Genomic DNA, 55,969 nt, shown 5'->3' on the forward strand with positions numbered 1-55,969 from the left:
GGCCCTGCTTTCATGCGCGACGACCGCAGCGCTCACCCGATCGAGACCCCCGTTCGACCAGCACCCCTCAAGAACGGAACGACAACAGCCACTCACCCACGCCGCAGGCCTTCCCCAGTGCACGGTCCACGACCTGCGCCACCTTGCCGTGACCACCGCTGTCGGCGAGGGCGTCGACATCACCATCGTCTCCAAGACCGTGCGCCACGCCTCCGTGGCCACTACCGCCGACCTCTACGCCCACCTCACCCGCACCGCCGCCCGCCAAGCCGTCGACGCCATCGCCCACGCCCTGGCGCGCGAAGAGCGCCGTCAGGCCCGTGCTGCTGGCCGGAAGGTGGCGAAGGACCGGGGGCACTACGGCCAGGCAGCCTGACGCCTGCGCCGAAGCTGGGAGGTCCGGCACAGGTGCTCGTCACCGGTTCGCACCGAACTACTCAGCGAACGACCGTGACGCCCGCGTTCGCCGCCCATGCTTCGGCGCGTTGTTGATCGTTGGGGACCCACTGGTTCAGGACGATCTCGCCGTCCAGGGTCAGGAGATCGGATTCCACGACGCCGTAGTGCTGGTAGAGGTCGGCGAGGGCGGCGGCGATGCCGCGGACGAGCTCGGGGCCGCCCTCGGGGCTCGAGTCCAGGAGAACGCCGGCAGTCCCGGAGGCGCGGCCGTGGGCGCTGGTCCCGATGGTGACGTTGCTCCGGCTGTGAGTTGTCGTGCCGAGGTGGAGTTCTTCAGCGGCGTGGAGGGTGATCTGCAGTGTGGCGGTTCCGGCGGCACCGGCTCGTTCGGTGGCGTGCTGGAGGAGGTAGCGGAGTTGGTCCAGTACGGTTTTGACGATGTGGTGGCTGTCCCAGCCGGCGACGAGACCTTCGGTCTCGTCGTCATCGTTGGGGAAGTACTGGCGGATCGCGGCTTTGGATCCCCAGGAGCCGCTTCCGTCCGCGTGGAGGTGGACTGCATGGCGGCCACGGCTGGGCGCGTCGGAGGCGGTGATCCGGCGCGGTCCGACGGAGGTGTGCCGAAAGACCTCGGGGGAGTGCCAGAACATGTCCGCGCCGGGGTCGCGCCTGAACGCCTCCAGCGAGGACTTGCTGATGGTGAAGGCGCCCGGCAGGTCAGGAACGAGGGTGACCACAGTGATCGGGTAGCCGAGCCAGGCCGCGCCCAAGGCGTCTTTCTCCACCTGGGCCAGGAACTGCCGACGAGCGGCTGTGGTGGTGTTGGTCGCCATAATGGTGTTCTTCACCTGCGCGAGGCTCATGTAGTGGGTGGTGTTGTCGTTGCGTACGGGGAAGCGCAGCGTGCCGTCGTGCGGGTCGGCGGTGCCGACGACGGCGTGCGGGGCGCTGGCGCTCGGGGGCACCGCGATGAGAGTGACGCCCTCGGTGTCCCCGGGCTTCTCGGTGATGAAGTGGATCGCGCATTCGACGTGCGGGGCGGCCCGCTGAACAAGGATGGTGCGGTAGTGCTTTCGGGCATGGTCGGTGGTCGGCACCGGCACCACGGCGGACGGCACCGAGGTCTTTCGGTTCTCGGCGACGCCCAGCACCAGGACACCGCCACCGGAGTTGGCGAGGGCGAGGACGTCCTTGACGAACTCGCCGGCCCCTTCGGTGCCGGTCTTGTACGGGACAGGTCCGGCCTTGTACTCGAGGTCGGGGCCTTCGGTGGCGTTCTCGTTGCCAAGAAGCGTCAGCACGTGAGCCCACGTCGCATCGTTGAGGCTCCGTACGCCGAGAAGGGTCCGCAGCCGAAGATCGAACATCGGTCACCTCGCAGTCCGGCGGGGCCGCCGCGCGCCAGGTCGCGGGGCTGCACTGGTGCCCAGTGTGCCACTTGGTTGTCGTGATGAGCCGTCAGCTGTAGCGGCCCGCGCGCCCGCAGCTGACTGCCTTGCGCAGGCTTAGCTGGCTGGCCACGGTCGGCGGTGACCATTTTGCCGTCCGCACCGGGTTGATGACCCACGCTCTGGCCGTCGAGGCCGTGGCACCCGACGGCACCCGGCCTGGCCTCCACTCCGGCCTCGACGTGCTGCTGCGAGCACGCGATCACGGTCTTCGCGAGCAGTGCCCGGCGAATGCGGGTGGCCGCAGCACTGAGGTGCGCCACCTCCAGGACGGAGACAGCACACCTCAGTGATCAGTCTGGCTGGACAGCGGTCAGTGGTCAGCAGCTCCGCCGTGGACGACGCAGGAGGCGCTGTTCTCCCAGCCCCAGCCGTCGCCGTCGGGGTCGGAGGAGGAGCTGGCGCAGTACGGGTAGCCGTTCGGCGCCTTGCTGGGCAGCGGGGACTGCGAGGGGGAGGGCGACTGGCTGGGCCGGTCGTAGATGGTCGCGGGGCGGGCGGTGGCGGCGATGCCGTTGGCACCGTTGAAGAACCGCTGGCCCCAGGCGGTCAGGGAGTTCTTGTCGAAGCCGTTGACCAGGTCGAGGTACTCGACGCCGCCGCCGTTGCCGCTCCAGGACCAGCCGATGTAGCCGACCTGGAAGGACTGGGCGGTAGCCATAATGGCGTCCTCGTCGGGGTTGCCGTCGCTGTGGTTGGCGCCGAACTCGCCGACCACGATGGGCAGTCCGGCGTTGACGTACGCGCCGAGGTAGGACTGGACCTCGGCGGCGGTGTCGTAGACGCTGTACATGTGGATCGAGAAGATGGTGTTGCGGTCCGGGTCCGACTGGAAGACCGAGGCGGCGTTGTCGCGCATGGTGTTGGACCAGTCCTGGCCCCAGTTCGGCCCGTCGACCATCAGCGCGTGGTGGAGGCCGGCGCCGCGGAGCTTGCCGATGGCGCTCTTGGTGGCGGCGGTCCAGGCGGTGTAACCGCTGTTGCCCCAGGGCTCGTTGGCGATGTTGACGACGACGTACGGCTCCTGGCCCTCCAGCGCGCTCTTGTTGTCGACCCAGTACTGGGCGGCCCGGTCGAGGGTGGTGGCGGCGCCGTCCTCGCCGTAGCCGGTGGCGTCGTGGACCTCCAGCACGCAGATGACCTTGGCGGCCTTGCACTGGTTGATCAGGGTGGTGATCTGGGCGGAGCTGGTGCGGGTCCAGCGGTCGCCGCTGCTGAGGACGACGCGGACGGTGTTGGCGCCCTTGGCGGCGATGTCGGCGATGGCGGTCGTCTGGGTGGGGTACCAGGTGTACGCGTGGTTGACCCCGCGCATCACGAACTGGCTTCCGTTGGCCTCCAGGATCCGGCCGTTGTTGACGTGGATGCCGGTGCCGGCGGCCTGGGCGTTGCCCGGGGCGAATCCGAACACGGCGAACAGCAGCCCGAAGGCGGCTGCGATCGCTGCGCCGACCGTCGTGAGCGTTCTGCGGCTCTGCGGCTCTTTCATGGCTCTCCTCGAATCATGGGGTGGGGGTGCGGCCTGTCCGGCGCCGAGTCGATGGACGGCCTCTGCTGAGGGCCTCGAACTGGCGGAGGGAGCGCGGACGGTCGCTCGTCAACGTCTTGCCGGTCGACCCGCCGGGGGTGGGGGCGGGGACTTGGCCATCGTTGTCATCGGGATCCTGGCACACCGTCAGACGACGGTCAACGGATCTGACTTAACCGATTAGTTCCCGATGAGATGGCTGCGTCTGAAGTCGATTCAGGTCATCTGTGCTGCATCGTCTTCAGGTAGCTGGTGCCCCTGTGGGTACCTCCGGCACCAGATGGGTGAACCGGTTCGGCCATCGGTCAGGCGTCGGCAGGCAGGCATGGAGCACGGCCCTGTCGGCCTGGTGGGGCGTCAGTAGGTGCTGCAGGGAGCCCCGTTGAGAGTGAAGGAGGAGGGGATTCCGTTGGTGCCGGCGGTGGAGGTGCCGTTGAAGCCGAAGTTCAGGCTGGCTCCGGCCGCGATGGTGGTGTTGTAGGAGGCCGGGTTGGCCGCCGTCACCTGCTTGCCCGTCTGGCTGCTCACGGCGTTCCACATGGTGGTGACCTGCTGGTTGCCGGGGAAGGAGAAGACCAGCTGCCAGCCGTTGACCACGGTGGTGCCGGTGTTCTTGACGGTGACGTCGCCGTTGAAGCTGCCGCCCCAGTCGGACAGGCCGTAGTGCACCGCGCAGCTGCTCGCCGGCGGCGGGGTGCTGGGGGTGCTGGGGGAGACGGAGGGGGACGGCGGCGCGGACGTGGTGGCGCCGGCGGACGGCGACGGCTCGCCGGGGCTCGCGGAGGTGCTCGGGCTCGGAGTGCCGGTCACCAGGCCGGACTTGGCGCGCATGCGGTCCGAGTGGGTGCGGAAGGCGGCGAGTTCGGGCGCGCCCGCGAGGACGCCGAACTTGCCGTCGACGTTGTGGTCCTCGTACCACCAGAAGGCGCTGCCGTCACCGCCGGCCGCCTCGAAGTCGGCGTAGATCTGGCTCCACCACGCCGAGCGGTCGACGTTGTGCACGTTGAACTCGCCCATGAAGAAGGGCTTTCCGACCTTGTCGTGGGAGTCGCTGATCCAGGACCGGATCAGCGACTTGGTCTCCTCGATGGTCAGGTCCGCCCACGGCTCGGTCGGGTAGGGGTGCGCGGAGGTGTAGTCGATGTACGGCGACTGCTGCACGTGGACGAACGGGTTGCCCTCGTCGCCGCCGAAGCCGTACGCGGTGCCGTGTCCTTCGAGGCCGACGCCCAGCAGGTGCTTGGAGTCGATGCCCTTGACGAAGGCGCCCATCTCGTCGACCCAGGCCCGCAGCGTGGTGCCGTTGACGTTCTCGGCCTGGCTCTGCCCCTCGTAGCGGGGCTCGTTCATCAGGTCCCAGGCGAAGATGGTCGGGTCGTCCTTGTACGCGATGCCGCTGTAGTGGTTGACGCGGTTCAGCGCGTAGGAGACGTAGTTCTTGTAGGACGTGAAGCAGCCGGGGCACCGGGCCTTGTCGAAGAACGCGGCGCGGCCGGGCTGGCCGCCGGACAGGCCCTCCCACTGCAGGCGGGCGTCGATGCCGCCGTACGCCTCCCAGTAGTTCTCGAAGACCGGGATCAGGCGGATGCCGTGGGACTTGGCCGACTCGATGATGTAGTCGAACAGGGCGAACTGCTGCTCGTCGTAGACGCCCTTGGACCTCTCGAAGCCGTGCCAGTTCTCGTGGTTGAACATCCACAGCCGTACCACGTCGGCCTTGTCGGCCTTGAGGTTGGCGAACTGGGCGTCGATCCTCGCCTTGTCCATGAACTGCGACTCGGTGTCCCCGGAGGCGGAGCCGTAGGCGAACATGTCGTAGGTGTTGGTGCCCGCGAAGTAGTACTCCTTGCCGTCCAGGCAGAAGTGGACGCCGCAGCGGGTGGCGAACGACTGGGCGGCTTCGGCCTTCGCGGTGTCGGCGCGGCCGAGGGTGAGGCCGGCGGCGCCGAGGGCGGCTGCGAGCAGGAGGGCCGTCGGCGCGAGGTGTGTGGTGCGGCGGGTGCGGAGTCTCGGGTGCACGGGTGTTCCTTTCGTCCCATGAGTGGGGTGGGAGGAATCTGCGGGGGTGCCCCGCCGCCGGCGGCTGTCCCTGGCGCGGCGGGCGGGTGTCGGGCTGTGCTGGCGGTGACCGGTTCCGGCGGCGAGACCGCCTGCACCTGGTGTGGCGGGAGGGGGCGTTCGTGGTGCGCGGGGGAGCGGCCCACTGCATGCCGACCCTCTGCCTAACCGATTAAGCATGGAGACCGTATTGGCGGCCAGATTGCGGTGTCAATACATGGTTAACCGATTAGTCACAATCGAGAGCTCGGGCTGCGGGCCGACGCGGGATCCGTCCTGCGGCCGGTGCTGCCGGGGGGACGCGGTGGCCTGCGCGTTCGTGGTGTGGTCGGGCGTCTCCTCGTCCGGGAGCATGCCTCGTCGGCTGACCTCTCGTCAGGTCCGTCCGCCGGGCAGGCACCGGTGCACGGCGCGGGCCGCTCACGGCGCCGCCCCGCCGCAGGGGATCGCGGCGGGGCGGGGGAGCGGGCGGCTGGGGTACGCGGGAGGCGGTCACGACGTGCCGCCCGGACCGCTGCGCCTCCGGCCGGCCGGGTGGGAGGCGCCCGGTGACGGGGTGTCAGGCGGGCGCGTCGCTGAGCAGTGCGGTCCAGGCGTCGGCGAGCAGGCGGTGCCCGAGCGGGCTGGGGTGGACGCCGTCCGGCGCGATGAGGGCGGGGTCGCCTGCGGTGCGGGAGGCCTGGTTGAGCAGGCCGTCGGCGGCGAGCAGGAGGGCGCCGTGGGCGGCGGCGAGGCGGCGGACGGCCTGGATCCGCGGGTCAAGGTCCTCGCGCCAGCTCCATTGGGCGGCGGTGACGGGCACCAGGAATGGTTCGATGAGCACCAGGCGCGGGGCGCAGTGGGTGTGCAGCCTGGTCAGCAGCTGGTGGTACTCGTGCTCCCAGGTGTCGATCAGACTGTGCTGTGCGCTGTCGTAGCGGCGCCAGGTGTCGTTGACGCCGATCAGCACGGAGACCAGCGTGGGCCGGTGGGCGAGGGTGTCGGTGTCCCAGCGCTTGCGCAGATCGGCGAGGCGGTCGCCGGACACGGCGCGGTTCAGCACCGTGGGCCCTCCGGGCAGCCGGGCTGCGGCCAGGGCGGCGTAGCCGTGGCCGAGGTCGGCGGGACGGGTGCGGTCGCGGCCCGCGTCGGTGATGCTGTCGCCCTGGAACAGGACGGTGCTGGGCGGATGCAGGCGGTCCTCCTCGCGGTGGGGCCCGCCGCCCGGTGTGACGGCCACCGGGCGGCGGGTGGTCAGGGTGAGGGCGGGTCAGCTCGCCGCAGCCATGGCCTTTGCGTGGGCGGCGAAGAGCTGGGCGGCGGTGCGGGTGGGGTTGGCCGGGTCGTTGTTCCACATGACCCGGTGCCCGTCGTAGTCGGGGTAGAAGGAGCCGTCGTCGACGCGGGAGGTGAGCAGCCAGAACTGGTCACCGGCTGCGCCGCCCGCGAGTGCGGCGCCGGTCCAGGCCCGGTAGGCCGCGTCGCGGGCGGCGGTGTCGGCGATGTCCCGGGCGGGGTCGATCTGCAGGCCGAACTCTTCGACGACGACGGGCTTGCGGAGTCGGCGGCCGTCGGCGAGGTGGTCGGTGATCCAGCGGGTGCCCCAGGCGGTGGCATCGGTGCCGGGCTTGGAGCCGCTGGTCTCGCCCCAGTTCTGCGGGTAGACGTGGATGGTGCCGTAGTCGACGGCGGGCAGGGCGGTGAGCTTGAGCCAGTCGGCGCCCTCGTAGTCCGAGTAGGGGTAGTCGGCGTCGCCCCGGCGGCCGTAGAAGCCCTCGTCGCCGACGGCGAGGAGCTGGCGGGGGGCGAGGGACTTGACGTAGGCGCTCATCTCGCGGGCCCAGCCGAGCAGTGTGGCGCCGGACTTGTCGCTGCGGCAGCGCGGCTCGTTGGCGAGCTCCCAGGCCATGACGGTCGGGTCGGCGTCGTAGCGCAGGCCGGTGTAGCGGTTGCGGCGTCCGATCACGTGCTTGGCCCAGGCCCGGTACGCCTTCTTGCAGTTGGCGTCGGTGTAGAAGCGGTCGTGGTTGGCGCCCTCGCCGTAGGAGTCGTCGGGCAGGCCGAGGAACCAGGAGACGTACTGCCGCATGCCGCCGTAGTCGGGCCAGTTGTTGACCAGCGGGAGGACCAGGCGCAGGCCGAGCTGTCCGGCCTTGTGGACGGCGTAGTCGAGGCTGTCGAAGGCGGCCTCGTCGTACTGGAACGGCCTGGGCTGCAGGACGCGGTACTCGTGGCCGTCGCCGTCGGCGAAGGCCCAGGCGCGGATCACGGTCAGGCCCATGGCGGCGGCGTCGTTCAGCACCGCGTCGATCATGTAGTGGGACTGCTGGTGGAGGTAGTAGCAGTTGGTGCCGCCGAAGCGGAACTTCCTTCCGTCCAGGCGCAGTTCGCCACCTCTGCTGGTGACGAAGGAGCGCCGTCCGCCGTCCTGGCGGCTGCGGTCCTCCTGCTGCTCGGCGCCGGTGGCGGCGAGTGCGGTGCCGCTGAGCAGCGGGGTGGCGGTGAGGCCGAGCGCGGCGGCTGCGAGCAGGGTGCGGCGGCTGGTGGCGCGGTGCTGGTCGTTCACGGGTCTCCTCCGGACATGCGGTTGGGTGGGGTGGTGCCTGGGAGCGTGAAGTCGGGGGCCCGGTCAGCGGGGCTGCGGGACCTTGGCGCGGAACAGCGTCGCCTCGCCGGTCAGTTGGACGGGGCCGTCGCCGGCGGGCAGGTAGGCGGAGCGGCCGGGTGTGAGGCTGGGGCCGCCTTCGATGCGGGCGGTGCCGCGCACGCAGAGCAGGATCTGCGGGCCGTCGTCGGCGATCCGCACCGGCTCTCCGAGCTCGATCCGGGAGAGGCTGAACTCCTCGGCCGGGGTGAGGAATTCGAGCTCGCCAGGCCCGGCGGGGACGGCGGGGACGTGTTGCGGGGCGGTGGGGCGGAAGTCGACGACGGCGGCGAGTGCGGCGGTGTCGACGTGCTTGGGGGTCAGGCCGCAGCGCAGGACGTTGTCGGAGTTGGCCATGATCTCGACGCCGAGGCCGCGCAGGTAGGCGTGCGGGACACCGGCGTCGAGGTAGAGGGCCTGCCCGGGGCGGAGGCGGACGTGGTTGAGGAGCATCGCGGCGAGGATGCCCGGGTCGCCGGGGTAGTCGAGAGCGGCGTCGCGGTAGGCGGCCCAGGTGGCCGCCTCCGAGTTGTCGCCCTCGGCCAGCGCGGCCAGTACGGAGGGAAGTTGGGCGGCGATCTGCTCGCCCCTGGCCCGGTCGTCGGCAAGTGCGGCGGTCAGCACGGTGCGCAGCGCGTGTTCGGCGGGGGCGGTGCGCAGCTCGTGGATCCAGGGGCCCAGGAGGGGCAGGGCCAGCCGTTGCCAGAGCGTGGCGGTGGCGCGCGGGTCGCGGAAGCCGCAGAGGGCGTCGAAGTCGCCGAGTGCGCAGATCAGTTCGGGCTTGTGGCTGCGGTCGCGATAGATCCGGTGGGGCGCGTCCAGCGGGACGGCGGCGGCGTTCTCGGCGGTGTACCCGGCCACGGCCTGTTCGGCCGTGGGGTGGACCTGGACGGAGAGGGCGTGGTCGGCGGCCAGCAGCTTCAGCAGGAAGGGCAGGCGGGGCCCGAAGCGTGCGGTGACCCGGTCGCCGAGCTCGTGGTGCGGGTCGCGGTCGATGACGGCGTCGAGTGCTTCGCTGCCCTGGCCGCGGTCGATGCTGGAGGGTGCGCCGGGGTGGGCGCCCATCCAGAGTTCGGCCTCGGGCTCGCCGCTGGGCGGGCGGCCGGCCAGTTCGGCCAAGGCGGTGGTGGAGCCCCACGGGTAGGGGCGGATGGTGGTGGTGAGCAGGTCGGCGGTCATGTGGGCGCTCCGGGGCGGTGGGCCCGGCCCGGCCCCGAACTTCCTCACCCTCAAGAGGAGTCGGGGACGGGCCGGGAGTCTGTGGGCGGGAGTCAGGGGGCCGGCGGGCCGCTGCTGCCGCGCGGAACCAGGACGGGCGTGGACGGCTCGCTGGTGGGCGGTTGCCGGTGCTCGATGACGTCGAACAGGGTGCGGGCGACCTGGGCGCCGTAGCCGTGGACGTCATGGCTCATCGCGGACAGCGGGGGGTGGGTGAGCCGGCACAGCTGGGAGTCGTCCCAGGCGATCAGCGAGAGGTCGGCGGGGACCTGGAGCCCGAGTTCGGCGGCGACCGCGAGGCCGGCCACGGCCATGATGTCGTTGTCGTACAGGATCGCGGTGGGGCGCTCGGCGGAGGCCAGCAGCATCCGGGTGGCGCGTGCCCCGGCCCGGCCGGAGAAGTCGGTGGGCAGGCTGCGGGGCGGCTCCAGACCGAGCTGTCCGGCGACGGTCTCCAGCGTGCGGGTGCGGATGGCGGTGTGGCCGAGCGCCGGGTCGCCGCCGACGCGGGCGATGCGTTTGTGGCCGAGCATCGCCAGGTAGCGGACGGCGTCCTCGACGGCGGCGGAGTCGTCGGTCCACACGGCGGTCAGCGTCCGGCCGGCCAGGGCCGGGTGGCCGGCGGCGACGGCGGGCATGCCGAGTGCGGCGGCCGCGGGGATCCGCGGGTCGGCCTCGGTGAGGTCGACCAGGACGGTGCCACTGACCCGGCGGGTGCGCCACCAGGTGCGGTGGACCGCGGTCTCCTGCTCGCGGTCGCGCACCAGGCGCAGCAGCAGGGTCGCCGAGCGCTCCTCCAGGTAGCTCTCGATGCCGGAGATGAACTCCATGTAGAAGGGTTCCAGGCCGAGTTGGTGGGCGGGGCGGGCGATGACCAGTCCGATGGTCTCGCTGCCGGGGGCGAGCCGGGCCAGGCTGCGGGCGGCCTGGTTGGGTATCCAGCCGAGTTCTTCGGCGGCCGCCCGGATGCGCTGCCGGGTGGGGGCGGAGACGCCGGGCCGGTCGTTGAGGGCCAGGGAGACGGCTCCGGCGGATACTCCTGCGCGGGCGGCGACGTCGCGGATGGTGACGCGTGCGCTCATCGCCCGGTCTTCCCCGCGGTCACCTGCGGTGTGGTGCGGAGCGGCGGCACCGCGGCGCAGGTGCGGTGCCGCCGCTCCGGGTACCGGGAGGTGCGGCTCACTTGCTGGAGCCGGCGGCGAAGCCGGCGTAGATCAGGCGCTGCAGGGCGAGGAAGATCACCAGGGTGGGGAGGATGACCAGGATGGTGCCGGCCGAGATGATCTCCCAGTTGACGCCGAAGGGGCCCTGGAAGCGGAACAGCGAGGTGGAGATGGTGCCCAGGTCGCTGGAGGGCATGTAGAGGAAGGGGATGAAGAAGTCGTTGTAGACGGTGACGCCCTTGACGATGACCACGGTGGCGATGGCGGGCTTGAGCATCGGCAGGATGATCCGCCAGTAGATGGTGAAGCTGTTGGCGCCGTCGAGTCGGGCGGCCTCGTCGAGGGAGATGGGGATGGAGCGGATGAACTGCAGGAAGATGTAGATGGAGATGATGTCGGTGCCGAGGTAGAGCAGGATCGGCGCCCAGCGGGTGTTGAACGCGCCCAGGTTGTCGATGATCTGGAAGGTGGCGACCTGGGTGGTGACGCTGGGGACCAGGCTGGCGAGCAGGAACAGCGCCATCACGAGCTTCTTGAGCCGGAAGTCGAAGCGGTCGATGGCGTAGGCGGTCATCGAGCCGATGACGACCGTGCCGGTCACCGAGATCAGCAGGATGAAGGTGGTGTTGAGGAAGGCGGGGAGCATCTTGCCCTGGGTGAAGGCGATGCGGAAGTTCTCCAGGTTGAGCCAGTTGCCGGGCAGGTCGAGCGGGCCGGTGCCGAGGGCTTCCTGACGGGTCTTCAGCGCGGTGAACAGGATAACCAGCAGCGGGATGAGGACGACGGCGCTGGCCAGGATGAGTGAGAGGTACTTGGCGCCGTCGGCGACGGCGGTCCGGGCGTGGATCCTGCGCGCGGTGCGGGGGTGCGGTGCGGGGGTGACGGGGTTGGTGGTCACGAGAGTTCCACCCTCTCCTCCGGCACCAGGCGGCGCTGGATCCAGGTGACGAGCAGGATCAGGATGATCAGGACGACGGCGCTGGCCGAGGCCAGGCCGAACTTGTCGAACTTGAAGGCCATGTTGATGCTCTGGATGACGAAGGTCTGGGAGCCGTTGGCGCCGCCGGTCATGATGTAGGGGATCTCGAAGACTGCGAGCGAGCCGGAGACGGCGAGGATCGCGCTGAGGCTGATGACGGGCTTGATGCTGGGCGCGATGATGTGGCGGAACTGCTGCCAGCGGTTGGCCCCGTCGAGGGCGGCGGCCTCGTAGAGGTGCGGCGGGATGGACTGGATGGCGCCGAGGAAGAGCACCAGGTTCAGGCCGGTGTAGCGCCACACCGAGACGCCGGCCAGCGACTTGTTGACCAGGTCCGGGTCGCCCATCCAGAGGTGGTTGCCGTGGATGCCCAGGAGAGCGAGCAGGGAGTCCAGGGTGCCGTGGGGCCGGAAGAAGTAGAGGAAGACGAAGCCGATGGCGACGCCGTTGATCAGGTACGGGAAGAAGAGGATGCCCTTGAAGAGGTTGCGGAACCTCGTGTTGAAGCTCAGCACGGTGGCGAAGTACAGCGCCAGGCAGATCTGCAGCACGGCGGCGATCAGGTAGACGCCGCTGACCAGGAACACCTTGAACAGCTCGGGGCGGGTGAACAGGTCGGTGTAGTTCTCCGCTCCGACGTTGTTCCTCTCCGGGCTGATGCCGTCCCAGTCGGTGAAGCTGTAGCCGACCATGTCGGCGATCGGCAGGTAGGTGAAGGTCACCAGCAGCCCGAGCGGTACCAGCAGGTAGAGCCAGGGGGTGAACCACCAGTGCCTGCGGACCCCTTGGCGCCTGGGGCTTCGGCCGGCTCGGGCCGCGTCGGCGGCCGGTGCGGTCCGCGCGGGGGGCTTCGCGGTGCCCCGGTCCCTCTGCAGTGCAGTCATCTTCGTTCCTTCGTAGGTCCTGGCGTCCGGTGAGCGGCACGGCCCGGCCCCGTTGGTCAGGGCGGGTGGGCGCGGGCCGGGCCGCTCGGTCCCGGGTGGGTCAGCCGACCGTCTTCTGCGACTCGGACCACTTCTTGTTGAGCTCGGCGAAGTAGGACTTCTGGTCGCCGGGGGCTGCGCCGCGGGCGATGTCGACCAGCTTCTGCCGGTAGTCCGGGGCGTCCAGGTTGATCTCCGCGCCCTTGTCGATCTTCTTGACCGTGGCCAGCTTCTCCTGGTTCTGGCCGATCATCTGCACGCCCTTCTCGGTGAAGGGTTTGAGGGCGCTGGGCAGTTCGGTGCCCTTGACGGAGGAGATGCCCTGCTCGTTCTGGGCGGCGCCGGACTTGTTGACGAACCAGTCGATCCAGGCGCGGGCCGCCTCCTGGTTCTTGGAGTGCTTGTTGATCGCGTACTTGTAGTCCGGCTGCAGGACGGTGCAGGGCTTGCCGGTGGTGGAGGGGAAGGGCATGTAGCCGATGTCGTCCGGGTTCGCGCCTGCCTTGGTGGCGGCGTCGCGCACCTGCGAGATGGACCAGGAGCCGAGGTACATCGAGCCGATCTTGCCGGTCGCCAGCAGGACCTTGGAGTTGTCCCAGTTGGTGGTGGTCGGGTCGTCCTCGGAGAGCTTCTCGTGGACGGCCGAGTACAGCAGGCTGTCGATGGTGAAGATGTCGTTGCCGCTGGTCCACGGCAGCTGCGTGGTGGCCAGGGCGTCCTTGGCCTTGGGGTCGCAGCTCGGGGAGCTGATCGCGTCGGTCCACTGCCGCAGCGGCCAGCCGTCGTGGTAGTTGGTGTAGTACGGGGTCGCGGCGCCCTTCGCCTTGATGGCCTTCAGCGCGGCGGTGAAGTCCTCGGGGGTCTTGGGCCAGTCGGTGACGCCGGCCTCCGCCCAGACCTTCTTGTTGTAGACGAAGCCGGTCACGGTGCCGTAGTTGGCGATGCCGTAGACCTTGCCGGCCACCGTCGAGTAGTCGGTCCACTGGTACTGCTTGGAGAGCTCGGCGTCCTCGCCCAACGGCGAGAAGAAGTTGGGGAACTGAGCGATCGACAGGTCCGAGGGGATCGGCAGCACGTCACCGTAGTTCTCGGTGTTCATGCGGATCTTGACTTCGCCCTCGTAGTCCTTCATCCCCTCGAACTTCACCTTGACGTTCGGGTAGACCTTCTTGAACTCGGCGGCGTACTTGTCCAGCACGCCGTCGCCGAGCTGGTCGGTGCGGTTCGTCAGGACCGTGATCGAGCCGGACACCTTGGCCGGGTCGGAGTTGACCGTCGGGGCCGAGGTGGCGCCGCCGCCGTTGCTGCTACACGCCGTGAGGACCACCATGGTCGCGGCCGCGAAGGCCACCCATCCTCTTCGCATTTCGCTCATCCTTCGCGCTGATCGTCTGCTGACACGGGGGAAGCGGCACCCAGCGGACCCGTACCGGCCTCCCTGGCTGCTGGACGCTTAACGTAGACGTCACTTCGTCGCCATGTCCATAGAGCGGTCAACATTGATATCCACCAGTTTTGTTGCCAAACAAGGCTCACTTTACTAAACGTTTGCCTAACTTATTGAGCTCGCTGCCCCTGTTATCCGACCGCGACCGGGGAGTGCTGGACAACGTTGTCTAGCCGGGTCAGAATCACCGGGAACCCCCGGCCGCGCCCCGGCCCGCACTGCGGCGCAGCTCAGTCCCACGCCCGGAGACATCACAATGAGTTACGACATGGCCGGTGCTGCCCTCGCAGTCGGACCCGCTGGATCAGTGCAGAAAACCCCCGTAGGACCGTTGACGGCGGCCCTCGACATCGGCGGCACCAAGATCGCGGGCGGCCTGGTCGACACCGACGGCACCCTGCTCCACCAGCTCCAGGTGCCCACTCCCGCCGACGGCGACCGGCACGAACTGATGGCCGCCGTCGACCACGTCCTCGACGATCTCGCCCGCCTCCCCGCCTGGCAGCACGTACGGGCCCTCGGCATCGGAAGCGCGGGCCCAGTCGACATCGCCGCCGGCACGGTCAGCCCGGTCAACCTCCCCGGCTGGCGCAGCTTCCCGCTGCGCTCCGAGGCCGCCGAGCACCCCGCCGTCCGCGACCTGCCCGTCGTTCTCGGCGGCGACGCCGTCGCGATGACCGCCGCCGAGCACTGGCGCGGCGCCGCACGCCCCTACCGCAACGCCCTGTGCCTGGTGGTCTCCACCGGCGTCGGCGCCGGCCTCGTCCTTGACGGTTGCCTCCACAGCGGCCCGACCGGCAACGCCGGACACCTCGGCCACATCACCGTCGACCTCAACGGACGCCCCTGCCCCTGCGGCTCCCGAGGCTGCCTCGAAGGACTCGCCTCGGGCACCGCCATCGCCCGCACCGCCGCCGAACTCGGCTGGCAGCCCGGCCCTGACGGCAGTACCACTGCCGATGCGATCGCCACCGCTGCCCTGGCCGGCGACCCCCTCGCCCTGGGCGCCTACGACCTCGCCGCCCGTGCCCTTGCCGCTGGGATCGCCGCAGCCGCCACCCTCGTCGAACTCGACGTCGCGGTGATCGGCGGCGGTGTCGCCAAGGCCGGCCCCGTCCTGTTCGACCCCCTCACCCGTTACCTCGCCTCGTACGCCACCCTCGCCTTCACCCGCGGCCTGAGGGTGCTGCCCGCCCAGCTCGGCACCGACGCCGGCCTGGTCGGCGCAGCCGCCCTGGCGCGCCCCGCACTGCCCGCCCACCGCTGACAGAGCCCGACCGCACCACACGACCCTCTGCCTCCGAGGAGGGAGGGCGTGCACGCGGTGTCCTCGGTGAACAGGAATCCGCACACCCCGGCCGACCCGGGCCCACAGCTCCGCCGCCCGGAATTCCGCCAGCCGGGCCGGCGCGTACCCTGGCCTCCTCGCGGGCACGGCCCGCCCGCACGGACCGGAAGGAGACGGAGGAACCGGGCCCGCACGGCACCCCGCCTCCCACCACCGATGACCCCCACCAGGCACGGCACCAGGCCCACCATGAACGACGTCGCCGCCCGGGCCGGCGTCGGCCTCAAGACCGTCTCCCGGGTCGTCAACGGCGAAAGTGGCGTCACCCCGGCCATGGCCGAGCGGGTCAGAGCCGCCATCGCCGAGCTGGGATTCCGCCGCAACGACAGCGCCCGTCTGCTGCGCACCGGCCGCACCGCGAGCATCGCGCTGCTGCTGGAGGACATCGGCGACCCCTTCTCCTCCCAGCTGGCCCGCGCCGTCGAGGACGTGGCTGTCGAACAGGGCTGCCTGCTGTTCACCGGATCCAGCGCCGAGGACGGCGAGCGGGAGCGCGAGCTGGCGATGGCCTTCTGCGCCCGCAGGGTCGACGGCCTGGTGATCGTCCCCTCCGGCACCGACCACTCCTACCTGGAGCCGGAGATCGCCTCCGGCACCCCGGTGGTGTTCCTGGACCGTCCCGCCGCGGGCATCGACGCCGACGCCATCCTCAGCGACAACGCGGGCGGCACCCGCCAGGGCGTCGCCCACCTGATCCGCCACGGACACCGCCGGATCGGATTCGTCGGCGACCTGCCCGGCATCCACACCTGCGCCGAGCGCCTGCGCGGCTACCGGGAGGCGATGGCCCGGGCACACCTGCCGGTGGACGAGCGGTGGGTCGCCACCGGCCCCACCGACCCGCCCCGGGTCGCCCGAGCCGTCGCCCGCCTGCTGGAGGGGCCCGAGCCCGTCACCGCACTGCTCACCGCCAACAACCGGATCACCGCCACCGCCTTGGGCGTCCTCGCGGGTCGGGACGTTCGGCCGGCCCTGCTGGGGTTCGACGACCTCGAACTCGCCGAGCTCCTCACACCCGGCCTGACCGTCATCGCCCAGGACCCCGCGGCCCTGGGCCGTACCGCTGCGCGCGTGCTGTTCGAGCGTCTGCACGGCGAGACCGGCCAGGCCCGCCGCATCGAGATCCCCACCCGCCTGATCGCCCGGGGGTCCGCGGAGACCGGCCCGCCGGCGGGCTGACCCCGGACCGGGCGGCCGCCTCCCGCGGCGGCCCGACCTGACAGGATGATCCCCGAACGCGCCGTGCGCGTCGCGGGCCCATCAGCCGTCAGAGGGGAACAGCATGCAGCACCGGGTGACGATCCGAGACGTCGCCGCGCGCGCCGGGGTCTCCGCCGGCGCCGTCTCGCTCGCCCTCAACGGCCGGCCCGGCGTCTCGGAGGAGACCCGCCGCCGCATCACCGAGGCCGCCCGCGAGCTCGGCTGGTCCCCCAATCTCGCCGCCCGTTCGCTCGCCCGCAGCCCCCAGGTGCACACCGTCGGGATGGCGATCAGCCGCGAGGCCGTGACCGAAGGGCTCGACGCCCTCCACATGGCCCTGATCGGCGGCATCCAGAGCGTCCTGGAGGAACGGCCCTGCTCCCTGCTGCTGCACCTGACCGCCAGCCGCGAGATGGAGATCGACCTCTACAAGAAATGGTGGCAGTCCGGCCAGGTCAACGGCGCGGTGCTGACCGGGGTGACGCAGGACGACCCCCGGATCGAGCCGACCCAGCGACTGGGCATGCCGGTGATCGCCGTCACCCACCCCGACCTCAGCGGCCCCTTCCCGGCGGTGTGGACCGATGAAGCGGCGGCGATCACCGAGGCGGTGCGCTACCTCGCCGTCCTCGGGCACCGCAGGATCGCCCACGTCGCGGGACCGGCCAGGCTCGGCAGCGCCCTGGTCCGCTCGCGGGCGTTCGAGGCCGTCGCCGCAGAACTGTCCCTCGACGCCCACCGCAACCTGCCCACCGACCTGTCGGCCCATCAAGGCGCCCGGGCCACACAGGAGTTGCTCGCCGCCGCCGAACGACCCACCGCGATCGTCTACGACAACGACCTCATGGCCGTGGCTGGCCTGGCCGCCGCCCAGGAGCTGGGACTCCAGGTCCCCCGGGACCTGTCGATCGTCGCGTGGGACGACTCGGACCTGTGCCAGATCACCCGGCCCGGCCTGTCCGCCCTCAGCCACGACCCGTTCGCCTTCGGCTCCGAGGTCGCGCGGTGCCTGCTCGAACTGCTGGACACCGGCCGGGCCGAGTCCCGGGTCTCCGGCACCCCCGTCCTGGTCCCGCGCGGCACCACCGGCCCGCCGCCCCACCGGCCGTGAACCCCGGCCGCTCTGTGGCGGCCGCCGCTCACGCGGCAGGCGCGGCGGTGCTCCCCCGGGGGGTCAGCTGCGGAGCGGCGTCCTCGTAGCCCTCGCTCTTCTCGCCCGAGATCAGCGCCAGCAGGATCCGGGCGGCGTGCGCGCCGTAGGCGTGGATGTCCCGGGTCAGGGCGGTGAGCGGAGGCCGGACCACCTGGACCAGAGGGGAGTCGTCCCAGGCGACGATCGACAGATCCCGGGGCACCTGGAGCCCCATCTCCTGGGCCACCGACAGGCCGGCGACCGCCGTCATGTCGTTGTCGTAGAGGATCGCGGTCGGCCGGCCGGGGGAGAGCAGCAGGCGCCGCGTCGCCCGCGCGCCCTCCATGCCCGTGTAGTCGGTGTGGACGACCGGAGCGGCCTCCAACCCCAACTCCCGGCACACGGCGGCGAAGGCCTCGTCGCGCAGTGAGGTGTGCACCAGGCCGGTGAGTCCGGCGACCCGGCCGACCCGGCGGTGCCCCAGCGCCGCGAGGTACTCCAGCGTCTCGCGGATCGCGGCGGTGTCGTCGGACCACACCGGCGTCAGGCGGCCGGAGCCGGACGGGTGGCCGATGACCACCGTCGGCAGGCCGAGCTCCTCCAGGGCCGGTACCCGCGCGTCGTCCTCCCGCAGGTCCACCAGGATCGCGCCGTCGATCTGCCGCTCGCCCCACCACCGCCGGTACGCCTCCAGCCCGCGCTCGTGGTCCGAGACCACCTGCAGCGCCAGCGAGTAGGACGCCTCGGACAGGACGTTCTCGATCCCGCCGATCAGCTCCATGAAGAACGGCTCGGTCCCCAGCATCCGGGCCGGCCGCGCCAGCGCCAGACCCACCGCCGAGGACTTCGCCCCGCTCAGCGCCCGGGCCGCGCTGTTGCGCACGAACCCGATCTCCTCCGCGACCTCCGCGATCCGGGCCCGGGTCGCCTCCGAGACGCCCGGCTGACCGTTCAGCGCGTTCGAGACGGAGACCTTCGAAACACCGACGATCTTGGCGATGTCGGCGATCGTGGGCCGCCGCGCGGCCGGCTTCTGCTGCGGGGACACCTGATCCACGAGGACCCTTCTGAACCGATGAGGCAGACCTTCCGACCCCAAGCTACTACGCGCACCACCATCCGCAGTAGCCAACCCCGCACGCCTGGAACAACCGGTTAATCAGCCATTGACACTGCTGAGTCGCAGCCATAACGTTCCATCGAATTAACCGGTTAGGTCGAGGTGGCCACCCTCCGTGAACAGGTAGCGCGCCTGCCCCCGCCGGAGCTCCTGGCCCGCCTCGGCCTTCCCCGACGACCAACACGGAGGACGAGCGAATGCGCAGAAGATGGGTGGCCGTCACTGTCTCGGCGGCCATGCTGCTCACGGCCTGCGGGATCCTGGGCGAGGACGCCCCGCCCCCCGACGGCGGGGACAGCCGGATCTCCGGCGAGATCACGGTCCTGACCAACCGCACCGACCAGCTCTCGGACGGGACGCTGAAGAAGTACGCGGACCGGTTCCGCAAGCTCCACCCGGACGTCCGGGTCCGGTTCGAGGCCGTCACCGACTACGAGGGCGAGATCGGCGACCGGCTGGAGCGCGGCGGCTACGGCGACGTGCTGCTGATCCCCAACAGCATGGCCCTCGGCCAGTACCCGACCTACTTCGCCCCGCTGGGCTCCGCGGACGACCTGGCGCAGACCTTCGACTTCACCGAGTACGCGACGGTGGCCCACCAGGTATACGGCCTGGCGAACATCGGCATCGCCACCGGCTTCGTCTACAACAAGGCGATCTGGGAGCAGGCGGGCATCACCGAGTGGGCGAAGACCCCGCAGCAGTTCATCGACGACCTGAAGGCCGTCAAGGCGAAGACGCAGGCCATCCCCTACTACACCAACTACCACGACGGATGGCCGCTGCGGCAGTGGTCGGACCACATCGGCGGACCCAGCTGCGACAACTCGGCCCGGGACGCCCTGGCCGCCGTCGCCGACCCCTGGGGCCCTGGCAGGGACCTCCGCGCCATCGACGACCTGCTCTACCGGGTCGTCCGCGAACAGCTGACCGAGCCCGACCCGACCGCCACCGACTGGGAGAGCTCCAAGACCCTGCTGGGCACGGGGAGGATCGGCGCGATGTTCCTCGGATCCTGGGCGATACCGCAGATGCGGAAAGCCGCCCAAGCCGCAGGCCGCAACCCCGACGACATCGGCTACATGCCCTTCCCCGCGCTGACCAAGGCCCACTTCTGCACAGTCGTCCAGCCCGACTACAAGTACGCGGTCAGCGCGCACTCCAAGGACAAGGCGGCCGCGCGGGCCTGGATCGACTGGTACCTGACCAAGTCCGGCAGCGCCCAGGCGGAACAGGCCGTCTCCACGGTCAAGGGCGCCCCACTGCCGTCGGCCCTCAAGGCCTTCGACGAGCGGGGCGTGCGCATCATGACACAGACCCAGGACAAGGCCGCCGCCGTGAGCGAGATCGACAAGGGCGCCGGGATCGGGCTGAGCGCCCCCGACTACCGCCGCAAGCTGGTCGACATCGCCCGCGGCGCTGCTCCGGGCGACCAGGCCGGGTACTTCGCCGACCTCAACAAGCGCTGGGCCGAATCGAGGCGAAAGCTCGGCGCCTGACGCCCGGCGTCCTCGGCGGGCAGCCCGCGACGCGGCGACCACCCACGCCGACGAACCGGTAAAGCTATCTGATAGCCCTTCGAGCCCATCGGCCCAACCGAGCCGGCCCAGGTTGAAGAGTTGCTGGCGCTGATGAGGGATATCCCTCGTTGGTTGAGCACAGAACATCTACCTAACCGGTTTATAGACAGAGGATGTCGGACGGGCTACGGTTGCTCCCGCCAGCCCCCAGAACCCCCGCAGCGAACGGAGCCGCACCATGAAGGCCGCCACCCCCCTCGACCAGGGCTGGACCCTGCACCACGCGGGCAACCGGCTCCCCGCCGCCGTGCCGGGCTGCGTCCACACCGACCTGCTCGACGCCGGGCTGATCCCCGACCCGTTCCTGGAGGCCAACGAGACCGCGGTCGCCTGGGTCGGCCGCCAGGACTGGACCTACACCCTCGACCTGCCCGCCACCGCCACCGCTACCCGGCACGAGCGCACCGACCTGGTCTTCGACGGCCTCGACACCGCCGCCACCATCACCCTCGGCGGCACGGAACTCGGCTCCACCCGCAACATGCACCGCAGCTACCGCTTCGACGCCACCGGCCTGACCGGCGAGCTCAAGGTCCACTTCACCAGCGCCTACCGCGAAGCCGAGCGCGTGCGCGCCCTGGTCGGCGACCGGCCCAACGTCTACCCGGAGCCGTTCCAGTACATCCGCAAGATGGCCAGCAGCTTCGGCTGGGACTGGGGACCGACCCTGCCCACCGCCGGCATCTGGCGCCCGGCCCGGATCGAGCACTGGTCCACCGCCCGGCTGGCCCGGGTGCGCCCCCACACCACCGTCGACGGCACCACCGGCACCGTCGAACTCCACCTCGACCTGGAGCGCACCACCACCGGCACCGACCGCGAACTCACCGCCACCGCCACCATCGGCGAGCACACCGCCACGGTCACCGTCCCCGCCGACCAGACCACCGCCGTCCTCGTCCTGCACGTCCCCGACCCGGCACTGTGGTGGCCCCGCGGGCACGGCGATCAGGCCCTGCACGACCTCGACGTCACGCTCGCCGACGAACAGGGCCCGCTCGACACCTGGCACTGCCGCATCGGCTTCCGCACCGTCGAACTCGACACCTCCGCCGACGAACACGGCAGCGGCTTCACCCTGATCGTCAACGGCGTCCGCCTCTTCGTCCGAGGCGTCAACTGGATCCCCGACGACACCCTGGTCACCCGGGTCACGCCCGAGCGCTACCGCGAGCGCCTCACCCGCGCCGCCGAGGCGAACATCGACCTCGTACGGATCTGGGGCGGCGGCATCTACGAACAGGAAGCCTTCTACGACACCTGCGACGAACTCGGCCTGATGGTCTGGCAGGACTTCCTCTTCGCCTGCGCCGCCTACCCCGAGGAGCAACCCCTGCGCGGCGAGATCGAGGCCGAGGCACGCGAGAACGTCGCCCGCCTCATGCCGCACCCCTCGCTGATGGTGTGGAACGGCAACAACGAGAACCTCTGGGGCTTCCGCGACTGGGGCTGGGAGGACGAACTCGCCACCGACTCCTGGGGCGAGGGCTACTACCTCGGCCTGCTTCCCCGCATCGTCGCCGAACTCGACCCCACTCGCCCCTACACCGCCGGCAGCCCCTGGTCCGGCAGTTGGGACCACCACCCCAACGACGTCGACCACGGCACCCACCACTCCTGGGAGGTGTGGAACCGCCAGGACTACGCCGAGTACCGCGCCACCGTCCCCCGCTTCGTCGCCGAGTTCGGCTGGCAGGCCCCGCCCGCCCACGCCACCCTGCGCCGCGCCCTGCCCACCGAGGACCTCGCCCCCGGCTCGCCCGGCATGCTCCACCACCAGAAGGCCGAGGACGGCAACGACAAACTGAACCGCGGCGTCGAGCACCACTTCGGCCTCCCCGCCGCCTTCGACCGCTGGCACTACCTCACCCAGGTCGTCCAAGCCCGCGCCGTCGCCGCCGGCATCGAACACTGGCGCTCCCACTGGCCCCGCTGCGCCGGCACCGTCGTCTGGCAGCTCAACGACTGCTGGCCGGTCTCCTCCTGGGCCGCCATCGACGGCGACGGCCGCCTCAAGCCCCTCTGGTACGAGCTGCGCCGCGTCTACGCCGACCGGCTCCTCACCCTCCAGCCCGGCACCGACGGCGCCGCCCCCACCGTTGCCTTGGTCAACCAGGCCGCACAGCCCTGGCACACCACCGTCACACTGCGCAGGGTCTCCGCTGACGGCACCGTCACCGCGACCACCGAAGTACCGGTGACCGTCGAGACCCGCTCAGTGTTGCGCCTGGCCGTTCCGCAGGTGCTGGCGCCGGTGGACCAGTCGGCCAAGGAGTTCCTGGTCGCCGACGCCGACGGTCTGCGCGCGGTCCATTTCCCTGTCCGCGACAAGGAATTCGACTACCAGCAGCCCGAGTTCGAGGTGAGCGTGGAGGTCGTGGACGGCAGCCACGACACCGTCGACGTCGTGGTCACCGCGCACACCCTGCTCCGTGACCTGCTCCTCCAGGCGGACCGGCTGGCGCCGGGCGCCGTCGCCGACCAGGGCCTGCTGACCCTGCTGGCGGGCGAGCAGGCCCGCATCCGGGTCACCGGTGCGGCCGGTGCCGACGCGGCCACCGTCCGCGCCGCCCTGTACTGCGTCGAACCCGCATGACCACACACGCCTGACGGACCGACACCTTTACCGCGGTGGTCTCGGCCAGTCGCTCAGCGTCCGAGACCACCGCAGCCAAATGCCCTTCTGCCGACCACTGTTGGAGAGGGCTGTGCGGGCTCGACTTCCTCGCGGACCGCCGCCTGGCAGGTGCCGTTCCGGACACCGGAACGCCCCGCCGCCAGCGGTACTGGCCACCTGCTCAGGTGCACCGGTACCGCCACCACCGACTGCTTCTCACGAACGGGACGGGCAGATGCCCGAACTGACCGCACTTCACCTCTACCCGATCAAGTCCGCCTACCGAATCAGCCCCGACACCGCCGACGTCACACCGTGGGGCCTCACCGGGGATCGCCGCTGGATGCTCGCCGACCCCGCCGGCCACGCCGTGACCCAGCACCAGCAGCCGTCGATCGGCCAGTACCGCACCCGTCTCCACCCCGACGGCTCCCTGACCGTCACCGACCCGGCCGGCTCACGCACCCACGTCCCGGTGCCCAGCCCCACCACAAGTCCGCGGACGCAGGGCATCCTGTTCGGTGCCGCGTTCCCCACCCTGGAAGCCGACCGGCGAACACAGGCGTGGTTCGCCGCGCGGCTCGGCGCCGTCCGCCTGCTCTACCTCGACGACCCGGCCACCAGCCGAAGGATCGACCTGGAAGACGGCCCGGCGGACGCCTCCATCAGCTTGGTCGACGGCTACCCGATCCTGCTCACCACCACCGCGTCACTGGCCGCCCTCAACCACCACCTCACCCACGACCGTGTGACCGGCGACCCGCAGTCCGACCATCTGCCGATGGAGCGATCCCGCCCCAACCTGGTGATCTCGGGAACCCGACCATGGGAGGAGGACGGCTGGCGCAGGATCAAGGTGGGCGAAGCCGTCTTCAAGACCGTTGAGCCCTGCGGCCGCTGCGTGGTGATCACCATCGACCAGGAAACCGGCGAACGTCGGGGCTCAGCCCCGCTGAAGGCCCTCGCGCGCCACCACCGGCTCGGCGACAAACTCGCATTCGGCCTGAGCCTCGTCCCCGAACGCCCCGCCGCCTCGACCGGCGACCTGCTCGGAACCCTGCGACTCGGCGACGAGGTAACCGTCCTGGGGGTGACCGCGTAGGGCTGGACTTCGAAAGAGTTGCGCGAGGACAGTGCTGCCCAGATGTCCTGGCAGTGCGTCAGACTCTCTGCCGTGCCCACAGGCACGACAAGGAGACCCGGAGGTACAGCCCATGACGCGGTACAGCGTCGACCCCGACCGGCGCGAACTCATCGCCTCGTGGGGCACCGGAGAGGGAGACCTCTCCACCAGCATCGCCGCCCTGCCCAGCTCCGCGGACACGTCCGAGCTGCTGGCCTTGGCCCGCTCGCTCACCCACCTGTCCGAGGCGGCGTGACGGACCTACACCCATCCCGCCAGCGCGGCCGGCTCCGCCGAACCCAACTCCGAGGGCTGGCGCCGCGAACGGGAACGGGAGGCATTCGCGAGTGTGCCGAGCGTGGTCTCCGCGCCGAACCTGCCCAGCGGCGGCTCCATGGTCGTCGAGTACAGCCGTCTGCTCGAATCCGCCCACCGCATCGGCCGCGCTCTCCACGACCTCGACGACCAGGCCCTGACCGACGCGATCCGTGTCGAGGCCGAGCGGGAGCTCACCGCCGCCGAGAGCGCCGAACTCGGCGACCTCACCGGGCGTGCCCAGCAGGCGGTGCTCCTCAGCCGCGAGGACGCCTCGCCGGTCCAGGTCGCCGCCGCCGACCAGCTCCTCAACGAGGACCCGTTCGGGCCGGACGAGCTGTTCTCCGCGATCGACCCCACCGCAGCAGCTGTCGCCGCCGCGCACTGGCTCGCCTCAGCCGCCGAGGTCGCCGCCGAGACCTCCGGCGAGGATCCCACCCTGGTCGTCCGCAGCGCCGACGACATCGAAGCCCTGCCCCACCGCACCCCTACGGTCGTGCTCGGCCGCATCCTCGATGACGACGACACCCCCAAGGAGGCCGTCACCGAACTGGTCCGCCATGCCATGCACATCACCGACGGCCTCTACCTCGACCCCGCTACCCTCCAGGAGCAGCTCGACGACCTGGAGGAGAACATCGCCGAGTACACAGGCGAGGACGACCCCGACATGGCGAACATCGCCCTGCGCTTGACCCCGCTTGACCCCAAGCGCCCGGCCCGGGACCTCCTCGAAGACCTCCTCATCGGCATCCACGGCTGCTGGCTCATCCACAGCGAGTCCGCCGACCTGGAGGAGGACGAGGACCTGGGCGACGCCGAGGAGTGGGACGACGAACAGGCCGAGGAGCACAGCCGCCGCAGCCGCGCACGGTTCAGCGAGCTGGTGCGGCAGACCGCCGCCGCCAACCGGGACCGCCTCAGCTGACCCGCGCCTGGTTTCCCTGGGCGGTCCCCTCGGCACCGCCCAGGGAAAGACCACCGAATCAGGCGCGCGCAGCCGCCCGAGCACTCGTCACAACCCGTGACCGCTGACAGTCATGGCCTGGTGGCACCGATCCACGGTGCCACCAGGCTGTGCGGGTCAGGCCCGCACTTGGGCACGAGTCAAGGGATCGGCCCAGGTCACTGGTCCTGTCGGGGGAGTGGTGGTCGGGTTGTGGTCGTGCCCCTGGACCATCGTGGGCGGGCGGAGCAGGATGGGCAGTGCCGCTCACCGCGCTCGTTGCCTGAAGGTGATCGTCATGCGTGCCCGCCTCGCGGTGGGACGTGTCTACCGGCGTTGTGGCTGCCGCGACCAGCAGCGCCACCAGCTCGGCTCCCACTGCCCCCGTCTCACCATCGAACCCTCCCACGGCACCTGGACGTTCGCCTTCGAGCTCCCACCCGCCGTCCCCGGCGGACACAACCGCACGGTTCGCCGCGGCGGCTTCCCCACCGAAGCCGACGCCCGCGACGCGCTTCGCCGCTACCAGGCCGGCCGCACACTCGGCGTCAACGTCGACCCGAACCAGACCGTCGCCGACTACCTCACCACCTGGCTCGCGGCGAAGGAGCTCACCCTCAAGCCCACCACCTGGGTCCGCTACCGCGACTACGTCATCAAGGACCTCATCCCCGCGCTCGGCGCGGTGCGCCTGGACGACCTCGCCTACGAGCACCTCCTCGCCTACGCCCGCGGCCAACTCGCCGCTGGCCGAGGGCGGTCCACCCTCTGGCACATCCTCGCCACCCTCTCCTCCGCCCTGGGGGAGGCCAAGCGCACCCACCGCCTGCCGGCCAACGTCGCCCGGCCCACGATCATCCCCAGGCCCCACTCGGAGGAGCGCGTCATCTGGACCGTCGCCCAGGTGGTCACCTTCCTCCAGTACTGCCGCAGGGCCGACCCGAAGTTCGCGGACCTCATCGAGCTGATCGTCTGCACCGGCCTGCGCAAGGGCGAAGCCCTCGCCCTCCACTGGCACGACGTCCTGCTCCACCCCGCACTCATCTACGTCCGCTGGACCCTGTCCGCGATCGACAACAACCAGCTCTGCATGACCACCCCCAAGACGGCGGCAAGCCGCCAGTGGGTCGCCCTCTCACCCCGGGCCCGACAGCTCCTGCTCCGGCTCCGCAAGGACGCCGACCGCCCCGCACTCGACGGCTTCGTCTTCCACCACGACGACGGCAGCCCCCTGCGCCCCGAGTACGTCCTCAATCACTTCCACCAACTCGCCCGCGCCGCAGGCCTGCCCGACTGCACCGTCCACGACCTGCGCCACTTCGCCGTCACCACCGCCCTCGACGAAGGCGTCGAGATGACCATCGTCTCCAAGACCGCCCGGCACTCCACCTACTCCACCACCGCCAACGTCTATGCCCACCTCACCCGCAAGGCGGCCCGCCAAGCCGTCGACGCCATCGCCAACGCCCTCAAACGCGAAGAACGACGCCGCAACCGCCGCAGGAGGACGAAGGGAACATCCGGCCAGCAGCCGACACAGCGTCAGACCGTCTACGGGAATGCGGCGTGAACACCCGTCAGAACCCGAGCGAATACCAGTGGTCCCAGGAACGACCACCGGACGACCACCAATTCGAAAAGGCCACCCTCGCATCTCTGCGAGAACGGCCTCCGACCTGCGAAAACGCTGGTCGGGACGACAGGATTTGAACCTGCGACCCCTTGACCCCCAGTCAAGTGCGCTACCAAGCTGCGCCACGTCCCGTGGTCTGGCTGCCTGGGCCTGGGGCTTCGGCTTTCTGACCGTGTCGCCGATCTCCCGGCGACGTGGAAAACAATACAGCACGGGGAGGGGTGCTCGTTGCCAGTTTCCGGTGCGGGGCAGGCGTGCCGTGCAGGTCAGTGGGCGGGGTGGTGGGAGTCGTAGCGGCGGAAGGCGGGGCGGCGGGCCGCGAGGAGGAGGACGGCGGCCGCGCAGGTCAGGCCGCCGGTGAGGAGGGCGGTGGTGGAGGTGGTGAGGGAGGCGACGGTGCCGGCGAAGAAGTCGCCGAGGCGGGGGCCGCCGGCCACCACCACGATGAAGATGCCTTGGAGGCGGCCGCGCATGTCGTCGGGGGCGCCGACTTGGAGCATGGTGTTGCGGAAGATCATGCTGATGCTGTCCGCGCAGCCGGCGGCGGCGAGCATCAGCAGGCCGAGCCAGAGGTGGGTGGAGAGGCCGAACGCGGCGATGGCCAGGCCCCAGGCGGCGACGCCGGTGACGATGGCGATGCCGTGCCGGCGCACCCCGGAGACCCAGCCGGAGAACAGGGCGCCAGCCAGCGAGCCGACGGCGGGGGCGGCGACCAGCAGGCCGACTGTGCCGGGGCCGCCGCCGTAGACGGTGAGGGCGATGGCGGGGAAGAGCGCGCGGGGGGAGGCGAAGACCATCGCGATCAGGTCGGCGACGAAGCTGGTGCGCAGGTTGGGGCGGCTGCGCAGGAAGCGCAGGCCGTCCAGGACGGAGGCGCGCTTGCGGGGGGCGCCGTCGCCGGGGCGCATGGCGGGCAGCCGCCACATCGCGTAGAGGGTGCCGCTGAAGGCGAGGGTGTCGACCAGGTACGCGGACTGGACCCCGAAGGCGGCGATCAGCAGTCCGCCGATCATCGGACCGACGGTGGTGCCCAGGCTCATGCTCATGCTGCCCAGCGCGTTGGCGGCGGGGAGCTGGTGGGGCGGCACCAGGCGCGGGATCATCGCCGACCGGGCCGGGGAACTGAGCGCGAAGAAGCCGGACTGCAGGGCGACCGCCGCGTACAGCAGGCCCACCGAGCCGAGGCCGAGCATGGCCTGCACGGCCAGTACGGCGGAGGTGAGGGCGAGTCCGGAGGAGCCGACCAGGCCGAGCAGGCGGCGGTCCACGGTGTCGGCGATCGCACCGCCGTACAGGCCGAGGCCGACCAGCGGGACGAGCGAGAAGAGCCCGACCAGGCCGGTGGCGAAGCTGGAACCGGTGAGCGCGTACACCTGGACGGCGACCGCCACCGCCGTCATCTGCTGGCCGACGGCGGAGACCACCTGGCCGGTCCAGAGCCGCCGGTAGTCGGGGTGCTCCCGCAGCGGGCTGAGATCGGCGAGCGCACCGCGGCCCAGCCGGCGCCAGCGCCCACCCCCTCCCGCCGACCGGGGGTCGGCCGGGCCCACGGAGACGGGATCGGCGGGTACGGGGTCGGCGGGTACGAGGTCGGCGGGTATCGCCTCCGAGGACCCGCCCACGGAGAGGCCATGGTCGGCGCGACCGGCCGGACCGGCCGGACCGGCAGAACCGGCGGGATCGGAGCTGGACGGGGTGGCGGGCGCAGGGGGAGTGGTCGGCACGGGCCTCATCCTCGCTCACTGCCCCGCCGCCGCCGAAACGGTTTCCACCCGCCCGGCGCCCGTCCGCCCCCGCTACTTGGTCAGAACCTGCTTCTCGCCCGCCTCGACCGCCACCGTCAGCCGGTTGCCCGGCGGCGGGAAGGGGCAGACGAAGTGGTCGGCGAACGCGCACGGCGGCAGGTAGGCCCGGTTCAGGTCGAGCACGGTGCGGCCGTCGCCGTCCGGCGCGGGCAGCACGACGAAGCGGAACCGGTACGTCTCCCGCCCGCTGGTCCCGTCCGCGATCACCCCGGTCAGCCGGTCGCCCTCGCGGCTCACGGTCAGGGTGTGCGGCTCGCCGGCCAGTTGGAAGGCGATCCGGCCGGTGACCGCGAGCGGCCGCTCCCGGCCGTCGGCGTTCGGCACCAGCACGTCCTGGTCGCTCTCGAACGGGGTGAAGACGGCGGGCACCGCCCACTCCGGCGCGTACGGGTAGGCGGCGATCCCGGCGAACGATGCCCGCGCCGGGGAGTCCGGGTCGAAGACCCGGAGGGCGAGCTCACCCTCGCGTTCGATCGGCACCAGCAGGATCTCACCGAACGTCAGCAGGTCGGCGTCCGGAGCGGTGTCGGGGCGCAGCTCGACGGTGCCGTCCAGCGCGCCCTCCGCGCCCCGCACCCGCAGCCCGTCGGCGGCCTTGGCCTGCACGAGCACCGCACCGTCGGCGGCCCACCAGCTGCCGGGCAGGCCCGGGATCGCGGTGGGCTCGGGCTCCAGCCAGTGCGTGCCGGTGAGGGCGAGGGCCCCGTGCGGGGCGCCGACGGCGGCGGTGCGGCGCTCGGTCCAGCGCTGCCACGCCTCGGTGGCGGTGTCGGTCATGACTGCTTCCTCCCTGTTCGGGTACGGGCCTGTTCGCGTCCGGGCCGTACGCCTGCGTGCCGTGTGCATCCGGGTCGAATGCCTGCGAGCCGTACCCGTACCGGCCGTACGGCTACGAGTTGTGAGCGTACGACCCGTCCGCGCACGAGCGGCGTCTACCCTCAGACCCGTCGGTCACCCAGCGGCCGGAACAGTCCTTCCTGCATCACCGAGACGACCAACCGGCCGTTCCGGTCGAAGATCTGACCCCGGGCCAGCCCGCGCGCGCCGTGCGCGATCGGGGACTCCTGCTGGTAGAGCAGCCACTCGTCGGCCCGGAACGGGCGGTGGAACCACATCGCGTGGTCGAGCGAGGCCATGTCGAAGTTCCGGGTGCCCCAGAGCGGTTCGACCGGGGCCCGGACCGAGTCCAGCAGCGTCATGTCGCTGGCGTAGGTGAGCGCGCAGACGTGGATCAGCGGGTTGTCGGGAAGCGCGCCATTGGTCTTCAGCCAGACCCCGCTGCGCGGCTCGACCCCGACCAGCTCCTGCTGGGTCCACTTCAGCCGCTCCACGTACCGGATGTCGAAGGGCTGGCGGCGGCTGATGAACGGCGGCAGCTCACCCAGCCGGGCGCCCACCTCGTCCAGCGCGCTCGGCAGGTCCTCCGGGCCGGGGACGTCCGGCATCGCCTCCTGGTGCTCGATGCCGCCCGCCTCGGGCACGTGGAAGTCGGCGGTCAGGGCGAAGATGCTCCGCCCCTGCTGGATGCCGAGCACCCGGCGGGTGGTGAACGACCGCCCGTCCCGGATCCGGTCCACCTGGTACACGATCGGCACCCCGGGCACGCCCGGCCGCAGGAAGTACGCGTGCAGCGAGTGCACCGGCCGGTCGCCCTCGACCGTCCGCCCCGCCGCCACCAGGGCCTGCCCGGCCACCTGCCCGCCGAAGGTCCGCTGGAGCGCCTCCTCGGGGCTGCGCCCCCGGAAGATGTTGAGCTCGATCTGCTCCAGGTCGAGCAGGTCCACCAACTGGTCGACGGGGGTGCCCATAGTCGTGTCGTCCTCTCTCGGCCGGGCCGCGTACCGGGCCCGACGCTGCGTTCGTCTACCCAGAAGTCTGCACATCCCACCGGCATTCCCGCCCGGCGCGCCCGGCGGGCCGGGCCAGGCCGCGTCAGGCCGTGCGGGCATGCGGCGTAGGATATTTGCATGGGAGCGCAAGTACGACCGTGGGACGCCGCCGGGGCCGAACGGGCGGTGGCCGTGCTCAAGGCGGTGGCCGATCCGGCCCGGTACCGGCTGCTGTGGGCGCTGAGCGGGGCGGAACTGCCGGTGAGCGCGCTCGCCGAGCTCCTCGGGGCGCACGTGGCGGCCACCTCCCAGCACCTGGCGAAGCTGCGGGCCGCCGGACTGGTCGACTCCCGGCGGGAGGGGACACGGATCTTCTACCGGGCCGCCCAGGGCGCCGACGTGCGGGGCCTGCTGGAGACGGCCCTGGTGGTCGGGCGGACGGCGGTACCGGGCCCCGACGTCACCGGGGCCGCGCCGGCGGGGGAGCCGGCGGTGGCCCGAGCCCGAGCCCGGACCAGGCAGGCCCTCGCACCGAAGCACGCCTAGCCGCACCGGCCCCGCTCTCACTCACCCGTCTCACTCACCCGGCCCGTCGCCTTCGCCGCGCCCGAGCAGGCCGTTCTCGTCCAGGCGGTACTCCTGGCGCTCGGCGTCGTAGGTGTACAGCTCCGCGTACCGGCCCCAGTCGGTGGCGGTCTCCAGCTGGCGGTCCACCTGCACGCTGGTGAAGTGGTGCGCCAGGATGTCGCGGAAGAAGCCGGCCCGCAGGGTGCCGGACGGATTCTGCCGCAGGCTGCTGGTGATCAGCTGGACCAGCGGCACGCCGATCGCGGCCATCGCGAAGACGGTCTTCGAGGTCTGGACGTCGGCCCGGGCGAAGGCGGTGCCGCGCTCGGTGAGGACCAGGTCGCCGCCGCCGACGGTGGCCAGGTCGAGCAGGTCGAGGGCGTCCACCAGGGGCAGCAGGTCGTCGACCTCCAGGCCCAGGTCGTCGGCCAGATCGGCCAGGTCGCAGCTGCCGCCCGCGTGCGCGACCAGTTCGGCCAGGCCGGCCAGGCCGTCCACCCCGGCGGCGGGGAGCGGGGTGTTGGCGGGGGTGCGGCGCTCGGCCGGGGTGTCCCGGCCGGGGGTGCGGGTCTCCTTCGTCCGGCCGGTCATGGTCCGGTACACCTGGTCGATCAGCTCCTCGAAGGCGGGGCTGTTGCGGTCGCGCGGCCGGTCAAGACCGACCTCGAAGGTGGCCTGGACGGTGCCGTACGGGCGGGAGCCGAGCACCACGATCCGGTCGGCCATCAGCACGGCCTCCTCGATGTTGTGGGTGACCAGCACGATCGCCCGGGCCGGGAACCGGCCGGACTCCCAGAGCTCCATCAGCTCGCCGCGCAGGTTCTCGGCGGTCAGCACGTCGAGCGCGGAGAACGGCTCGTCCATCATCAGCACGTCCGGCTCGACAACCAACGCCCTTGCGAAGCCGACCCGTTGGCGCATGCCGCCGGAGAGCTCCTTGGGGTAGGCGGACTCGAAGCCGTCCAGGCCGATCAGGTCGATCGCCTGTCGGGCGGCCTCGGCCCGGTCGGTGGCGTTCCAGCCCTGGGCCTCCAGGCCGAGTTCGACGTTCTGCTGGACCGTCAGCCAGGGCAGCAGGGCGAAGCTCTGGAAGACCATCGCGGTACCGGGGTTGGCGCCGTTCAGCGGCCGGCCCCGGTAGCAGACGGTGCCGGAGCTGGCCGGCACCAGGCCGGCCAGGCAGCGCAGCAGGGTGGACTTGCCCGAGCCCGACCGGCCGAGCAGGGCGACCACCTCACCGGTCCGGATCTCCAGGTCGATCCCGCCCAGCACCGGCAGCTCGCCGTCGGCACCGGCGTACGACTTGGTCAACCCGACGGTCTCCAGCAGGACTTCGCCGTCCACGGCACGGGGCAGGGCGGTGGCCGGACGGGTCCGGCGCAGGGTGTTCAGCTTCACGGGGGAACCTCCGGAGGTCCAGAAAAGGGTCCAGCAGGGCGAGGGGTCAGAGCGAGTAGCGAGTCTCGGCGAGCCGGTACAGCCGCCGCCAGACCAGCCGGTTGAGCGCGACCACGTACAGGCTCATCACGGCCACCCCGGCCAGCAACCGGGGGAAGTCGCCGTCGCCGGTGGCCTGCGCGATGTACGCGCCGAGGCCGGTCGCGGTCAGTGTGGTGGCGCCGAAGGTGACCACCTCGGAGACGATCGAGGCGTTCCAGGCGCCGCCGGAGGCGGTGATCCCGCCGGTGACGTAGGAGGGGAAGACACCGGGCAGGATCAGCCGCTTCCAGCGCTGCCAACCCCGGACGCCGAGGTCGTCCATCGCCTCGCGCAGGTCGCCCGGGATCGACATGGCGCCCGCGATGGTGTTGAAGAGGATGTACCACTGGGCGCCGAGCGCCATCAGCAGGATGCCGCCGACGTCGATCGACAGACCGGTCCTGAGGAAGAACCAGACCGCCAGCGGGAACAGGAAGTTGGCGGGGAAGCTGGCCAGCACCTGGATCACCGGCTGGGCGATCCGGGTCAGCTTCGGGGAGAAGCCGATCCAGACCCCGACCGGCACCCAGATCACGGTGGCGGCCACGATCAGCACCGACACCCGGGCCAGCGTGGCCAGTCCGAGCAGCAGTGGCTCGCCGAACACGCCGAGTCCGGTGCTGGCGTCCAGGTAGCGGCCGAGGTCGACCAGGCCCCAGAGGATCAGGCCGCCCGCCACCACGGCGAAGACAACGTCCCCGGTCCGGCGCCTGGCCGGGTCGACCACCAGCGGGCGGTCGTCGATGCCGAACACCCGGCCGGCCCGGGAGCAGGCCAGTCCCAGCGGGCGGAGCCAACGGCCGATCAGGCGGGGCCAGTTGGATCGCCGCAGGAAGTCCAGCACCAGCGAGCGCTGGGCCTCGCCGGCCTCCGACTGCTCGTTCTTGAAGCGTTCGGTCCAGGCGGTCAGCGGCCGCCAGAACAGGAAGTTGACCCCGATCACCATGACCGCCATGGTCAGGATCGCCCAGCCGACCTTGCCCAGGTCGCCGTCGGCGATGGCCGCCCCGGCGTAGGAGCCGACGCCCGGCAGGGCGTACTCCCGGCTGCCGACGCTGATCATCTCGGAGGCGACCAGGAAGAACCACCCGCCGCCGAAGCTCATCATGCCGTTCCAGACCAGGCCGATCGCCCCGGCGGGCAGCTCGACCTTCCAGAACCGCATCCACCGGGTGAAGCCGAACGACCTTGACAGCTCGTCCAGTTCGCGGGGGAGCGAGGTCAGCGACTGGTAGAACCCGAAGGTCATGTTCCAGGCCTGCGAGGTGAAGATGGCGAACACCGCCGCGCACTCCAGGCCGAACATCGAGCCCGGGAAGAGCGCGAGGAAGCCGGTCACCGCGATGGTCAGGAAGCCGAGCACCGGGACCGACTGGAGGATGTCCAGGGCCGGGATCAGCACCCGCTCCAGCCGGCGGCTGCGGGCGGCGGCGTAGGCGTAGCAGAAGGTGAAGACCACCGCGGCGGCCAGTGCCACGAACATCCGCAGCAGGCTGCGGGCCGCGTCGTACGGCAGTTGGGACGGGCTGGTGTCGACCAGGGTGGTCCGGTCGGGGGTGAACGAGACCGTGGTGCCCTGGCCCACCCGCAGGGCGGTGTAGAGCAGGACCAGGACGGCCGAGGCGACCACCAGGTCGACCCAGGAGAAGCGGCCCGACCTGCGGGCAAGGGTGTGCTGCGTACGGAACGACATCACGAGCGGGACCTCCGGTGCACACTGTGCGCACGCCGAGGTCCCCGGTCTGCGGCAGGCACGCCGACGGCCGGGCAACCGACGGTGGCCGGTGCGGAGAGTTACGGAAAAAGGCTCAACGAACAACGCGGAGGCAGGGGCGACTGGGGGGCTCGGTACGCATGGCTGCCTCCTTTCGGTTCGGGGCACGGCGCAGGGCCGGTTTCGTTCCGTCCCCCCGAGTCTGCACCCTTGTTGCGCGAATGCGCAAATAAGCGCGGACCCCCGGCTCGCGACCAGGGGGCCGGGCACCCGGACCCGGGCCGCGGTGATCCGGGAGGTCAGGCCGGCGACCGGGAGTGCGCCCGTCACGGTGTCGGTGTGGTCGAAGACCGGGGCGGCCGCGCAGTGCACCTCGGGCTCGTTCTCCCGGTCGTCCGCCGCGTAGCCCCGGCCTGACGATGCTGCCGGGGCTGCTGTTCTTCGTCCTGGTCCAGCGTCACCTGGTCTCCGGGCCGGGAGGTGCGGTCAAGGACCGAACGGGTGCTCAGTTGACCCCGCGGGGGCGGAACTGGATGCTGATCCGCGGCCCGACCGGGCGGGCGGTCTTCGGCACGGCGTGGTCCCAGGTCCGCTGGCAGGAGCCGCCCATCACCAGCAGGTCCCCGTGCCCGAGCGCGTACCGGACCGACTCCCGGCCCCCGCCGGCGGGCCGCAGCGCCAGGGCGCGCGGCTCGCCGACCGAGACGATCGCCACCATGGTGTCCGCCGACCGCCCGCGCCCGATCCGGTCCCCGTGCCAGGCCACGCTGTCGTTCCCGTCCCGGTAGAGGCAGAGCCCGGCCGTCACGAACGGCTCGCCCAGCTCGGCACCGTAGTGCGCGCTCAGCTCCGCCCGCATCTCCGCCAGCACCGGATCGGGCAGCACGTCCCGCTCCCCGAAGTACGCCAGCAGCCGGGGCACCGCCACCACCCGCTCGTACATCTCCCGCTGCTCGGCCCGCCAGTCGACCTCGTCGGCCAGCCGCTCGAACAGCGCGTCCGCCCCGCGCACCCACCCGGGCAGCACGTCCACCCATGCCCCGTGGCCCAGCGTGCTGCGGCGCAGGCCGTCGAGCGGCCCGAGCTCGGGGCGGTCGGCGCTCAGCAGTGATCCCTGGAAGTTCATGGGGCCAGCGTACGCCCAGGATCGAATGAACGTTCTATTTGGGAGTGGGGGATCATTCGTTCGGGGGCGGGTGGTCGGCGGCCTCCGAAAGTCGGTGGAGGCGGCGCGAGGGTCGCTGGCAGACTGGCGCGCATGACCGATTCCGGGCCCAAGGCAGACCTCCAGCTGTACCTGCAGGACGCGCGCGACGTCCTGCTGCTGAAACTCGACGGGCTCTCGGAGTACGACCTGCGTCGGCCGATGACGCCGACCGGGACCAATCTGCTCGGGCTGGTCAAGCATCTGACCAGCGCCGAGGCGGCGTACTTCGGTGAGACCTTCGGGCGGCCGTTCGAGACGCCGAGGCTCTGGATCGCCACCGACGCCGAGCCGAACTCCGACCTGTGGGCGACCGCCGACGAGAGCCGCGAGCAGATTGTCGGCCTGTACCGGGCGGCTTGGGCCCACTCGGACGCGACGATCGCGGCGCTGCCGCTCGACGCGCTCGGTCGGGTGCCGTGGGGGCCACGGAGCGAGCTGACCCTGCATCGCATCCTGGTCCACATGATCGGCGAGACCCACCGGCACGCGGGCCACGCCGACATCGTCCGCGAACTGGTCGACGGATCGGTCGGCCAGCGCGGCGAGAACGACAACCTGCCACCCGGCGACCCCACTTGGTGGGCGGCGCACCATGCCAGGCTGGAGCAGGTGGCCCGCGAGGCAGGTGCGAGGGCCTGACCCTCGCGTGGTCAACTTGTCGACATGGAAACTGTGTTGGCCGCCGCCGTGGCCGTACTCGGCACGCTGACGGGGACGTTCGGGACGCTGGTGCTCCAGCGCCGCCAGGCCGACCGCACAGCGGCGTCCGCCCAGGCGGAGCGCCTGCGGCAGGAGCGGGCGAGCGCCTGCCTGGTACTTGCCGAGGCGTTGGCGGAGCTGGAACGCGCAGCCGTCGGCGTCTGGCTCCGCCGCCACGACCGTCCGCGCGACGAGGACGCCGTCCGCGCCGCCCGGCAGGAGGCCGACCGGTCGGGTGCGGCGGCCCAGTCGGCGATGTTCCGGATGCAACTGATGACCGGTGATCAGCGACTGGGGACGCTCGCCCACACCGCCTTCGAGCTGGTCGGCGGCATCCAACCCGCCGCCGACCGTGCGGAGTTGAAGCGCACGGAACGGGCCTTCGAGCAGGCGGTGGAGGCGTTCATCGCGGAGGCCCACCGCCTGGTGATCTGACGGGCGCCCGGCTCAGCGACCGGCGACCAGCCGTGCCATGACGGCACGCGGCAGGGCCGGGTGGGCGGCGGCCGCCTCCACCACCTGGAAGTCGTCGTCATCGAGCAACTCGGTCAGCACCGAGGGCGGGAGAGCGGGATGCCCGGCTGCCGACCGCCGAGCCCGACGGTCGGTCAGGCAGACCCGGAGGGCCGGCGCCGTCGCGTTCGGGTGCCGGGCGATCTCCCGGAGTGCCCTCAGGGCCGGTGGGTTGCGATGGGCGAGGTCCGCCAGCAGGGCCGCCGGAGCACCGGGGTTGGCGGCCACCGCAGCGGCCACCCGGTCACCGTGGCGGGCGAGCACTGCCCGGAGCTGAGCTTCCGACAGCCCGGGATGCGGTGCCACCGAGGCGACGACTTTCGCGTCGGGATCGGCCGCCAGGGCGTCCCGCACCCCGTCCGGCAGGTCCCGGCGCTGTGCCACCAGCATCCGGACCTGCGGACTCGCGGACCGGGCGAGTTCGGTGACCTCGCTCGGGGAGGCGGACGCCACCCGGGGCAGCAGGACCGGTCCGATCCGGCCGGTGGCGGCCAGCCGGGTGAGCAGGTCGAGCGGCAGCCGGGGGTGGTGGGCGAGGCTGCGCCGGACGTCGTGCCCGTCGTCCTCGGCCAGTCGGCGCTGCAGGGCCGCTCCGATCGCCGGGTTCGCCGCCAGGGTGGACCTGGTCCAGGGCATGTCGTCCTCGGCGACGCGCGCGTAGGTGGCGGCCGACTGGTCGGTCCGGCAGGCGAGTTCGCGGCGCAGCAGCAGGGATGGATGGTCCGCGAAGGCTGCGCAGGGGGCCGGCGGAGTGGCCGGGTTGGCCAGGGCCGCCCACTGGATCGCGTGCACCGTGGACTGGTGTCCGGCGTCGCAGGCGGCGCCCGGCGGCAACGCGCAGTCGGGGCGCGGGCAGTGCGGATCGTGCTCGAACGGGATGGTCGCGCGCTCGCAGACCAGGCACCAGCGGGCTTGCGGCAGTCCCTCGCCGGTGAGCAGCATCGCCAGTACGGCCGGTGGCGCGGCCTGGTTGACGGCCACCGAGCGGCGTACCTCGGCGTGGGGGTGCGCCGCCAGCCGGGCGGCCACTTCGGCCGTGGTGCACAGCGCGAGCTCCGCGACCACCCGGATCTCGGGGTCGACGGCGAGCTGTGCCACCACGTCGGACGGCAGGCCGGGGCAGGCCGCCAGCTTCTCGCGGACCTCGACGGCCGGATCGACTGCCAGCAACCGGGCCCAGGACGGGAGTCCGCGACCTTCGTCGAGCAGGGCGAGCGCGGCCCCGGGCTGCCCGGCGGGATCGACGTCGGCGGCGGCGAGCAGGCCGGACCGCGCCAGCCGGACCGCCGCGTCCTCGTCGCGCGCCGCCAGAGCGACCACCTGGGCGGCTGTCAGGTCCGGACGGCCCGCGAGCTCCGCCAGCACGTCCGGGTCGGCCCCGGCGATCAGCCGGTCCAGGAGGGCGCCCGGCAGTGCGGGGTTGACGGCGAGGCCGAGCAGGCGGGGGTCCACGGCAGAATCCTGCCCGAAGGGTGTTCCCGTGGCCCGTGGATTTCCACGGGCCTCCTCGACCACGGAAGGTCTTACCGCCATGAACGACCGTCAGCCCGCACCGTTCGGGAACTTCGAGACCGCCTTCGCCGCCGCCACGCTGGCGGAGCCGCTGGTCGGGCCGGTCGCGGACGCGTTGAAGAACTGGGACGTGCCCGGCGCCGCCCGGTCGGTGCTGTACGTGGACACCGATCCGGCGAGGGCGGACACCGCCGTGTTCTGCGAGGCGTACGACGTCGCCCCCGAGGCGTCCGCGAACTGCGTGGTGATCGCCGCCAAGCGCGGCGGGGAGACCACGCTGGCGGCCTGCCTGGCGCTGGCCGGTACCCGGGTGGACGTCAACACGGCCGTCCGCAAGCACCTCGGCGCGCGCAAGGCGTCCTTCGCGCCGATGGAGACGGCCGTCGCCGAGACCGGCATGGAGTACGGCGGCATCACGCCCGTCGGCCTCCCGGTCGGCTGGCCGCTGCTGATCGACGCGGCCGTGGTGGCGGCGCCGTACGTGCTGGTGGGCAGCGGGCGGCGGCGGGGCAAGCTGATCCTGCCGGGCCGGATGCTGGCCCAACTGCCGGGCGCGCAGGTGCTGGAGGGCCTGGCGGGGTAGCGGTCCAGGGCCTGTGGTCGAACTCCCGTCGTCGCCCGGAGAGCGGCCCTGCGGCGTCCGGTGCGGGCTCTCGGCATGCCGGGCGGGAGCCCTCGTGCTGGGTCGTCCTTGGGCTTTCGTCCGGTGCGGCGAGCGTGCGTGCCAGACGTCGTGGGGCAGGCGGGAGTCTGACGACAGGTCCTAGGGTGGCCCGATGAGCGAAGACACCGGCATCACCCTGCGGCCCGTGCGCGAGGACGACCTGCGGGTCCTTGAGCCGTTCCTCACCGATCCCGAGGCGGCCGGCGAGTTCCAGTGGCAGGGCTGGTCCGACCCGGGCCGGTGGCGTCGGCAGTGGCTGGAGAACGGGATGCTCGGCGAGGAGGGCGGCACGCTGATGGTGGTCACCGCCGACGGGGCGCCGGCCGGGTTCGTCTCCTGGCGGAAGGTGATGTGCTGGCGGGGCTCGTCCTGCTGGAACACCGGGATCTCGCTGCTGCCGGAGGTACGGGGGCGGGGTCTCGGCGCACCGGCGATGCGTGAACTGGTCCGCTACCTGTTCGCGCACACCCAGCTGGTCCGGATCGAGGCGGCCACCGAGGTGGCGAACCTCGCCGCCCAACGGGTGCTGGAACGGGCCGGGTTCAGCCGGGAGGGCGTGCTGCGCAGCGTCGCGTACCGGCAGGGCCGGTGGCACGACGGGGTGGGGTACAGCGTGCTGCGGTCCGACGCCGGCTGGCAGTAGCCGACGCTGGGAGGGCCGGGCCGGGCCCGTCCTGATCCCGACACCCGCGCGGGCCGGGCGCCGGTCAGGCGCCGGTCCGTTCGGCCAGGGACCGACGCAGCCGGGTCAGCCGGGCGATCTCGGCGTCGAGTGCCGCGAGCCGTCGCTGCACCACCGTGGCGGCGGGGGAGGGCGGCCCGGCGGAGGGACAGGCCGGGAGCGGGTCCGCGGCGAGCAGGTGGAGCCGGTCGGCGCAGTGGCGGACGTCCTCGATGGTGAGGCCGAGCGCGAGCAGGCCCCGGACAGCCCGGACCCGGGCCAACTCCGCCGGACCGTACTCACGTTGGCCCGAGGCCGAGCGCGCCGGGGTGAGCAGCCCGCGCTGTTCGTAGAGCCGCAGGGCCCTCGGTGTGGTGCCCGCCGCTGCCGCCGCGTCCCCGATCCGCATCCGCCCGCCTTCCCGCCGCCGGTGCCCGGAGGCTACAACTCGACCACGACGGCGCCGACCTGCCGACCGTCGATCAACTCCCGCAACGCTCCCGGTGCGCGCCCGATTCCGGGGAGCACCGCGTGCGGGAAGGTGATCTCCCCGGAGCGCAGCCAGCCGCCGAACCGAGCCGTCCACTCGGCCGCCACCCCGGGGTGCTCGGTGCCCCGGTAGCCGCGCAGCGAGATGCCGTTGACCACGATCCGGAAGCTGTCCAGCAGCACCGGTGAACTGCCACCCGCCCGGTCGGCGGCGAACTGGCCGGAGAGCGCGCCGACCAGGGCGAACCGGGCCCCGGCCCGGCCCGCCCGCACGGCCGCCGTCAGCTGTTCGCCGCCGACGGTGTCCAGCAGGACGTCGATCCCGTCCGGCGCGGCCCTCGCCAGCTGTGCCCCGAAGGGCTCGGCCGCATCGCGCAACAGGACCGCGTCGTAGCCGAGTTCGGCGGTCAGCCGGGCCGCCTTAGCCGCCGAACCGGTGCTGCCGATCACCCGCCCGGCCCCGAGCAACCGGGCGACCTGGCCCGCCAGCGAACCCACGCCGCCGGCCGCGCCGGTCACCAACACCGTGTCACCGGGGCGGACTTCGGCCAGTCGGGTGAGCGCGCCGTAGCCGGCCTCGCCCATCGAGAGCTGGGCGACCGGCTCGGGCAGCGCCGGGTCCATTGGTGCGCAGGACCCGGCGGGCAGTACGGCGTACTCCCGCCAGCCCGCGTGGTGCGAGACCAGGGTGCCCGGTGGCAGTGCGCCGGCCAGCACCTCGCCGACCGCCGGGCCGAACAGGGTGTCACCGGCGTGCAGCCGGGGGAGCGGCACCCCGTCCACCTCGCCGCCGATCAGGGTGCGCAGACCGGGGAAGACGGCGAAGTACCGGTTTCTGACCAGGACTTCACCCTCCCGGAGGGCCGGCAGTCGGGTTTCCATCAGGGCGAAGTGACGCGCTTCGGGCAGCCCGTCGGGCACGGCGGTCAGCCGGACCTCTCGGCTGTGGGTGGGCAGGGTCGGGCTCATCGGTGACGGCTCCTCGGAATCGGTCCGGAAACGGGAGCCGCGACGCTAACCCCTGCCCCGTGGGTCAGGGGCAAGCGACTGGTTGACGTGGAGTGCAATTGAAAATGAAAACGCATGTCGTATAGGTTCTCCTTCCACACCGTCTGCCGGGTGGAGCGAGAGGGAGAGCCGTGGCGCATCTGTTGGTGATCGAGAGCTGGGTCGGGTCCATGAGCAGACTGCTGCGCCCGGCCGGGAACCGGATTACCGAGCTGGTCCGCCGCGTCACCGGCATCGACCTGGCGGCGGCCGCCGTGGACGTCGCGCTCGGCGCCGCACCGGACCTGACGCACCGTCCGACCGGTGTCGCCAGCGCGGCGATCGCCTTCCTGCTGCCGGAGCGGAACGGCCTGCTGGCCGGTGTCGACGGCGCGGAGCAGGTCGGGCAGCACCCGGCGGTGGTCGAACTGACCCTGGCCGAGCCGGGCCGCCAGGTCCGCCGCGCGGTCAGCAACAACGAGTACCTCGGCCACCTGCTGGCCACCGACCCCGAGGGCGCCGCCGCGCTCGACACCGCCGAACGGCTGCTCGCCCGGCTGGTGCCGCGCTACGCCGAGGAGGCGGTGCGGGCATGACCAGCGCCGTCGGCACACTGGTCGAACGGGTCAACTCCGGTGCGTACGGCCTCGATCCGGCGACCGAGCGGATCGCGCTCGCCTTCAGCACCAGCCAGGCCGTCCGGCACCCGGGCCGGTCGGGCGGGTACCGGAACGAGGTGCTCAGCCTGCGGCTCGGCGCGGCCGTCGGCTCCTGCGCGGTCGAGCCGGGGACGCTGCCGCCCGGGACCCTGGACGACTGCGTCGGCGCGAGCGCCGCCGAGCTGTTGGGGCACCCGGAGCTGCCGGTGCGGATCGCCGCGCTGGACGCCTTCCTGCTGCTGGCCCGCCCGCACGTCCCCGAGCACGGCGCCCGCCCGGTGCCGATCCCGGCCGGGAGTACGCTGGCCCGCTCCCGGGCCCGGGCCCGCGCGGTGGTCGGGCTGGTCCCGGCCCGGGTCCGGCGGGTGCTGGTGGTCGGCGTGGTCAACTCGCTGCTGGAGCGGCTCCGCGAGCGCGGTACCGCCTACCTGCCGTGCGACCTCAAGGGCGGCCGGACGGAGTGGGGCGAACCGATCCGGACCGAGGCCGAACTCGACGACTGCGACGCGATGCTGGTCTCCGGCATGACGCTCGGCAACGGCAGCTTCGAGACCTTCGCCGAGCACGCCCGGCGCACCGGCAAGCCACTGGTGATGTTCGCCCAGACCGGCAGCGGCGTGCTGCCCCGGCTGCTGGGCGACGGGGTCACCGCGGTCAGCGCCGAGCCCTACCCGTTCTTCTGGCTGGACGGCGGCCCAGGCACCGTCCACCTGTACGGGGGGCCGCGATGACCACCGCGCTCCGCCCGCCGGTCACGGCCAACCCCGAGCTGCTCGCCCTGCTCGGCCGCACCCCGCTGGCCCGGATCGGCACACCGCTGCCGCAGCCGCATCCGGGCTTCTGGGCCAAGCTGGAGTACCTCGGCGCGGGCGGAATGAAGGCCAGATCGGCCGTCGCGATACTGCGCGGTGCCCACGCCCGGGGCGAACTGCTCAGCGGAGCACCGGTGGTGGAGTCCACCTCGGGCACCCTGGGCATCGGGCTGGCCTTCGCCGGGCAGGCACTCGGGCACCCGGTGGTGCTGGTGGGGGACAGTGAACTGGAGCCCTCCATACGCCAGTTGCTCCGCTCGTACGGGGCCCGGCTGGAGCTGGTCGACCGGCCGGCCGAGCGGGGCGGCTGGCAGGCCGCCCGGCTGGACCGGGTGCGCGAGCTGCTCGACCGGATGCCCGGGGCGTACTGGCCGGACCAGTACAACAACCCCGACAACGCGGCCGGTTACCTCTCGATGGCCCGTGAGCTGACGGACCGGCTCGACCGGCTGGACGTGCTGGTGTGCAGCGTCGGCACCGGCGGCCACAGCGCCGGGCTGGTCGAGCCACTGCGCCGCCGCTGGCCCCGGCTCCGGGTGATCGGGGTGGACTCGGTCGGCTCGGCGATCTTCGGGCAGCCCGCCAGGCCACGGCTGATGCGCGGCCTCGGCAGCAGCATCCACCCCCGCAACGTCGGCCACCGGCACTTCGACGAGGTGCACTGGGTCGGCCCGGCCGAGGCGGTGGACGCCTGCCGGCGGCTGGCCAGGGGCAGCTTCGTCAGCGGCGGCTGGAGCACCGGGGCGGTCGCGCTGGTCTCCGCCTGGGCCGCGGGGGCGCAGCCCGGCGCGGTGGTCGCCACCGTCTTCCCGGACGGACCGCACCGCTACCTGGGTACGGTCTACGACGACGACTGGTGCCGGGCCCGCCGGCTGCCCGCGCCGGTCCCCGCACCGGTGGAGATCCCGCACGCGGGCGCCGTCGAGGTGACCGGCTGGGCCCGCTGCCGCACCGTCGTCGACCCACTGGACCCTCCGAGGGAGCCCCGACCGTGAGACTCGACCTGCGGGTGGTGGAACTCCAGCTGGCCGAACCGCTGCGGATCTCCCGCTCCACCATGACCTCCCGCGACGCGGTCGAGCTCACCGTCCGACACGCTGGGGCGAGCGGCCACGGCGAGGTGGTCGCCAGCACCTACCTGGGGCTGCCCACCGGGGAGATCCTCCGGCACGGCCGGGCCCTGGACCTGCTCCGCTACCCCGACCCGGAGACCGCGCTGAGCGAACTCCATTGCCTGGCGGCCCCGTTCGGGGAACTGCCGCCCGGGGTGCCGGCCGGCCTGGAGGCCGCGCTGCTCGATCTGGTCGGCAAGCGCGCGGGCGCCCCCGTGCACCGGCTGCTCGGCCTGTCGGGGGCACCCGCCGCCACCGCCCGCACCATCGCGATCGTCGACCCGGCCCGGGCCGCCGCCCAGGCCGCCCGACTGGCTGCCGACGGCTTCCGGGTGCTCAAGGTCAAGGCGGGATCGGCCGATCCGGCGGACGACCTGGCCCGGGTCAGGGCGGTGCGGGCCGCCGCCCCCGAGGCCGAGCTGCTGCTCGACCCGAACGGGGCCTGGACGGTCGCCCGGTCCCTGGCCCTGATCCCGCGGTTCGCCGCGCTCGGGGTGACCGCTGTCGAACAGCCCACCGTCCCGGGGCACCCGGAGTGGCTGGCCGGGGTGGCCGAACGCTCCGAACTGCCGGTGATCGCCGACGAGGACGCGGTCTCCCTGACGGACGCCGTCCGGCTGGCCGGCCGGGTGCAGGGGATCAACGTCAAGCTCGCCAAGTGCGGCGGCGTCTCGGCCGCGCTGCGGATCTGCGCCGCCCTGCAGGGCAGTGGCACCGAGGTGATGCTCGGCTGCCTGACGGCCAGTTCGCTCGGCATCGCCCCCGCCGTGCACCTGGCCGACCGGGCCCGCTGGGTCGACCTGGACGGCCACCTGCTGCTCCGGCACGACCCCTGGCGCGGCATCGGTGGCACCGACGGCGTGGTCCGGACCACCGACCGGGCCGGGCTCGGGGTCGTCCCGGCGGGGACGGTGACGCCGCCCGCCGGGCGCTCTCAGTCGCCCGGCGGTGGCGTGTCCGGCTCCCGCAGCACGGCCAGATAGCGTTCCCTGGGAAGTAGTTCGGCCCCCAGTGAGCGGACGTGCGGGCTGTCCCACTGGGCGTCCAGCAGCCGGCCGCCGACCGCTCCGAACCGGGTGGCCAGCTCGGCCAGCGCCAGGCTGCCCGCCCCCGGCCGACGGTGGAACATCGAGTCGAGGCTGAGCACCGGACCGACCCGGATCCCGTACGCGCCGCCGACCAGCTGCTCGCCCGCCCAGACCTCCCCGCTCACCGCCCGCCCGTCCCGGTGCAGTTGCTCCAGTGCGGCCAGCAACTCGTCGGTCATCCAGCGGGGTTCGCGCTCGGTCCGGCACTCCTCCAGCACCCGGCCGAAGGCCCGCCCGACCGTGCAGTGCAGGCCGGTCCTGCGCCGGGCCCGCAGCCGGGCCACCGGCAGCACCGGCCGGGGGTCGGGCGACCACCAGGCCAGCGCGTACGGGTCGGCGCCGCCGACCAGCGGGGCCGGACCGCCCGCCCAGCGCGCCTCGTTGAAGGCGGCCAGCACCGGATCGGCCGCCGGGAAGGGGAACAGACCGGCCCGGCAGGCCCCCAGCAGGGTCGCCGCGTCCAGCACCCCGCCGAACGCCACCGGTCCGTCGGCCGGGGCCTCGCTCAGGTCCAACTCCTGCCACCACACCGCCCGTTCACCTGCTCACCGACGGCGGGTCGAGGTAGCCGGAGCCGATCAGGTGGCACAGGTAGCGGTCCAGCAGCGGCCCGTCCACCGGCGGGAACTCCAGCCCGCTGCCGGCCAGGTCCGCCACCACCCGGGACCGGTCGAAGCGCGGGAAGGTCCGGCGGAAGTACATCTCGCTGACCGTCAGGTCGGGCCGCCCCGCACAGCGGTCCACGAACAGCGGCAGGAACGGGGTGGCCGGGTGCTTGGGGTGCTCGGCGGCGTACCGGGCGAACTCGCGCACCCAGTCCTGGTACGGCAGGTCCCGCACCGGGTACCCGAACGCCCGCAGCCGGGAGGTCAGTTCGCCGATCAGCGGGTGCCGGGGATTGGTCAGGTGGTACGCCTGCCCGGTGGCCTCGACGTGGGTGGCGAGGTAGGTCACCGCGCGGGCGAAGCTGTCGGCGGGCAGGAAGTCCATCGGCAGGTCCACGTCGGGTGCGGAGCCGCTGTCGGCGAACAGCCGGATCAGTGCGCAGATCTCGGTACTGCTGTTCATCGCGCCGGTGGCCCGGTCGCCGGTGACGTCGTTCAGCCGGTGCGAGACCACCGGGAGCCCCGCCTCGGACGCCTGCCGCAGCAGCTCCTCGGCCACCCACTTGGTCTCGGCGTACCCGACCGAGAGGTGCCCGGGGTAGCCGAGCGGGGTGCGCTCGGTGACCTGCCGGACCCCGGCCGCCCCGTACCCGGCCAGCACCGACATGCTGGACAGGTGGTGCAGCGGGATGCCCCGGGAGTGCCCGGCCAGCCGGACCAGCTCGCGGGTGCCCCCGACGTTGACGGCGCTCAACTCCCGGTAGGGATAGATGAAGTTGACCCGCGCGCCGCAGTGCAGGATCAGGTCGAGGCCCGCCGCCAGCTCGGTGAAGCGCCGTTCGGTCAGCCCGAGCAGCGGCGCCCCGAGATCGCCGGGCTCGGGCACCACCCGGCCCGGAGCCGTCCCGTCCAGCGGGTCCCGGAGCAGGTACCGCAGGCCGGCCGCGCGGAGCCGCTCCAGGCCCTGCCCGGGGTCGCTCTCACGGACCAGGCAGTGCACGGTGGCGTCGGTCTCCCGGAGCAGCGCGTCCAGCAGGTGCGAGCCGCAGTAGCCGGTGGCTCCGGTGAGCAGGATCGCGCCCGGTCGGCGCCAGTTCGGCGGCGGGCCGCCGTCGGACCGGATCGGCACCCCGAGCTCGGCCTCGGCGGCGAAGTCGGGCGGCGGGCCGCCGCCCGTCAGGGTGCCGGCCCGGGCCGCCTGGGTGTTCCCGGCGAACGCCGCCAGCGTCGGCTCCTCCAGCAATGCCCGGGTGAGCGCCCGGAGTTGGCCCACACCGATGCCGAACATGATCCGGGCCCGGGCGAGCATCTCGGTGGCCAGCAGCGAGTCGCCGCCGATCCGGAAGAAGTCGTCCCCCGGCCGGACCTGCGGCAGGCCCAGTATCCGGGCCCAGAGTTCGGCGACCCCGGTGCCGACCGGGGTGAGCACCCCGGTGGTGGCCGGCACCGGCGGGGGTGCGGCGGACAGCAGCAGGCCCTTGCGGTCCACCTTGCCGTTGTGGTCCAGCGGCAGTTCGGCCACCTCGTCCAGCCTGGCCGGGAGCATCCAGCGGGCCAGCCGGTCGGCCAGGTACCGGCCCAGCTCCTCGGCCCGGACCGGGGCCGCGGCGGTGTAGAAGGCGGCCAGCGCCCCGCTCTCGGCCACCACGGCGGCCTGGTCCACCGCCGGGTGGTCGGTGAGCGCCGACTCCACCTCGGCCGGGTCGACCCGGTAGCCGCGGATCTTCACCTGCCGGTCGATCCGGCCCAGACACTCCAGCTCGCCGTCCGCCCGCCACCGGCCCAGGTCCCCGGTCCGGCACATCCGGGCGCCCGGCTCGGCCGCGAACGGGTCCGGCCGGAACAGTTCGGCGGTCCGCCCGGGCTGCCGCCACAGCCCGAGCGCCACGCCGGGGCCGCCGAGGTAGATCTCCCCGGGCCGCCCCGGCGGGACGGGCCTCAGCTGCTCGTCCAGCAGGTGCACGGTGGCCCCGCCGACCGGCCGCCCGATCGGTGCCGGGGCGCCGGCCGGGCCCGCCAGCAGCTCGGGGCGCAGCTCACAGAGGGTGGAGGTGATGGTGGTCTCGGTCAGCCCGTAGGCGTTCATCAGCCGGACCCCGGGCCGGCGCCGGAGCCAGCGCCGGCAGTCCGCCGGCCGGACGGTGTCGCCACCGACGATGAGCAGCCGCAGGTCACCCGGCGGCGCAGGGTCCCGCTCGGTGGCGTTCTGGAACTGGTGCCAGTACGCGGGGGTCAGGTCCGCCACGGTGACCCGGTGATGGGCGAGCCGGTCGGCCAGCTCGGTCGGAGCGCACCCCCGCCGGTCCGCCAGCACCAGGGTGGCGCCGCCGACCAGGGTCGCGAAGACCTGCTCCAGCGAGGTGTCGAAGCCGAGCGCGGCCAGCTGCAGCACCCGGTCCGCCGGGCGCAGCCCGTACGCCGCGACCAGCGCGGTCAGCACGGTGGCGAACGAACGGTGACCGATCAGCACGCCCTTGGGCTCACCGGTCGACCCGGAGGTGTAGATCAGGTACGCCGGGTCCTCCGGCCCCGGGGCGGGCAACGGCCCGTCCTGGTCGGGCCCGGGCAGGTGGAGCTCGTCGTCGACCACCATGGTGTGCTCGGTGAGCCAGCCGTGGTCCCGGTCGGTGAGCACCGGCTCGGCCCCGGCGTCGGCGATCAGCCGGTCCAGCCGGCGCCGGGGCAGCGCGGGGTCGAGCGGCAGGAACGCGGCGCCGGACTTGAGCACGCCCAGCAGGGCGACCACCATGCCGGGGGAGCGGTCGTGACAGACCGCCACCGTCCGCCGGGCCCCGACGCCGCGGCCGCGCAGCCGCCGGGCCAGCAGATCCGAGCGCCGGTCCAACTCCGCGTAATCGAGCGAGCCGTGTTCCGAAATCACCGCAGGGTGACCGGGAATCAGCCGGGCCCGGGCCCGGACCAGCTCCGGCACGGAAAATTCCGTGGATTCCCCGGAATCCGGCCTGATATCCGTCCACAGAGCGTCGACGGCCGCTGCACAGTCGGCCAACACCGCTGGTGGTCCCACCTGTTGCCAGCCCGACGGCAGCTCGCGGAGACTCGGCCAGATCGAGTACTGGCCGTGTGAGTTCAGTACCGTCACCTGCAATTCACGATCAGCCACCTGTGCTCTCCCGGTGTGCTTCGGACCCGCGGTGAACTGTTCTTCGAATATACGCCGTCGGGTATTCTGGTCAGGATTCCATTCGGCTCCCGCCCAGAGGCTGCGATGACCAGATGGCGATGGCCCTACCCGGCGTTCGTCTTCCTCGGCTGGATGACCCTGCTGACCGCGCTGTACTACACGCACCCGGATCAGCGGATCATCTGGTGGACCGGGATCGGCCTGAGCGGTGTGGTCGCCATCGTGCTCGGCGTCGTCCGCAACCGGCCGGCCCACCCGCTGCCCTGGTTCCTGCTGGCCGCCGCGAACCTCAGCTTCACCGCCGGCGAGGTCGCCGAGGTGGTGCAGACCGAGATCCTCCAGCTGGTCAACCCGTTCCCGTCCATCGCGGACGGCTTCTACCTGCTGACCTTCCCGCTGTACGCGGCCGGGCTGCTGCTCTTCATCCGCCGCCGGAGCGCGGGCCGGGACCGGGGCAGCCTGCTGGACGCGCTGACCTTCACCGCCGGCCTGGCGCTGCTGGTCTGGATCTACATCGTGCTGCCGTCCGCGCAGAACTCCGAACTGACCTGGGTCCAGAAGGCGTTCTCGATCGCCTACCCGCTCGGCGACATCCTGGTCCTGGCCATGCTGGTACGGCTGCTGGTGCCACCGGCGCCGCGCAGCTGGTCGCTGCGGCTGCTCACCGTCGGCACCCTCGGGATGCTGGTCTCGGACGTGATCTTCGGGCTGATCCAGCTGCACGGGACGTGGCGGATCGGCACCCCGGTGGACCTCGGCTGGGCCGCCTTCTACACCGCCTGGGGCATTGCCGCGCTGCACCCCTCGATGGTCACCATGACCCGCCCGGCCCCGCGCCGGATGCTCGAGGTGGCCCGCGGCCGGATCGGGCTGCTCGCCTTCGCCTCGCTGATCGCCCCGGCGATGCTGATGCTGGACGCCTTCGTCGGCGACACCAGCAACGTCGGGGTGGTGGCCGCCTTCTCCGCGCTGATCTACCTGCTGGTGCTGGCCCGGCTGGCGGGCGTGGTGCGGACCCACCGGCAGGCCGTGGCCCGGGAGCGGGTGCTCCGGGTGGCGGTGAGCTCGCTGGCCGCCGCCACCCGGGTGGACGAGATCACCAGTGCGCTGCGGGCGGCCGGCACCGCGCTGCCGCCGCCCGACCCGGGCCGCCGGGTGCTGCTCGGGCTGAGCGACCAGGAGGGCGGGGTCAGGTTCCAGCCGCCGCACGGCCGCCCCGACGAGTGGCCGCCGTTCCGGGTGCCGCGCGCCGTCCGGCTGCTGGCCGCCACCGGGCGCAGCCACCAGTGCCGGCCGGCCGAGCTGGGGGCTGAGCTGGCGTCGGTGCTGGACGGCGCGGACCAGGCGCTGGTCTGCCCGCTGGCCCTGCGGGAGCGGCCGACCGGCGACCCGCTGATCGGGGTGCTGATCGTCGGCGGCGACGAGGAGGAGCTGTTGGCGCTCACCGACACGCTGGGCTCGCTCGCCTCGCAGGCGGCGCTGGCGCTGGAGCGGATCACGCTCAGCGAGGAGGTCAACCGCCGCAACAGCGAGGCGTACTTCCGCAGCCTGGTGCAGAACGCCTCGGACGTCATCCTGATCCTGGACGAGGGTGACCGGGTCAGGTACGCCTCCACCTCGGCGGACCGGGTGCTCGGCTACCCCGACCTGGTCGGCACGCCGATCGGGTCGCTGGTGCCGTCGGAGGAGAGCCTCGCCGTGCTGGGTGCGCTGGACCAGATGCGCCGCGGCCCCGCCACCCGCGAGCGGCGCGAGCACTGGCGGATGCTCCGGCACGACGGGGTGGCGATCGAGGTCGAGGTCAGGCACAGCGACCTGCGCGGCGACCCGACCGTGGCCGGCTTGGTGCTGACCCTCCGGGACGTCACCGAACAGCGCCAGCTGGAGCGCGAGTTGAGCCACCGGGCGTTCCACGACTCACTGACCGGTCTGGCCAACCGGGTGCTCTTCCACGACCGGGTCAACCAGGCGTTCCGGCGCGGGGTCAGGGGCGGCCGGGCGGCCGGGGTGCTGCTGATCGACATCGACGACTTCAAGGTGGTCAACGACGCGATGGGCCACAGCGTCGGCGACGAGCTGCTGGTGGCCGTCTCGCTGCGGCTGTCCACCATCGCCCGGGCCTCGGACACCGCCGCCCGGCTCGGTGGCGACGAGTTCGCCGTGCTGATCGAGGACGCCCGCACCCCGGCGGACGCGGAGGGCTTCGCCGAGCACGTGATCCGGGCCTTCGACGAGCCGTTCCGGCTCAGCGTCGGCCCGGTGACCGTCTCGGTCAGCCTGGGCGTGGCCACCACCGACGACAGCGTCGACTCCACCGAGCTGATCACCCACGCGGACCTCGCGCTGTACGCGGCCAAGGGCTCCGGCAAGCGGCAGTGGCGGCGCTTCCAGCCGGTCCTGCAGGAGGGCATGATCGAGCGCCACGAACTCCAGGAGAGCCTGTACGGCGCCGTCGCGGACTCCGCCTTCCACCTGCTCTACCAGCCGATCGTGGAGATCGGCAGCGGCACCCTGGAGGGCTTCGAGGCGCTGGTGCGCTGGCCGCACGCCAAGCGCGGGATGGTCCCGCCGGAGCAGTTCATCACGCTGGCCGAGGAGAGCGGGCAGATCGTCCCGCTCGGCGCCTGGGTGCTCGGCCACGCCACCGCCGAGGCGGCCCGCTGGCAGCAGGTGACCGGCACCGGCGGCCCGCTGTACGTGAGCGTGAACGTCTCGGCCCGGCAGTTCCGCGACCCGGGCTTCGTCGAGGTGGTGCTGGCCGCGCTGGACGGGTGCGGGATGGAGCCGGAGTCGCTGGTGCTGGAGCTGACCGAGAGCGTGCTGATGCAGCGGGACGACCGGGTCAGGTCCGACCTGACCGCGCTGAGCCGGCTGGGGATCAGGCTGGCGATCGACGACTTCGGCACCGGGTACTCCTCGCTCAGCTACCTGCGGGAGTTCCCGATCACCATCCTGAAGATCGACAAGTCCTTCATCGACGGCCTGGAGCGCTCCCCGCAGCAGTACGCCCTGGTCGAGGGCATCACCCGGATCGCCGAGACGCTGGGGGTGCGGGTGATCGCGGAGGGGATCGAGACCGCCCGGCAGCGCGAGCTGCTCGGCGCGATGGGCTGCCCGCTCGGGCAGGGCTACCTGTTCTCCCGCCCGATGGACCCGGACCAGGCGGAGGCCCTGATCCGCAGCGGCCGGGCGTACGCGGAGCTGCCCCGGACGGTCTCCTGACCGAGCGCGCCGACGGCCGTGGAGGAATACCCCAGGGGGTATATGGTCCGGGTGTCCGCAGGGACGACCGGGCACGGGGAGAGCCGATGAACCGCGAGCACGCCCGGGGCGGCCGGAGCGCACGCCGGTCACGGCGGCACCGGGGCGGCGGGCATGATGACCGAGGCCGAGCCGGCCGGGCTGAAGGACGCCACCGGGGCGGCCTTCGACACCGCCTTCCTGAAGCCGATGGTGGCGCACCACGCCGGGGCCGTCGGGATGGCCAGGACCGAGCGGGAGCAGGGGAGTTACGCCCCGGCAAAGGAGCTGACGACCCGTCGGCCAGCGGTCAGAGCGCCGAGATCGAGCAGGTGCGGAAGCTGCTCGGCGGCGCCGCGGCCCGCTGGCCGACGGGTCGTCAGCGGCCGGACTGTCGGGGCCCCGTGGCAGAGTGAGGTCCATGACCGAAGCTGTGAAGGGCCCCGCCAGTTACTTCCCGTCGATCGAGCAGAAGTACGGCCGGCCGATCGCCGAGTGGCAGCAGCTGATCCGCGCCTCGCCGCTGACCAGGCACCTGGAGCTGGTGGGCTGGCTCAAGGCCGAGCACGGCCTCGGGCACGGGCACGCCAACGCGCTGGTCGCGTACACCCTGGCCGAGGACGCCAAGGGCTGACCCGCACGGTCAGACCGGCCCCAGCGGGTGGCCGCAGCGCAGGTTCCACCGGCCGGCCCGGCCGGTCAGTTCGGTGGCGGTGAGCGGCGGTACGTCGATCCGCCAGAACGCCTGGGCCGGTACGGCGAGTGCGTGCACCACGGCCGCCCGGATCAGCTCGGGTTCGGCCACCGCCAGCACCGGTCCGTCCGGCAGCGCGGTCAGCCAGTCGGCGGTCCGGGCGCAGAGCGCGGTCAGCGACTCCCCGCCGTGCGGCGCGGCGTCCGGGTCGGCCAGCCACTGCCCGACCGCCTCCGGTTCGGCGGCCGCCACCTGGTCCAGGGTCAGGCCCCGCCAGCGGCCCATCGACCACCCCGCCGGGCCCGCCGCGCCGGTGAGCCCGAGCGCCTCGGCGGTCTCCCGGCAGCGTGCGGTCGGGGAGACCAGCACCGCCCCGTCGGCGCGGACGCTCCCGGCCGCCGCCTCGGCCCGGCCCCGCCCGCCGGCGTCCAGCGGCTCCCCGTCCTCGAACCGGGCGCCGCGCAGCGCCGCCCCGACCGCCGGTGAGATGAACATCACCCGTACCGTCATCCGTCCCGCTCCCTCTGCTCAACTGCTGGTCACCGGTGCCGGATCGGCCGCCTCCCGGCGCATTCGGACGAACCGGGCGCCGTCTCGTGCTCCCTTGGCTGCCTCCCCCGAATGGCGGTACGGTTCGCAGCGACATGACGACGGCAGGACGGAAGCCGGTGAGAACCCGGCACGGTCGCGCCACTGTATGCCGAGCAGCACCCCACCCGAGGGCGGGAACTGCCGGTGAGTCAGACCCGAGGGTCGTCGTCCGAGCTCCAACGACCGGGACGCGCGTTCCCCAAGGAGGTCCTGCCATGGCTCAGGCCATTGTCTCTCCCGTCACCGAGGTCACCGAGACGCTTCCGATCCGGGCCCTGCTGCCCTGGGCGGTCTTCCTCGGCACCCTGATGCTGGTGCTGCTCTACTTCGTCGGTGCCGAACAAGGCGCCACCTCCGTGTTCTCCGGCGCCTCCGTGCACGAGTGGGTCCACGACGGTCGCCACCTGCTCGGCTTCCCCTGCCACTGACGGAGAACTCGCACATGCCTTCCACCACCGTCAGAAACCTGCTGGTCCGCGGCATGCTCGCGGGCCTGCTGGCCGGCGTGCTGGCCTTCGCGTTCGCCTTCCTGGTGGGTGAGCCGTCGGTCGACGACTCGATCGCTCTGGAGAGCGCGGCCTCCGCGCCGCAACACGTGCACGGCGGGGACACCGCCGCCGCCCCGGCGGCTCCGGCCGCCGAGGAGGAAGAGGAACTGGTCAGCCGGTCGATGCAGTCCACCTTCGGGCTGGCCACCGGCGTCCTGGTCTACGGCGTCGCGCTCGGCGGCATCGCCGCCATGGTGTACTGCTTCGCGCTCGGCCGGATCGGCCGCTTCTCGCCCAAGGTGACCGCTGCCCTGGTCGCGGCGGCCGCGTTCACCACCGTGTACCTGGTGCCGTTCCTCAAGTACCCGGCCACCCCGCCGGCGGTGGGCAACCCGGACACCATCGGCAAGCGCACCACCCTGTTCTTCCTGATGATCCTGCTCAGCGTGCTGCTCGCGGTCGCGGCCGTCATCCTCGGCCGCCGCCTCGCCCCGCGCCTGGGCAACTGGAACGCCTCGGTGGTGGCCGGCCTCGCCTTCGTGGCCGCCGTCACGCTGGCCTTCGTGCTGCTCCCGGGCAACGGGGACGCCATCAAGGAGACCTTCCCGGCCGCCCTGCTGTGGAAGTTCCGCCTCGCCACCCTGGGCCTCCAGGCCGTCCTGTGGACGAGCTTCGCCCTGCTCTTCGGCCACTTCGCGGAGCGCCTGCTGGCTCCCCGCCCGGCCACGGTCACCCCGCCGGCCACGGCGGTCCCGGCCGCCTGACCCACCGTCACACCTTCTCGGGGCCCGCCGCACGCGCGACCGTCGGCGGGCCCCGAGGCGTGTCCCGCCCCCTCGCGGGCGGCGGGACCGCGCCGGTCAGCTCTTCTTGCGCAGGCCCAGCAGGACGTCGACCGTCAGGAAGGCGGCCAGCGAGAGGCCGAGCAGCGGGAGGAACCAGCCGACCGCGACGGCGCAGACGGCCAGGGCCGCGGCGGCCTTGGGGGACTGCCGCCAGGCGCCCGCGGGGTAGGGGCGGCCGAAGGCGCGCGGGCCGGGTCGGCGGTGCCACCACATGCGGTAGCCCAGCAGGGTCATCGCGACCAGGCCGGCCGCCAGGGCGATCAGGGCGAGCTGGTTGGCCAGGCCGAAGGTGACGCCCATGTGCAGGTCGATGCCGAAGCGGGTCAGCTTGGCGCCCAGCGGGTGGTCGGCGAAACGGAGTTCGGAGGTCACCGCGCCGGTGCCGGGGTCGACGGCGACCTGTCCAGCCGGACCGGCCACTGCTTGTCGATCTCCTTGACCGCGTAGGCGCTGCCGGCCCCCTTCGGCGGGACCAGCTCGACCGGCCCGTCGATGCCGGCGGCGGTGGCGGCCGCCATCAGCGTCCCGGCCTGGACCGGGGCCCCGCCCGCCAACCGGTGCACACCGAGCGACGCGGCCGCGCACACCGCCGCGAAGGCGAGGGCGCGGAACGCGCGGAACGGAGGCTGGCCGGTGTGCACCCGGGAAGGATGACAGACCTGGCGCCCGGTCGGCAGAGGGGGTGTCCCGGTCCGTCAGGAACGGGAGCCGGGCCGGGGGCGGGGGGTCTTTGCCGATCTGTGACCACCCCCGGTGTGGGCATCGGCTTAGGCATGGCTTACTTTACTGATGGGTGAGGGTGTCCTAACCAGGTGCCCGCCCGTCCCTCAAGCCGTCCCCGTCCGTGGAGTCCTGATGCCCGTCCGCCGCCCGCACCTCGCCGCGCTGCTCACCTTTGCCGTGGCCGGTGCCGCGCTGACCGCCTGCACCGAGCAGAAGAAGGACGTCTCGGCCGACGGCGCGATCCAGGTGAACGCCTCGGACAGTGCCTGCGAGCTGTCGAAGACCAGCTTCCCGGCCGGCGCGGTCAACTTCGCCGTGCAGAACAAGGGTTCCAAGGTCACCGAGGTCTACGTCTACGCTCCGGGCGACAAGATCGTGGCCGAGCGGGAGAACATCGGGCCCGGCACCAAGGCCACCATCACCTCCGAGATCAAGGCCGGCGAGTACGAGGTCGCCTGCAAGCCGGGCATGACCGGCGACGGCATCCGGCAGAAGATCACCGTGACCGGTGACGGCGCCCAGGCCAAGGGCGACCCGCGCCTGGACAAGGCGGTCGCCGAGTACCGCAAGTACGTGCAGGAGCAGGCCGACGCCACCATCCCGGCGGTGCAGAAGTTCGCCGACGCGATCAAGGCCGGGGACCTGGAGGCCGCCAAGGCGGCGTTCGCCCCGTCCCGGGTGGGCTGGGAGCGGACCGAGCCGGTGGCCGAGAGCTTCGGTGACATCGACCCGAAGACCGACGCCCGCGAGGACGGCCTGGAGGCCGGTCAGGAGTGGACCGGCTGGCACAAGCTGGAGAAGTCGCTCTGGGCGGCCGGCGCGATCACCGACGCCGACAAGAAGCTGGCCGACCAGCTGGTCGTCGACCTGAAGGAGTGGCAGAAGGTGGTCGGCACCGCCGACATCACCGCCACCAGCATGGCCAACGGTGCCAAGGAGCTGCTGGACGAGGTCGCCACCAAGAAGATCACCGGCGAGGAGGACCGCTACAGCCACACCGACCTGTTCGACCTGGCGAGCAACGTCGAGGGCGCGCTGAAG

49 protein-coding genes, 1 tRNA gene, 3 pseudogenes and 1 riboswitch (1 of these 54 cut by a window edge) are annotated in these 55,969 nt (G+C 72.3%); of the genes and pseudogenes, 25 read left to right on the forward strand and 28 right to left on the reverse strand.

Features of this window, described 5'->3' with window-relative positions; genetic code table 11:
• Positions 1 to 4 precede the first annotated feature (4 nt).
• On the forward strand, positions 5 to 376 hold the full coding sequence (locus tag ACIRPK_RS17180; protein ID WP_403039591.1) for a tyrosine-type recombinase/integrase: 372 nt from the start codon (positions 5 to 7) through the stop codon (positions 374 to 376).
• Positions 377 to 437: 61 nt separating this feature from the next.
• Here ACIRPK_RS17180 and ACIRPK_RS17185 read toward each other — a convergent pair whose 3' ends face one another.
• From ACIRPK_RS17185 to ACIRPK_RS17230, 10 genes are all read right to left on the reverse strand, one after another.
• Positions 438 to 1,700, reverse strand: coding sequence for a helix-turn-helix domain-containing protein (locus ACIRPK_RS17185; protein WP_403039197.1), 1,263 nt, complete (start codon positions 1,698 to 1,700; stop codon positions 438 to 440).
• 460 nt (positions 1,701 to 2,160) lie between these two features.
• A complete protein-coding gene (locus ACIRPK_RS17190) occupies positions 2,161 to 3,336 on the reverse strand; it encodes a cellulase family glycosylhydrolase (RefSeq protein WP_403039200.1) in 1,176 nt (391 codons plus the stop codon).
• Between the two features lie 396 nt (positions 3,337 to 3,732).
• Positions 3,733 to 5,394: a cellulose binding domain-containing protein gene (locus ACIRPK_RS17195; RefSeq protein WP_403039203.1), complete on the reverse strand. Its 1,662-nt coding sequence runs from the start codon at positions 5,392 to 5,394 to the stop codon at positions 3,733 to 3,735.
• A 598-nt stretch (positions 5,395 to 5,992) separates the two neighbouring features.
• Entirely contained in the window at positions 5,993 to 6,652 is a 660-nt protein-coding gene (locus ACIRPK_RS17200) for a GDSL-type esterase/lipase family protein (protein WP_403039206.1), read from the reverse strand.
• 30 nt (positions 6,653 to 6,682) lie between these two features.
• A complete protein-coding gene (locus ACIRPK_RS17205; RefSeq protein WP_403039209.1) occupies positions 6,683 to 7,978 on the reverse strand; it encodes a cellulase family glycosylhydrolase in 1,296 nt (431 codons plus the stop codon).
• 63 nt (positions 7,979 to 8,041) lie between these two features.
• Positions 8,042 to 9,235: a mannose-6-phosphate isomerase, class I gene (gene manA, locus ACIRPK_RS17210; RefSeq protein WP_403039212.1), complete on the reverse strand. Its 1,194-nt coding sequence runs from the start codon at positions 9,233 to 9,235 to the stop codon at positions 8,042 to 8,044.
• Between the two features lie 92 nt (positions 9,236 to 9,327).
• A complete protein-coding gene (locus ACIRPK_RS17215; RefSeq protein WP_403039215.1) occupies positions 9,328 to 10,356 on the reverse strand; it encodes a LacI family DNA-binding transcriptional regulator in 1,029 nt (342 codons plus the stop codon).
• A gap of 97 nt (positions 10,357 to 10,453) precedes the next feature.
• Positions 10,454 to 11,335 (reverse strand): carbohydrate ABC transporter permease, encoded by an 882-nt coding sequence (locus ACIRPK_RS17220; RefSeq protein ID WP_403039218.1) that lies wholly within the window; start codon positions 11,333 to 11,335, stop codon positions 10,454 to 10,456.
• Positions 11,332 to 12,300: a carbohydrate ABC transporter permease gene (locus ACIRPK_RS17225; RefSeq protein ID WP_403039221.1), complete on the reverse strand. Its 969-nt coding sequence runs from the start codon at positions 12,298 to 12,300 to the stop codon at positions 11,332 to 11,334. Before ACIRPK_RS17225 ends, ACIRPK_RS17220 begins: the two co-directional genes overlap by 4 nt.
• 100 nt (positions 12,301 to 12,400) lie before the next feature.
• On the reverse strand, positions 12,401 to 13,705 hold the full coding sequence (locus tag ACIRPK_RS17230; RefSeq protein ID WP_403039224.1) for an ABC transporter substrate-binding protein: 1,305 nt from the start codon (positions 13,703 to 13,705) through the stop codon (positions 12,401 to 12,403).
• A 349-nt stretch (positions 13,706 to 14,054) separates the two neighbouring features.
• Between ACIRPK_RS17230 and ACIRPK_RS17235 the strand changes: the two genes are divergently transcribed.
• The 3 genes from ACIRPK_RS17235 (at position 14,055) to ACIRPK_RS17245 (ending at position 17,445) form a co-directional block, all read left to right on the forward strand.
• Positions 14,055 to 15,053 carry an ROK family protein gene (locus tag ACIRPK_RS17235; RefSeq protein WP_403039594.1) on the forward strand — a complete coding sequence of 333 codons (999 nt, stop codon included), beginning with the start codon at positions 14,055 to 14,057 and terminating at the stop codon, positions 15,051 to 15,053.
• Between the two features lie 237 nt (positions 15,054 to 15,290).
• Complete coding sequence (locus tag ACIRPK_RS17240; protein WP_403039227.1) at positions 15,291 to 16,313, forward strand: LacI family DNA-binding transcriptional regulator; 1,023 nt, start codon at positions 15,291 to 15,293, stop codon at positions 16,311 to 16,313.
• A 103-nt stretch (positions 16,314 to 16,416) separates the two neighbouring features.
• Positions 16,417 to 17,445, forward strand: coding sequence for a LacI family DNA-binding transcriptional regulator (locus ACIRPK_RS17245; protein WP_403039230.1), 1,029 nt, complete (start codon positions 16,417 to 16,419; stop codon positions 17,443 to 17,445).
• 28 nt (positions 17,446 to 17,473) lie between these two features.
• On the opposite strand, the gene ACIRPK_RS17250 is transcribed toward ACIRPK_RS17245, so the two are convergent.
• Positions 17,474 to 18,514: a LacI family DNA-binding transcriptional regulator gene (locus ACIRPK_RS17250; protein ID WP_403039597.1), complete on the reverse strand. Its 1,041-nt coding sequence runs from the start codon at positions 18,512 to 18,514 to the stop codon at positions 17,474 to 17,476.
• 269 nt (positions 18,515 to 18,783) lie between these two features.
• Here ACIRPK_RS17250 and ACIRPK_RS17255 point away from each other — a divergent pair, with 269 nt between their 5' ends.
• The 6 genes from ACIRPK_RS17255 (at position 18,784) to ACIRPK_RS17280 (ending at position 26,737) form a co-directional block, all read left to right on the forward strand.
• Positions 18,784 to 20,085 carry an ABC transporter substrate-binding protein gene (locus tag ACIRPK_RS17255; RefSeq protein WP_403039232.1) on the forward strand — a complete coding sequence of 434 codons (1,302 nt, stop codon included), beginning with the start codon at positions 18,784 to 18,786 and terminating at the stop codon, positions 20,083 to 20,085.
• Positions 20,086 to 20,344: 259 nt separating this feature from the next.
• Positions 20,345 to 22,762, forward strand: a complete 2,418-nt coding sequence (locus tag ACIRPK_RS17260) for a glycoside hydrolase family 2 protein (protein ID WP_403039235.1) — start codon at positions 20,345 to 20,347, stop codon at positions 22,760 to 22,762.
• A 256-nt stretch (positions 22,763 to 23,018) separates the two neighbouring features.
• Entirely contained in the window at positions 23,019 to 23,885 is an 867-nt protein-coding gene (locus ACIRPK_RS17265; protein WP_403039238.1) for an MOSC domain-containing protein, read from the forward strand.
• 112 nt (positions 23,886 to 23,997) lie between these two features.
• Complete coding sequence (locus ACIRPK_RS17270; protein WP_402878923.1) at positions 23,998 to 24,162, forward strand: hypothetical protein; 165 nt, start codon at positions 23,998 to 24,000, stop codon at positions 24,160 to 24,162.
• Between the two features lie 102 nt (positions 24,163 to 24,264).
• Positions 24,265 to 25,149 (forward strand): hypothetical protein, encoded by an 885-nt coding sequence (locus ACIRPK_RS17275; RefSeq protein WP_403039241.1) that lies wholly within the window; start codon positions 24,265 to 24,267, stop codon positions 25,147 to 25,149.
• A 316-nt stretch (positions 25,150 to 25,465) separates the two neighbouring features.
• Positions 25,466 to 26,737 (forward strand): tyrosine-type recombinase/integrase, encoded by a 1,272-nt coding sequence (locus ACIRPK_RS17280; RefSeq protein WP_403039243.1) that lies wholly within the window; start codon positions 25,466 to 25,468, stop codon positions 26,735 to 26,737.
• 118 nt (positions 26,738 to 26,855) lie between these two features.
• Here ACIRPK_RS17280 and ACIRPK_RS17285 read toward each other — a convergent pair.
• From ACIRPK_RS17285 to ACIRPK_RS17300, 4 genes are all read right to left on the reverse strand, one after another.
• Positions 26,856 to 26,932 (reverse strand) — tRNA-Pro (locus ACIRPK_RS17285).
• A gap of 134 nt (positions 26,933 to 27,066) precedes the next feature.
• Entirely contained in the window at positions 27,067 to 28,422 is a 1,356-nt protein-coding gene (locus tag ACIRPK_RS17290) for an MFS transporter (RefSeq protein ID WP_403039246.1), read from the reverse strand.
• Between the two features lie 174 nt (positions 28,423 to 28,596).
• Positions 28,597 to 29,382, reverse strand: coding sequence for a DUF1684 domain-containing protein (locus ACIRPK_RS17295; protein WP_403039249.1), 786 nt, complete (start codon positions 29,380 to 29,382; stop codon positions 28,597 to 28,599).
• Positions 29,383 to 29,543: 161 nt separating this feature from the next.
• Positions 29,544 to 30,413, reverse strand: coding sequence for an acyl-CoA thioesterase (locus tag ACIRPK_RS17300; protein WP_403039252.1), 870 nt, complete (start codon positions 30,411 to 30,413; stop codon positions 29,544 to 29,546).
• A 159-nt stretch (positions 30,414 to 30,572) separates the two neighbouring features.
• On the opposite strand from ACIRPK_RS17300, the gene ACIRPK_RS17305 reads away from it, so the two are divergent.
• Positions 30,573 to 30,980: an ArsR/SmtB family transcription factor gene (locus tag ACIRPK_RS17305; RefSeq protein WP_403039255.1), complete on the forward strand. Its 408-nt coding sequence runs from the start codon at positions 30,573 to 30,575 to the stop codon at positions 30,978 to 30,980.
• A 30-nt stretch (positions 30,981 to 31,010) separates the two neighbouring features.
• On the opposite strand, the gene ACIRPK_RS17310 is transcribed toward ACIRPK_RS17305, so the two are convergent.
• From ACIRPK_RS17310 to ACIRPK_RS17325, 4 genes and pseudogenes are all read right to left on the reverse strand, one after another.
• Positions 31,011 to 32,393, reverse strand: a complete 1,383-nt coding sequence (locus ACIRPK_RS17310) for a nitrate/sulfonate/bicarbonate ABC transporter ATP-binding protein (RefSeq protein ID WP_403039600.1) — start codon at positions 32,391 to 32,393, stop codon at positions 31,011 to 31,013.
• A 52-nt stretch (positions 32,394 to 32,445) separates the two neighbouring features.
• Positions 32,446 to 34,173, reverse strand: coding sequence for an ABC transporter permease (locus ACIRPK_RS17315; protein WP_403039258.1), 1,728 nt, complete (start codon positions 34,171 to 34,173; stop codon positions 32,446 to 32,448).
• Positions 34,174 to 34,476: 303 nt separating this feature from the next.
• A pseudogene (locus tag ACIRPK_RS17320) lies at positions 34,477 to 34,593 on the reverse strand (IclR family transcriptional regulator C-terminal domain-containing protein); the annotation flags it as partial.
• Positions 34,594 to 34,699: 106 nt separating this feature from the next.
• A complete protein-coding gene (locus ACIRPK_RS17325) occupies positions 34,700 to 35,320 on the reverse strand; it encodes an alpha-ketoglutarate-dependent dioxygenase AlkB (RefSeq protein WP_403039261.1) in 621 nt (206 codons plus the stop codon).
• 132 nt (positions 35,321 to 35,452) lie between these two features.
• On the opposite strand from ACIRPK_RS17325, the gene ACIRPK_RS17330 reads away from it, so the two are divergent.
• Both ACIRPK_RS17330 and ACIRPK_RS17335 read left to right on the forward strand, forming a co-directional pair.
• Positions 35,453 to 36,040: a DinB family protein gene (locus tag ACIRPK_RS17330; protein WP_403039264.1), complete on the forward strand. Its 588-nt coding sequence runs from the start codon at positions 35,453 to 35,455 to the stop codon at positions 36,038 to 36,040.
• 24 nt (positions 36,041 to 36,064) lie between these two features.
• Entirely contained in the window at positions 36,065 to 36,535 is a 471-nt protein-coding gene (locus ACIRPK_RS17335) for a hypothetical protein (RefSeq protein WP_403039267.1), read from the forward strand.
• A 12-nt stretch (positions 36,536 to 36,547) separates the two neighbouring features.
• On the opposite strand, the gene ACIRPK_RS17340 is transcribed toward ACIRPK_RS17335, so the two are convergent.
• Positions 36,548 to 38,065 carry a hypothetical protein gene (locus ACIRPK_RS17340; RefSeq protein ID WP_403039270.1) on the reverse strand — a complete coding sequence of 506 codons (1,518 nt, stop codon included), beginning with the start codon at positions 38,063 to 38,065 and terminating at the stop codon, positions 36,548 to 36,550.
• Between the two features lie 79 nt (positions 38,066 to 38,144).
• Between ACIRPK_RS17340 and ACIRPK_RS17345 the strand changes: the two genes are divergently transcribed.
• Positions 38,145 to 38,708: a YbaK/EbsC family protein gene (locus ACIRPK_RS17345; protein ID WP_403039273.1), complete on the forward strand. Its 564-nt coding sequence runs from the start codon at positions 38,145 to 38,147 to the stop codon at positions 38,706 to 38,708.
• A gap of 193 nt (positions 38,709 to 38,901) precedes the next feature.
• Entirely contained in the window at positions 38,902 to 39,432 is a 531-nt protein-coding gene (locus tag ACIRPK_RS17350; RefSeq protein ID WP_403039276.1) for a GNAT family N-acetyltransferase, read from the forward strand.
• 64 nt (positions 39,433 to 39,496) lie between these two features.
• Here the strand turns inward: ACIRPK_RS17350 and ACIRPK_RS17355 are convergent, their stop codons facing one another.
• Both ACIRPK_RS17355 and ACIRPK_RS17360 read right to left on the reverse strand, forming a co-directional pair.
• A complete protein-coding gene (locus ACIRPK_RS17355; protein ID WP_403039279.1) occupies positions 39,497 to 39,859 on the reverse strand; it encodes a MerR family transcriptional regulator in 363 nt (120 codons plus the stop codon).
• A 32-nt stretch (positions 39,860 to 39,891) separates the two neighbouring features.
• Complete coding sequence (locus tag ACIRPK_RS17360) at positions 39,892 to 40,908, reverse strand: zinc-binding dehydrogenase (protein ID WP_403039282.1); 1,017 nt, start codon at positions 40,906 to 40,908, stop codon at positions 39,892 to 39,894.
• A gap of 209 nt (positions 40,909 to 41,117) precedes the next feature.
• Here ACIRPK_RS17360 and ACIRPK_RS17365 point away from each other — a divergent pair, with 209 nt between their 5' ends.
• The 4 genes from ACIRPK_RS17365 to ACIRPK_RS17380 are packed head-to-tail and all read left to right on the forward strand — an operon-like array spanning position 41,118 to position 44,492.
• Positions 41,118 to 41,522, forward strand: a complete 405-nt coding sequence (locus ACIRPK_RS17365) for a hypothetical protein (RefSeq protein WP_403039284.1) — start codon at positions 41,118 to 41,120, stop codon at positions 41,520 to 41,522.
• A complete protein-coding gene (locus ACIRPK_RS17370) occupies positions 41,519 to 42,316 on the forward strand; it encodes a Rossmann-like domain-containing protein (RefSeq protein ID WP_403039287.1) in 798 nt (265 codons plus the stop codon). Before ACIRPK_RS17365 ends, ACIRPK_RS17370 begins: the two co-directional genes overlap by 4 nt.
• Positions 42,313 to 43,392 (forward strand): PLP-dependent cysteine synthase family protein, encoded by a 1,080-nt coding sequence (locus tag ACIRPK_RS17375; RefSeq protein WP_403039290.1) that lies wholly within the window; start codon positions 42,313 to 42,315, stop codon positions 43,390 to 43,392. Before ACIRPK_RS17370 ends, ACIRPK_RS17375 begins: the two co-directional genes overlap by 4 nt.
• Positions 43,389 to 44,492: an enolase C-terminal domain-like protein gene (locus tag ACIRPK_RS17380; protein ID WP_403039293.1), complete on the forward strand. Its 1,104-nt coding sequence runs from the start codon at positions 43,389 to 43,391 to the stop codon at positions 44,490 to 44,492. The genes ACIRPK_RS17375 and ACIRPK_RS17380 overlap by 4 nt, the downstream gene beginning before the upstream one ends.
• Here ACIRPK_RS17380 and ACIRPK_RS17385 read toward each other — a convergent pair.
• From ACIRPK_RS17385 to ACIRPK_RS17395, 3 genes and pseudogenes are all read right to left on the reverse strand, one after another.
• A complete protein-coding gene (locus tag ACIRPK_RS17385; RefSeq protein WP_403039295.1) occupies positions 44,444 to 45,112 on the reverse strand; it encodes a leucyl/phenylalanyl-tRNA--protein transferase in 669 nt (222 codons plus the stop codon). The genes ACIRPK_RS17380 and ACIRPK_RS17385 overlap by 49 nt on opposite strands.
• Positions 45,113 to 45,134: 22 nt before the next feature.
• Complete coding sequence (locus ACIRPK_RS17390; protein WP_403039603.1) at positions 45,135 to 48,134, reverse strand: amino acid adenylation domain-containing protein; 3,000 nt, start codon at positions 48,132 to 48,134, stop codon at positions 45,135 to 45,137.
• A gap of 63 nt (positions 48,135 to 48,197) precedes the next feature.
• Positions 48,198 to 48,512, reverse strand: a pseudogene (locus tag ACIRPK_RS17395) (MbtH family NRPS accessory protein); the annotation flags it as partial.
• Here ACIRPK_RS17395 and ACIRPK_RS17400 point away from each other — a divergent pair.
• The 3 genes and pseudogenes from ACIRPK_RS17400 (at position 48,432) to ACIRPK_RS17410 (ending at position 52,221) form a co-directional block, all read left to right on the forward strand.
• Complete coding sequence (locus tag ACIRPK_RS17400; protein WP_403039298.1) at positions 48,432 to 51,569, forward strand: EAL domain-containing protein; 3,138 nt, start codon at positions 48,432 to 48,434, stop codon at positions 51,567 to 51,569. The pseudogene ACIRPK_RS17395 and the gene ACIRPK_RS17400 overlap by 81 nt on opposite strands.
• A gap of 126 nt (positions 51,570 to 51,695) precedes the next feature.
• A pseudogene (locus ACIRPK_RS17405) lies at positions 51,696 to 51,869 on the forward strand (DUF305 domain-containing protein); the annotation flags it as partial.
• A 139-nt stretch (positions 51,870 to 52,008) separates the two neighbouring features.
• The gene (locus ACIRPK_RS17410; RefSeq protein WP_403039300.1) at positions 52,009 to 52,221 is read left to right on the forward strand and encodes a DUF4287 domain-containing protein; all 213 of its coding nucleotides are present in this window, start codon (positions 52,009 to 52,011) and stop codon (positions 52,219 to 52,221) included.
• Between the two features lie 9 nt (positions 52,222 to 52,230).
• Here the strand turns inward: ACIRPK_RS17410 and ACIRPK_RS17415 are convergent, their stop codons facing one another.
• A complete protein-coding gene (locus tag ACIRPK_RS17415; protein ID WP_403039303.1) occupies positions 52,231 to 52,791 on the reverse strand; it encodes a histidine phosphatase family protein in 561 nt (186 codons plus the stop codon).
• 150 nt (positions 52,792 to 52,941) lie between these two features.
• A riboswitch (cobalamin riboswitch) is annotated at positions 52,942 to 53,027 on the forward strand.
• Positions 53,028 to 53,087: 60 nt separating this feature from the next.
• Between ACIRPK_RS17415 and ACIRPK_RS17420 the strand changes: the two genes are divergently transcribed.
• Positions 53,088 to 53,300, forward strand: a complete 213-nt coding sequence (locus ACIRPK_RS17420) for a CbtB-domain containing protein (protein ID WP_403039306.1) — start codon at positions 53,088 to 53,090, stop codon at positions 53,298 to 53,300.
• Positions 53,301 to 53,314: 14 nt separating this feature from the next.
• Positions 53,315 to 54,124 (forward strand): CbtA family protein, encoded by an 810-nt coding sequence (locus ACIRPK_RS17425; RefSeq protein WP_403039308.1) that lies wholly within the window; start codon positions 53,315 to 53,317, stop codon positions 54,122 to 54,124.
• A gap of 96 nt (positions 54,125 to 54,220) precedes the next feature.
• Here the strand turns inward: ACIRPK_RS17425 and ACIRPK_RS17430 are convergent, their stop codons facing one another.
• The gene (locus tag ACIRPK_RS17430) at positions 54,221 to 54,625 is read right to left on the reverse strand and encodes a PepSY domain-containing protein (protein ID WP_403039311.1); all 405 of its coding nucleotides are present in this window, start codon (positions 54,623 to 54,625) and stop codon (positions 54,221 to 54,223) included.
• On the reverse strand, positions 54,574 to 54,846 hold the full coding sequence (locus ACIRPK_RS17435; RefSeq protein WP_403039313.1) for a hypothetical protein: 273 nt from the start codon (positions 54,844 to 54,846) through the stop codon (positions 54,574 to 54,576). The genes ACIRPK_RS17430 and ACIRPK_RS17435 overlap by 52 nt, the downstream gene beginning before the upstream one ends.
• Positions 54,847 to 55,060: 214 nt before the next feature.
• On the opposite strand from ACIRPK_RS17435, the gene efeO reads away from it, so the two are divergent.
• On the forward strand, positions 55,061 to 55,969 hold the 5' portion of the coding sequence (gene efeO / locus ACIRPK_RS17440; RefSeq protein WP_403039316.1) for an iron uptake system protein EfeO. The gene runs 231 nt beyond the window's last position; only the first 909 of its 1,140 coding nucleotides appear in the window; the start codon lies at positions 55,061 to 55,063; its stop codon lies off the right edge, out of view.

This window comes from Kitasatospora sp. NPDC101801, assembly GCF_044766665.1.
Lineage (GTDB): Bacteria > Actinomycetota > Actinomycetes > Streptomycetales > Streptomycetaceae > Kitasatospora.

Coding starts and splice junctions, on each gene's coding strand:
- ACIRPK_RS17215 (WP_403039215.1), bottom strand. CDS start 10,356: ATGAGCGCACGCGTCACCATCCGCGACGTCGCCGCCCGCGCAGGAGTA.
- ACIRPK_RS17280 (WP_403039243.1), top strand. CDS start 25,466: ATGCGTGCCCGCCTCGCGGTGGGACGTGTCTACCGGCGTTGTGGCTGC.
- ACIRPK_RS17330 (WP_403039264.1), top strand. CDS start 35,453: ATGACCGATTCCGGGCCCAAGGCAGACCTCCAGCTGTACCTGCAGGAC.
- ACIRPK_RS17375 (WP_403039290.1), top strand. CDS start 42,313: ATGACCACCGCGCTCCGCCCGCCGGTCACGGCCAACCCCGAGCTGCTC.
- ACIRPK_RS17410 (WP_403039300.1), top strand. CDS start 52,009: ATGACCGAAGCTGTGAAGGGCCCCGCCAGTTACTTCCCGTCGATCGAG.
- ACIRPK_RS17355 (WP_403039279.1), bottom strand. CDS start 39,859: ATGCGGATCGGGGACGCGGCGGCAGCGGCGGGCACCACACCGAGGGCC.
- ACIRPK_RS17335 (WP_403039267.1), top strand. CDS start 36,065: ATGGAAACTGTGTTGGCCGCCGCCGTGGCCGTACTCGGCACGCTGACG.
- ACIRPK_RS17325 (WP_403039261.1), bottom strand. CDS start 35,320: ATGAACTTCCAGGGATCACTGCTGAGCGCCGACCGCCCCGAGCTCGGG.
- ACIRPK_RS17230 (WP_403039224.1), bottom strand. CDS start 13,705: ATGCGAAGAGGATGGGTGGCCTTCGCGGCCGCGACCATGGTGGTCCTC.
- ACIRPK_RS17365 (WP_403039284.1), top strand. CDS start 41,118: ATGAGCAGACTGCTGCGCCCGGCCGGGAACCGGATTACCGAGCTGGTC.
- ACIRPK_RS17350 (WP_403039276.1), top strand. CDS start 38,902: ATGAGCGAAGACACCGGCATCACCCTGCGGCCCGTGCGCGAGGACGAC.
- ACIRPK_RS17255 (WP_403039232.1), top strand. CDS start 18,784: ATGCGCAGAAGATGGGTGGCCGTCACTGTCTCGGCGGCCATGCTGCTC.
- ACIRPK_RS17370 (WP_403039287.1), top strand. CDS start 41,519: ATGACCAGCGCCGTCGGCACACTGGTCGAACGGGTCAACTCCGGTGCG.
- ACIRPK_RS17240 (WP_403039227.1), top strand. CDS start 15,291: ATGACCCCCACCAGGCACGGCACCAGGCCCACCATGAACGACGTCGCC.
- ACIRPK_RS17400 (WP_403039298.1), top strand. CDS start 48,432: ATGACCAGATGGCGATGGCCCTACCCGGCGTTCGTCTTCCTCGGCTGG.
- manA (WP_403039212.1), bottom strand. CDS start 9,235: ATGACCGCCGACCTGCTCACCACCACCATCCGCCCCTACCCGTGGGGC.
- ACIRPK_RS17415 (WP_403039303.1), bottom strand. CDS start 52,791: ATGACGGTACGGGTGATGTTCATCTCACCGGCGGTCGGGGCGGCGCTG.
- ACIRPK_RS17360 (WP_403039282.1), bottom strand. CDS start 40,908: ATGAGCCCGACCCTGCCCACCCACAGCCGAGAGGTCCGGCTGACCGCC.
- ACIRPK_RS17190 (WP_403039200.1), bottom strand. CDS start 3,336: ATGAAAGAGCCGCAGAGCCGCAGAACGCTCACGACGGTCGGCGCAGCG.
- ACIRPK_RS17305 (WP_403039255.1), top strand. CDS start 30,573: ATGGGAGCGCAAGTACGACCGTGGGACGCCGCCGGGGCCGAACGGGCG.
- ACIRPK_RS17315 (WP_403039258.1), bottom strand. CDS start 34,173: ATGTCGTTCCGTACGCAGCACACCCTTGCCCGCAGGTCGGGCCGCTTC.
- ACIRPK_RS17270 (WP_402878923.1), top strand. CDS start 23,998: ATGACGCGGTACAGCGTCGACCCCGACCGGCGCGAACTCATCGCCTCG.
- ACIRPK_RS17295 (WP_403039249.1), bottom strand. CDS start 29,382: ATGACCGACACCGCCACCGAGGCGTGGCAGCGCTGGACCGAGCGCCGC.
- ACIRPK_RS17425 (WP_403039308.1), top strand. CDS start 53,315: ATGCCTTCCACCACCGTCAGAAACCTGCTGGTCCGCGGCATGCTCGCG.
- ACIRPK_RS17245 (WP_403039230.1), top strand. CDS start 16,417: ATGCAGCACCGGGTGACGATCCGAGACGTCGCCGCGCGCGCCGGGGTC.
- ACIRPK_RS17300 (WP_403039252.1), bottom strand. CDS start 30,413: ATGGGCACCCCCGTCGACCAGTTGGTGGACCTGCTCGACCTGGAGCAG.
- ACIRPK_RS17420 (WP_403039306.1), top strand. CDS start 53,088: ATGGCTCAGGCCATTGTCTCTCCCGTCACCGAGGTCACCGAGACGCTT.
- ACIRPK_RS17260 (WP_403039235.1), top strand. CDS start 20,345: ATGAAGGCCGCCACCCCCCTCGACCAGGGCTGGACCCTGCACCACGCG.
- ACIRPK_RS17345 (WP_403039273.1), top strand. CDS start 38,145: ATGAACGACCGTCAGCCCGCACCGTTCGGGAACTTCGAGACCGCCTTC.
- ACIRPK_RS17235 (WP_403039594.1), top strand. CDS start 14,055: ATGGCCGGTGCTGCCCTCGCAGTCGGACCCGCTGGATCAGTGCAGAAA.
- ACIRPK_RS17265 (WP_403039238.1), top strand. CDS start 23,019: ATGCCCGAACTGACCGCACTTCACCTCTACCCGATCAAGTCCGCCTAC.
- ACIRPK_RS17225 (WP_403039221.1), bottom strand. CDS start 12,300: ATGACTGCACTGCAGAGGGACCGGGGCACCGCGAAGCCCCCCGCGCGG.